48 protein-coding genes and 1 pseudogene (2 of these 49 only partly in view) are annotated in these 51,382 nt (G+C 59.4%); 43 read left to right on the top strand and 6 right to left on the bottom strand.

Features of this window, described 5'->3' with window-relative positions; genetic code table 11:
- The 13 genes from VL197_10610 to purN all read left to right on the top strand — a co-directional run.
- Positions 1-205 (top strand): acyl-CoA dehydrogenase family protein (locus VL197_10610; GenBank protein HUJ18429.1); only part of this gene is annotated, 205 nt, incomplete at its 5' end.
- Between the two features lie 81 nt (positions 206-286).
- Positions 287-1,072 (top strand): electron transfer flavoprotein subunit beta/FixA family protein, encoded by a 786-nt coding sequence (locus tag VL197_10605; GenBank protein ID HUJ18428.1) that lies wholly within the window; start codon positions 287-289, stop codon positions 1,070-1,072.
- A 98-nt stretch (positions 1,073-1,170) separates the two neighbouring features.
- The gene (locus tag VL197_10600) at positions 1,171-2,364 is read left to right on the top strand and encodes an electron transfer flavoprotein subunit alpha (protein ID HUJ18427.1); all 1,194 of its coding nucleotides are present in this window, start codon (positions 1,171-1,173) and stop codon (positions 2,362-2,364) included.
- 70 nt (positions 2,365-2,434) lie between these two features.
- Positions 2,435-3,370, top strand: coding sequence for an ACP S-malonyltransferase (fabD, locus tag VL197_10595; GenBank protein HUJ18426.1), 936 nt, complete (start codon positions 2,435-2,437; stop codon positions 3,368-3,370).
- A 36-nt stretch (positions 3,371-3,406) separates the two neighbouring features.
- Positions 3,407-3,826 carry a hypothetical protein gene (locus VL197_10590; protein ID HUJ18425.1) on the top strand — a complete coding sequence of 140 codons (420 nt, stop codon included), beginning with the start codon at positions 3,407-3,409 and terminating at the stop codon, positions 3,824-3,826.
- Positions 3,827-3,889: 63 nt separating this feature from the next.
- Positions 3,890-4,630 carry a 3-oxoacyl-[acyl-carrier-protein] reductase gene (gene fabG, locus VL197_10585; GenBank protein ID HUJ18424.1) on the top strand — a complete coding sequence of 247 codons (741 nt, stop codon included), beginning with the start codon at positions 3,890-3,892 and terminating at the stop codon, positions 4,628-4,630.
- An 82-nt stretch (positions 4,631-4,712) separates the two neighbouring features.
- The gene (gene acpP / locus VL197_10580) at positions 4,713-4,949 is read left to right on the top strand and encodes an acyl carrier protein (GenBank protein HUJ18423.1); all 237 of its coding nucleotides are present in this window, start codon (positions 4,713-4,715) and stop codon (positions 4,947-4,949) included.
- A gap of 219 nt (positions 4,950-5,168) precedes the next feature.
- Positions 5,169-6,410, top strand: a complete 1,242-nt coding sequence (gene fabF / locus VL197_10575; protein ID HUJ18422.1) for a beta-ketoacyl-ACP synthase II — start codon at positions 5,169-5,171, stop codon at positions 6,408-6,410.
- Position 6,411: 1 nt separating this feature from the next.
- The gene (rnc, locus tag VL197_10570) at positions 6,412-7,101 is read left to right on the top strand and encodes a ribonuclease III (protein ID HUJ18421.1); all 690 of its coding nucleotides are present in this window, start codon (positions 6,412-6,414) and stop codon (positions 7,099-7,101) included.
- Between the two features lie 68 nt (positions 7,102-7,169).
- The gene (locus VL197_10565) at positions 7,170-8,171 is read left to right on the top strand and encodes a radical SAM protein (protein HUJ18420.1); all 1,002 of its coding nucleotides are present in this window, start codon (positions 7,170-7,172) and stop codon (positions 8,169-8,171) included.
- A gap of 128 nt (positions 8,172-8,299) precedes the next feature.
- Positions 8,300-8,776, top strand: coding sequence for a hypothetical protein (locus VL197_10560; protein HUJ18419.1), 477 nt, complete (start codon positions 8,300-8,302; stop codon positions 8,774-8,776).
- A 73-nt stretch (positions 8,777-8,849) separates the two neighbouring features.
- Entirely contained in the window at positions 8,850-9,875 is a 1,026-nt protein-coding gene (gene purM, locus VL197_10555) for a phosphoribosylformylglycinamidine cyclo-ligase (protein ID HUJ18418.1), read from the top strand.
- 146 nt (positions 9,876-10,021) lie between these two features.
- Complete coding sequence (purN, locus tag VL197_10550) at positions 10,022-10,672, top strand: phosphoribosylglycinamide formyltransferase (GenBank protein ID HUJ18417.1); 651 nt, start codon at positions 10,022-10,024, stop codon at positions 10,670-10,672.
- 130 nt (positions 10,673-10,802) lie between these two features.
- On the opposite strand, the gene VL197_10545 is transcribed toward purN, so the two are convergent.
- Positions 10,803-11,831 carry an alcohol dehydrogenase catalytic domain-containing protein gene (locus VL197_10545; GenBank protein HUJ18416.1) on the bottom strand — a complete coding sequence of 343 codons (1,029 nt, stop codon included), beginning with the start codon at positions 11,829-11,831 and terminating at the stop codon, positions 10,803-10,805.
- A 175-nt stretch (positions 11,832-12,006) separates the two neighbouring features.
- The gene (lsrF, locus tag VL197_10540) at positions 12,007-12,879 is read right to left on the bottom strand and encodes a 3-hydroxy-5-phosphonooxypentane-2,4-dione thiolase (protein HUJ18415.1); all 873 of its coding nucleotides are present in this window, start codon (positions 12,877-12,879) and stop codon (positions 12,007-12,009) included.
- Between the two features lie 553 nt (positions 12,880-13,432).
- Between lsrF and VL197_10535 the strand changes: the two genes are divergently transcribed.
- Positions 13,433-14,032, top strand: coding sequence for a hypothetical protein (locus VL197_10535; GenBank protein ID HUJ18414.1), 600 nt, complete (start codon positions 13,433-13,435; stop codon positions 14,030-14,032).
- 18 nt (positions 14,033-14,050) lie between these two features.
- Positions 14,051-14,827, top strand: coding sequence for an IS5 family transposase (locus VL197_10530; GenBank protein HUJ18413.1), 777 nt, complete (start codon positions 14,051-14,053; stop codon positions 14,825-14,827).
- 77 nt (positions 14,828-14,904) lie between these two features.
- On the opposite strand, the gene VL197_10525 is transcribed toward VL197_10530, so the two are convergent.
- Positions 14,905-16,206: a pyridoxal phosphate-dependent aminotransferase gene (locus VL197_10525; protein HUJ18412.1), complete on the bottom strand. Its 1,302-nt coding sequence runs from the start codon at positions 16,204-16,206 to the stop codon at positions 14,905-14,907.
- Positions 16,207-16,522: 316 nt separating this feature from the next.
- On the opposite strand from VL197_10525, the gene VL197_10520 reads away from it, so the two are divergent.
- The 9 genes from VL197_10520 (at position 16,523) to VL197_10480 (ending at position 30,729) form a co-directional block, all read left to right on the top strand.
- Positions 16,523-19,237, top strand: a complete 2,715-nt coding sequence (locus tag VL197_10520) for a cation-translocating P-type ATPase (protein ID HUJ18411.1) — start codon at positions 16,523-16,525, stop codon at positions 19,235-19,237.
- Positions 19,238-19,489: 252 nt separating this feature from the next.
- Entirely contained in the window at positions 19,490-21,190 is a 1,701-nt protein-coding gene (locus VL197_10515; protein ID HUJ18410.1) for a putative sulfate exporter family transporter, read from the top strand.
- Positions 21,191-21,208: 18 nt separating this feature from the next.
- Positions 21,209-21,376, top strand: coding sequence for a hypothetical protein (locus VL197_10510; GenBank protein ID HUJ18409.1), 168 nt, complete (start codon positions 21,209-21,211; stop codon positions 21,374-21,376).
- Positions 21,377-21,556: 180 nt separating this feature from the next.
- Positions 21,557-22,279: a TerC family protein gene (locus VL197_10505; GenBank protein HUJ18408.1), complete on the top strand. Its 723-nt coding sequence runs from the start codon at positions 21,557-21,559 to the stop codon at positions 22,277-22,279.
- A 121-nt stretch (positions 22,280-22,400) separates the two neighbouring features.
- Positions 22,401-25,325 (top strand): BamA/TamA family outer membrane protein, encoded by a 2,925-nt coding sequence (locus VL197_10500; GenBank protein HUJ18407.1) that lies wholly within the window; start codon positions 22,401-22,403, stop codon positions 25,323-25,325.
- Between the two features lie 154 nt (positions 25,326-25,479).
- Entirely contained in the window at positions 25,480-26,379 is a 900-nt protein-coding gene (locus VL197_10495) for a complex I NDUFA9 subunit family protein (protein HUJ18406.1), read from the top strand.
- Positions 26,380-26,437: 58 nt separating this feature from the next.
- On the top strand, positions 26,438-26,878 hold the full coding sequence (locus VL197_10490; protein ID HUJ18405.1) for a DUF2721 domain-containing protein: 441 nt from the start codon (positions 26,438-26,440) through the stop codon (positions 26,876-26,878).
- Positions 26,879-27,073: 195 nt separating this feature from the next.
- Positions 27,074-27,415, top strand: a complete 342-nt coding sequence (locus tag VL197_10485; protein HUJ18404.1) for an SdpI family protein — start codon at positions 27,074-27,076, stop codon at positions 27,413-27,415.
- 335 nt (positions 27,416-27,750) lie between these two features.
- The gene (locus VL197_10480; protein HUJ18403.1) at positions 27,751-30,729 is read left to right on the top strand and encodes a PAS domain S-box protein; all 2,979 of its coding nucleotides are present in this window, start codon (positions 27,751-27,753) and stop codon (positions 30,727-30,729) included.
- A 190-nt stretch (positions 30,730-30,919) separates the two neighbouring features.
- On the opposite strand, the gene VL197_10475 is transcribed toward VL197_10480, so the two are convergent.
- A complete protein-coding gene (locus VL197_10475) occupies positions 30,920-32,794 on the bottom strand; it encodes a M3 family oligoendopeptidase (protein ID HUJ18402.1) in 1,875 nt (624 codons plus the stop codon).
- Positions 32,795-33,030: 236 nt separating this feature from the next.
- On the opposite strand from VL197_10475, the gene VL197_10470 reads away from it, so the two are divergent.
- A complete protein-coding gene (locus VL197_10470; protein ID HUJ18401.1) occupies positions 33,031-33,231 on the top strand; it encodes a cold-shock protein in 201 nt (66 codons plus the stop codon).
- Between the two features lie 147 nt (positions 33,232-33,378).
- On the opposite strand, the gene tpx is transcribed toward VL197_10470, so the two are convergent.
- Entirely contained in the window at positions 33,379-33,912 is a 534-nt protein-coding gene (gene tpx, locus VL197_10465) for a thiol peroxidase (protein HUJ18400.1), read from the bottom strand.
- Between the two features lie 167 nt (positions 33,913-34,079).
- On the opposite strand from tpx, the gene VL197_10460 reads away from it, so the two are divergent.
- From VL197_10460 to VL197_10415, 10 genes are all read left to right on the top strand, one after another.
- Positions 34,080-35,624: a long-chain fatty acid--CoA ligase gene (locus VL197_10460; GenBank protein ID HUJ18399.1), complete on the top strand. Its 1,545-nt coding sequence runs from the start codon at positions 34,080-34,082 to the stop codon at positions 35,622-35,624.
- A 162-nt stretch (positions 35,625-35,786) separates the two neighbouring features.
- Positions 35,787-36,416: a class I SAM-dependent methyltransferase gene (locus VL197_10455; protein HUJ18398.1), complete on the top strand. Its 630-nt coding sequence runs from the start codon at positions 35,787-35,789 to the stop codon at positions 36,414-36,416.
- Positions 36,417-36,670: 254 nt separating this feature from the next.
- Complete coding sequence (locus VL197_10450; GenBank protein HUJ18397.1) at positions 36,671-39,001, top strand: PAS domain S-box protein; 2,331 nt, start codon at positions 36,671-36,673, stop codon at positions 38,999-39,001.
- Positions 39,002-39,302: 301 nt separating this feature from the next.
- Complete coding sequence (locus VL197_10445; GenBank protein HUJ18396.1) at positions 39,303-39,566, top strand: hypothetical protein; 264 nt, start codon at positions 39,303-39,305, stop codon at positions 39,564-39,566.
- Between the two features lie 53 nt (positions 39,567-39,619).
- A complete protein-coding gene (locus VL197_10440) occupies positions 39,620-40,600 on the top strand; it encodes a chromate resistance protein ChrB domain-containing protein (protein HUJ18395.1) in 981 nt (326 codons plus the stop codon).
- Positions 40,601-40,640: 40 nt separating this feature from the next.
- Entirely contained in the window at positions 40,641-40,961 is a 321-nt protein-coding gene (locus tag VL197_10435) for a chromate transporter (protein ID HUJ18394.1), read from the top strand.
- Between the two features lie 75 nt (positions 40,962-41,036).
- Positions 41,037-41,891, top strand: coding sequence for a chromate transporter (locus tag VL197_10430; GenBank protein HUJ18393.1), 855 nt, complete (start codon positions 41,037-41,039; stop codon positions 41,889-41,891).
- 25 nt (positions 41,892-41,916) lie between these two features.
- The gene (locus tag VL197_10425) at positions 41,917-42,756 is read left to right on the top strand and encodes a universal stress protein (protein ID HUJ18392.1); all 840 of its coding nucleotides are present in this window, start codon (positions 41,917-41,919) and stop codon (positions 42,754-42,756) included.
- A 33-nt stretch (positions 42,757-42,789) separates the two neighbouring features.
- Complete coding sequence (locus VL197_10420; protein HUJ18391.1) at positions 42,790-43,254, top strand: chromate resistance protein ChrB domain-containing protein; 465 nt, start codon at positions 42,790-42,792, stop codon at positions 43,252-43,254.
- A complete protein-coding gene (locus VL197_10415; GenBank protein ID HUJ18390.1) occupies positions 43,235-44,452 on the top strand; it encodes an MFS transporter in 1,218 nt (405 codons plus the stop codon). The genes VL197_10420 and VL197_10415 overlap by 20 nt, the downstream gene beginning before the upstream one ends.
- Before the next feature lie 97 nt (positions 44,453-44,549).
- On the opposite strand, the gene VL197_10410 is transcribed toward VL197_10415, so the two are convergent.
- Positions 44,550-45,575 carry a diguanylate cyclase gene (locus tag VL197_10410; protein ID HUJ18389.1) on the bottom strand — a complete coding sequence of 342 codons (1,026 nt, stop codon included), beginning with the start codon at positions 45,573-45,575 and terminating at the stop codon, positions 44,550-44,552.
- A 166-nt stretch (positions 45,576-45,741) separates the two neighbouring features.
- Between VL197_10410 and VL197_10405 the strand changes: the two genes are divergently transcribed.
- Positions 45,742-47,505, top strand: coding sequence for a TIGR03960 family B12-binding radical SAM protein (locus tag VL197_10405; protein HUJ18388.1), 1,764 nt, complete (start codon positions 45,742-45,744; stop codon positions 47,503-47,505).
- Positions 47,502-48,278, top strand: a complete 777-nt coding sequence (gene pgeF, locus VL197_10400) for a peptidoglycan editing factor PgeF (protein HUJ18387.1) — start codon at positions 47,502-47,504, stop codon at positions 48,276-48,278. The genes VL197_10405 and pgeF overlap by 4 nt, the downstream gene beginning before the upstream one ends.
- Before the next feature lie 97 nt (positions 48,279-48,375).
- On the top strand, positions 48,376-49,062 hold the full coding sequence (locus VL197_10395) for a YggS family pyridoxal phosphate-dependent enzyme (GenBank protein ID HUJ18386.1): 687 nt from the start codon (positions 48,376-48,378) through the stop codon (positions 49,060-49,062).
- Between the two features lie 60 nt (positions 49,063-49,122).
- Positions 49,123-49,935, top strand: a complete 813-nt coding sequence (proC, locus tag VL197_10390) for a pyrroline-5-carboxylate reductase (GenBank protein ID HUJ18385.1) — start codon at positions 49,123-49,125, stop codon at positions 49,933-49,935.
- Positions 49,936-50,064: 129 nt separating this feature from the next.
- Positions 50,065-50,448: pseudogene (locus tag VL197_10385) on the top strand (four helix bundle protein).
- Between the two features lie 146 nt (positions 50,449-50,594).
- The gene (locus VL197_10380; GenBank protein ID HUJ18384.1) at positions 50,595-50,894 is read left to right on the top strand and encodes a YggT family protein; all 300 of its coding nucleotides are present in this window, start codon (positions 50,595-50,597) and stop codon (positions 50,892-50,894) included.
- Positions 50,895-50,926: 32 nt separating this feature from the next.
- Positions 50,927-51,382, top strand: partial view of a DivIVA domain-containing protein gene (locus tag VL197_10375; protein HUJ18383.1) — the 5' portion only. Its footprint extends 24 nt past the window's final position; only the first 456 of its 480 coding nucleotides appear in the window; the start codon lies at positions 50,927-50,929; the stop codon falls past the right edge of the window.
- Positions 51,375-51,382, top strand: partial view of a DUF167 domain-containing protein gene (locus VL197_10370; GenBank protein ID HUJ18382.1) — the 5' end (the start) only. It continues 307 nt past the right edge of the window; the window shows 8 of its 315 coding nt (coding positions 1-8); it begins with the start codon at positions 51,375-51,377; the stop codon falls past the right edge of the window. The genes VL197_10375 and VL197_10370 overlap by 32 nt, the downstream gene beginning before the upstream one ends.

Raw genomic sequence — 51,382 nt, 5'->3', positions numbered from 1 at the left:
GGCAAAGCTCTTCGCCACCGATGTCGCGATGAAGGTCACTACCGACGCCGTCCAGGTAATGGGCGGCTCGGGCTACATGAAGGAATATCCCGTCGAGAAGATGATGCGGGACGCCAAGATCCTGCAGATCTATGAAGGCACCAACCAGATCCAGCGCAATGTCATCGCCCTCGATATGATCCGGGAAGCGACAAGAGCAAAGTAAGAAACAACCATGACTGCCCCTTGTGCTTAAATGTTTCCGTGTTCATCAGTAAGGCTGGTCGGTTTTTTTGGAGATAGCGACATGAATATCATCGTTCTGGTCAAACAGGTCCCGGACACGTCGGAAGTGAAGATCAACCGGGAGACGAACACCCTCATCCGCGACGGCGTTCCGAGCATCATCAATCCCTTCGACATGTTCGCCATCGAAGAGGCGCTCAGGCTCCGGGAGAAACACGGCGGGAAGGTGACCGCGGTGACCATGGGACCGCCGCAGGCGGCGGAGTCGCTGAAGGAAGCAGTTGCCATGGGCGTTGACGATGTGGTGCTCATCTCCGACCGCGCCTTTGCCGGCGCGGACACCTGGGCCACGTCCTACACGCTTGCGAAGGGAATCAGGAAGATCGGAAGTTTCGACCTGGTGATCGCAGGCAAGCAGGCCATCGACGGCGACACGGCGCAGGTGGGGCCGGAAACGGCGGAGATGCTCGGCATCCCCTTCGTCGCTTATATAAGGAAGATCGAGAACATTGACAGCGGCAAAATGACCGTGGAGCGCATGATGGACGAGGGTTATGATGTGGTCGAGACCTCCCTGCCCGCGCTCATCACCGTGGTCAAGGAGATCAACCAGCCGCGGCTGCCGTCGCTCAAGGGCAAGATGAAGGCAAAGAGCCTGAAGGTGGCGACCCTGACCGCGAAGGACATTGAGGCTGACGAGAACATGATCGGGCTCAAGGGGTCTCCGACCAAGGTCGTCAGGATATTCCCGCCCGCGCCCCGGGGCCAGCGCGAGATCCTTGCCGGCACCCTGGACCAGCAGGTCGAGCAGGCAGTGAAAAAGCTGAAGGAACAGTCATTAATTTAACAAGATGACAGAAGACCGGACGTACGGAAGTCAGTCTGGATGGCTACCTGCCTTGTCTGTGATCTGACCGCTGTCCTCTGATTTCCAAGGAGTTACCCGTGAGCGTGAAAGTCGATATCAAGAAGTGTACCGGGTGCGAGACCTGCGTCACGAGCTGCCCGTTCGGGGCGATCGAAATGCGCGATGGCAAGGCCTTCATCACCGAAAGCTGCACCATGTGCGGAGCCTGCATCGAGGCCTGCGAATTCAAGGCCATCGAACGGACCGGCGAAGAGGCCGTAGCTGCAGCAAAGGACCTCTCCGCCTTCAAGGGAGTATGGGTCTATGCGGAGCAGAACAAAGGAATCGTCTCGAGCGTCACCTTCGAGCTCCTGGGCGAGGGAAGGAAACTCGCGGACAAGCGCAAAGCCGCGCTTTCGGCGGTCCTGATCGGCCACGGCGTCAAGGACCGGGCACGGGACCTGATCGCCCACGGCGCGGACCTCGTCTATGTCGCCGACGACCCCGTCCTCAAGGACTTCAATGACGACTCCTACAGCGCCGTCCTCACCACGCTTGCGACCCTGCATAAGCCGGAGATCGTACTCGCCGGCGCGACCGCTATCGGCCGTTCCTTTATCCCCAAAGTGGCCGCTAAACTCTACACCGGCCTCACGGCCGATTGCACTTCGCTCGACATCGATCCCGAGACCGGCAACCTCCATCAGACCCGCCCGGCCTTCGGCGGGAACATCATGGCTACCATCGTGACCCCCAACCACCGTCCCCAGATGGCCACGGTACGGCACAAGGTCATGAAGCCTGCACCGCGCGATGATTCCCGGAAGGGCGAGGTCATCGACGTGAAGTTCACCCAGTCGGGGGACCTCCGCACGAGGGTCATCAGGACCATGGAAGCATTGGGCGAAACGGTGAACATCTGCGAGGCGGACATCATCGTGGCCGGTGGGCGTGGCCTGGGCAGCGCGAAGAACTTCGAGATGCTCCAGGAACTGGCCATGACGCTCGGCGGCGCGGTCGCCGCGACCAGGGGGGCTGTTGACGAGGGGTGGATCCCCTATGCCCACCAGGTCGGCCAGACGGGCAAGACCGTCTGCCCCAAGCTCTATATCGCCTGCGGCATCTCCGGCGCTATCCAGCATGTCGCCGGCATGCAGTCATCGGATGTGATCGTGGCCATCAACAAGGATCCCGATGCGCCGATCTTCAGCGTCGCCACCTACGGCATTGTCGGTGACGTGCATGAGGTCGTCCCCATCATGATCAGGAAGATCAGGGAAATGCGCGGGTGAGAACCCGTGAGGAGTCAGGGGAGAACCGTGACCCCTGCTCCCCCCCTTCTGTGCTTTCAGAGGTCATCTAATGAAGATTGCATTCATCTTCCCGGGCCAGGGTTCGCAATATGCGGGCATGGCCAAGGAGTTCGTCGAACAATTCCCGGAGTCGAAGGAAGTGTTCGACGTTGCCGGTTCCGTTCTCGGCTTCGACCTCCTGCAGCTCTGCCTACAGGGCCCCGTCGAGAAGCTGAACCTGACCGAGAACACGCAGCCCGCAATTCTCGCCGCGAGCATTGCCATGCTCCGGCCGCTGGAGCGGCGCGGACTGACGGCCTCGGTCGCCGCTGGCCACAGCCTGGGCGAATATACGGCAATCACGGCCGCCGGCGGCATGGAGGTCGGGGATGCCGTCGCGCTGGTGCAGAAGCGCGGCCGCTTCATGCAGGAGGCCGTCCCGGAAGGGACCGGTCTCATGGCCGCCATCCTCGGCATGGAGCGGCAGGACGTAGAAAAAACTTGCCTTGACGCTTCTAAAAATGGTATAGTTGCCCCTGCAAATTACAACACTCCTGGCCAGATCGTGATCGCCGGAGAGAAAAAGGCCGTGGAACTTGCGATGGAACTCGCCAGGGCGGCAGGCGCGAAGAAGGTGGTCCCCCTCGCCGTGAGCGTCCCGTCCCATTGCCGGATGATGCAGGCGGCCGGCCAGCGGCTTGCGCGGGAGCTCGAAACGGTCACGATCAAAGACCTGCGCATGCCCATCGTGAACAACGCGGATGCGAAGTTCCTGCAAAGCCCGGCAGAGATCAAGGCATCGCTGATCCGGCAGATAAGCTCCCCGCTCTACTGGGAAGATTCGATCAAGAACATGGCTGCTGACGGCTGCGACACCTTCATCGAGATCGGACCGGGCAAGGTGCTCTCCGGGCTGGTGAAGCGCATCGTCAAGGACGCAAAGGTGCTGAACGTCGAAGATCAAAAGAGCATGAACGATACCCTGAACGCCATCGGCGTTTCGTAGCGATCTTGAACACATTTCCGCCCAAGGAGGTTGTGCATGGTTACGAGAATCGTCAGAATCATTGTATTGGTATCGGCGGCAGCAGGCATGTTCATCGTCTCCCCCAGCATGACGAACGCGGGCCAGGCGGTGAATGCGAAAACGGTTGCCGAACACATGGATAAGAGCAAATACTCGTCAGCCGAAATCAAATCGTACCTGAAAGGCCTCAAAGGGAGCGAGATAACTGCCGAGGGAAAGATCGATGAGATCCTGACCGGCAAGACCGGGAACCGGGTCGTCGTCTTCGTCAAGGTCCCCGGACGGGAAAAAGAATTCGTCGTCGATGTATACGTCAATGATTCCGGCAAACTGAATAAAAATGACCAGGTGTCGTGCAAGGGTGAATATGCCAAGTACAATATGTTTACCCTGAACGGCATCGCCCTGAAAGACGGTACGTGCACAAAGAGATGAGCTCTCCGCGTATTCCGGGCTTTTGCGTGAGCGCAGGTCACCTCAATGAAGCAGGAGAATCTCATGAGCATTAGCGGGAAAACGGCGCTCGTAACGGGCGCGGCGCAGGGCATTGGCCGGGAAATCGCCCTTGCGCTTGCGTCGGACGGAGCGGATGTCGCGATCTGCGATGTGAACCTCGAGGCCGCGCAGAAGACCGCTGCCGACATCGGGGCCAAGGGAAGAAAATCGCTGGCCCTCAAGGCCAATGTCGCCGCATCCGCCGATGTCACGGCGATGGTCGACCAGGTCATCGAGAAGTTCGGCAGGATCGACATCCTCGTGAACAACGCGGGCATCACCCGGGACGGGCTCATCCTCCGGATGAAGGATGAGGACTGGGACCTGGTGCTGGACATCAATCTGAAAGGCTCGTTCCTGTGCGCAAAGGCGGCGCTCAAGTACATGTCCAAGCAGCGCGGCGGCACCATCATCAGCATCGCATCGATCGTCGGCGCCATGGGCAATGCGGGCCAGGCGAACTATGTGGCCTCGAAGGCGGGCCTCATCGGCCTGACGAAGACCATCGCGCGGGAATATGCGAACCGGGGCGTCACCGCCAACGCCGTAGCGCCCGGCTTCATCGAGACGGCCATGACCCAGGCCCTGCCCGAGAACGTCAGGCAGGAGCTGGCCAAGCAGATCCCGATGGGCAAGCTTGGCACCCCCGAGGACGTGGCGAACGCGGTCCGGTTCCTTGCATCACCCTGGGCATCGTACATCACGGGCCAGGTGGTCCACGTGAACGGCGGCATGTACATGTAGCAACAGGATCACCCCGTCCGCTCCCAACAGCAGGCGGCAAGCGGACGCATAGAAAGACATTTTCCGACACAGGAGGATACCCATGGCAGATGTGGATGCAAAAGTAAAAAAGATCATTTCTGAGCAGCTCGGCGTACCGGAAACGGACGTCAAACCCGAAGCTTCCTTCGTCAACGACCTGGGGGCCGACTCGCTCGACACGGTTGAGCTCGTCATGGCACTGGAAGAGGAGTTCGGCGTCGAGATCCCCGATGAGGATGCTGAAAAGATCGCGACGGTGCAGAACGCGGTCGACTATATCAAGGCAAAGGCAAAATAAGAGCCGAGACAGCCAGAGCACGGACAGCAGAAATCTGAGTTTCCGAAGGACTTCCAAAAGCCAGAAGACCTCCCCTGCTGCTGCAGGGGCCGGTTTTTTGGCTTTTCGGATTTTTGTCCGTGGGTAAAGGCCGCCTCGGACCGTGATCCCATACAACGCTTCACCATCCGCGGGAGGACGCATCCTCTCACGGTGATTTTCGCAGGAGGTAACCCTCTCTTGAAAAGAAGAGTCGCCGTCACCGGCGTCGGGATGATCACTCCCGTCGGCCTGGACACGGAATCAAGCTGGGAAGGCCTGATCAAGGGCAAATCCGGCATCGGTCCCATCACGCAGTTCGACGACAAGACCATCCCGACGCAGATCGCGGGAGAGATCCACGGCTTTGACCCCGAAAAGTTCATCGAGCCCAAAGAGATCAAGAAGATGGACCGGTTCATTCATCTGGCGATCGCGGCAAGCCAGATGGCCATGGACATGTCGGGTCTCAAGATCACGCCCGAGAACGCCGACCGGGTCGGCGTCATGGTCAGCGCAGGCATGGGCGGCCTCCCGGCGATCGAGAAATACCACAAGATCTATCTCGAGCGGGGCATCCGGAAGGTGACCCCCTTCTTCATCCCCATGCTGATCATCAACGAGGCGGCGGGAATGGTCTCCATCCGCTATGGCGCCAAGGGCCCCAACATCTGCATGGTCACCGCCTGCGCGACCGGGACCCATTCGATCGGCGAGGCCTTCAAGTGGATCCAGCGGGGCGATGCCGACGCGATAATTGCCGGCGGCACGGAGTCCTGCATCTGCCCGACCGGAGTGGGCGGATTCAATGCCATGAAGGCCCTCTCGACACGAAACAGCGAACCGCAGCGGGCAAGCCGTCCCTTCGACGCGGAGCGGGACGGGTTCATCATGGGCGAAGGCTCCGGGGTGGTCATCCTGGAAGAGATGGAATCGGCGCTGAAACGCGGCGCACGCATCTACGCGGAGGTCGTCGGCTACGGCGCAACGGGCGATGCCTACCATATCACCTCCCCGGCTCCGAACGGCGAAGGGGCGGCGCGGTGCATGGCCATGGCGATCAAGGATGCCGGGATCGCGCCGGCGGAGATGGGCTATATCAACGCACACGGAACGTCGACCAAGTACGGCGACGAGCTCGAGAGCATTGCCATCAAGACCGTGTTCGGCGATCGCGCGTACAAGATCCCGGTGAGCTCCACGAAGTCGATGACGGGACACCTGCTCGGCGCCGCCGGAGGCGTGGAGGCCGTGATCTCGATCCTCGCGCTCGACCGCGGGGTCCTGCCGCCCACGATCAACCTGGAAAACCCCGATCCCGAATGCGATCTCGATTACGTCCCGAACACCGCGAGAAAAGCCCGGGTCGACGTTGTCATGTCGAACTCCTTCGGCTTCGGCGGTACGAACGCCTGCCTGGTGTTCCGGCGCTGCAAACCGTAGCATGTCCCGCCTCCCGGAACTCCAGCAGCGCATCGCCTACCGGTTCAGGGACCCGGAGCTCCTCGAGCAGTCCCTGACGCACAAGTCCTACGCGAACGAGAACAGGGTCGCCAGCCACAATGAACGCATGGAGTTCCTCGGCGACTCCGTCCTGAACCTGGTCGTCAGCGAATACCTCATGAAGACCTGCCCCGACTCGAGCGAGGGCGACCTCTCGAAGCTCAGGGCCGCCGTGGTGAGCGAACCGGCCCTGGCCGCGGTCGCCCGCGAGATCGGCCTCGGCTCCCACCTCCTGCTCGGACGGGGTGAGGAGCAGACCGGCGGAAGGGACAAGGACTCGCTCCTCGCCGACTGCCTTGAAGCGCTCATTGCCTCCATCTACCTCGATTCGGGCAAGGACGAAGCCGGGGCCTTCATCCTCCGGTTCTTCGAGGAAGGCATCCGGAAGAACTGCACATCGGGCGGAGCCGTCGAGTACAAGACGAGGCTCCAGGAACTCTGCCAGGAGCGCCTCAAGCAGCTGCCCGAGTACCGCATCGTGTCGGAGACGGGCCCCGACCATCAGAAGCAGTTCGCCGTGGAAGTCTGGATCAACGGCCGGGCGAGCGGACGCGGCGAGGGCCGGAGCAAGAAGGAGGCCGAACAGCACGCGGCGAAGGAAGCACTCCAGCTGCTCGGTGCACTCCGGTAGAGAACTGGGTCTGCAGGTCTTTCATTTTCAATCTTCATTTTGCCTCACTCAATTCGGGCACAGCCCCTATGATCATCCCCTTCTTCATTCCCCATGCCGGATGCCCCCACCAGTGCGTTTTCTGCGATCAGAGGAACATCACCGGCCGGAAAACCGCTGACGAACCATCATCCCTGCATCGAACCGTAAACCGCTATCTCGAGTCCCGCACTTCAGAAGAGCCGTGCCAGATCGCGTTTTATGGAGGCACGTTCACCGCTCTTCCCCCCGCGACGCAGAAAGCGTACCTCGAGGCCGCGCAGCCCTTCATCGCATCCGGCAGGGTCAGGAGCATCAGGCTGTCCACGCGGCCAGACTGCATCTCGCGGGAGGTCCTCGGTCTTCTGAAGGAGCATCGCGTCGAAACCGTCGAGCTCGGTGTCCAGTCCCTCGATGATACGGTCCTGATTCTCTCCGGCCGCGGCCATACGGCCGCTGACACGGTTCATGCCGCGCGCCTCCTGCGGGAGTACGGCTTCCGGGTGGGACTGCAGCTGATGCCCGGCCTGCCCGGCGACTCGGCGGAAACCTTCCGGGAGACCGTCGCGGGAACCATCTCCCTGGCACCCGATTTCGTGCGCCTCTACCCCGCTCTCGTGATCAGGGACACGCCGCTCGAAGAGCTGTACCGAACCAACAGGTATGCACCCCTCGCGCTCGACGAGGCCATTGCGGTCTGTAAGCACGCTCTCCTGCGGTTCGCAGCAAAAGGCATCGACGTCATACGGATCGGGCTTCAGCCGACGGAGGAACTGGAAAAGGCCGGAACGGTCATTGCCGGTCCCTACCACCCGGCCTTCCGTCAGCTCGTGGAGTCCGCGATACTGCTGGACAGTATGAGGACTGCGCTGGAGCACGGGAAGGTCCCGGCAACCGCTGTTTTCCTGGTCCATCCCCTCGACATCTCCAATGCGGCAGGGCAGCATCGTTCGAACATCGCGGCACTGAAGACGCAGTTCGGTCTGAAGGCCGTCAGCCTTCGACCGGAATCAGGCATGCCGCGCAGAACAGTTGTCCTGGCACACGTATGAAGCAGGCATGGCGCCGGCCGTCCGCAGGGCACTCTTCTGTTCTACGCGGGAAAGCGGTGATCTCCTTGACACCGAAAAAGAATGAGCATATCCTTTCCCCAATTCCGCTTGACGTCAAGGAGATGCCGATGAGATGGCTCGTCCTGTATGCCTGTCTGGTTCTGATTCTTGCCGCGGGAAGCGCCGCTGCCGGAGAAGTTCGCGAAATCGAAATGAACGACGGCAGCATCATTTCAGCGGAGGTCCTCTCGCTCGCCGGTGGGGTCTATACGGTCAGATCGGCCAGCCTCGGTACGATCAAGCTGGAGGAATCAAAGGTCCGCGCAATACGGTCACGGCCAGCAGAGGATGGTACGAAAAAAGGCGAACAGCCGCCATCATCGGGAGAACTGCGGTCCATCCAGGATAAAATGTTGAGCGACAAGGAGATCATGGGAATGATCCAGTCGCTCCAGGACGATCCCGGCTTCAAGAAGATCCTGGAGGACCCGGATATGATGAAGGCAGTGACTTCCGGGGACATAACGACGCTCATGGCGAACCCGGAATTCATGAAGCTCCTGAACAACGCTACGGTGCAGGACATCCAGAAGAAGGTCAAGTGACGTCCGCTGAAACCTGTTGACAGAAAATCGCTTTACCGGTAGTATCGACCAAAATTTCAAGCGGGGGCTCCTGATGACCATCACGTACAAAGACGCCGGCGTTGACATCGATGCCGGCGACCTCTTCGTCCAGAAGATCAAACCCTACGTCAAATCCACGTTCCGTCCCGAGGTCATGACCCACATCGGCGGCTTCGGAGGGCTCTTCGCGCTCAAGAAGTACCGGGAGCCCGTGCTGGTCTCCGGCACGGACGGCGTGGGCACCAAGCTCAAGATCGCCTTCCTGACGAACAGGCACGACACCGTCGGCATCGACCTCGTGGCAATGTGCGTGAACGATATCATCGTCCAGGGCGCGGAGCCCCTCTTCTTCCTTGATTACTTTGCAACGGGCAGGCTCAAGCCGCAGGAGCATTCAGAGATCGTGAAAGGCATTGCCGAGGGCTGCAGACGGTCCGGGTGCGCGCTCATCGGAGGCGAGACGGCAGAAATGCCGTCCTTCTACGGCGAGGATGAATACGACCTGGCGGGGTTCGCCGTGGGCGTGGTCGAAAAGAAGAAGATCATCGACGGGAGGAAGATCAGGCCCGGGGACCAGTTGATCGGACTTGCTTCGTCCGGCCTGCACAGCAACGGTTTTTCCCTCGTCCGGAAGGCCCTGCTCGAGAAAGCCGGATACGGCATGGACGATCTCTTGTCCGAGCTCAACGGCAAAACGCTGGGAGAGGTGCTGCTCACGCCCACGAGGATCTATGCAAAGACCATCCTTGCGCTGCTCAAGGAATTCGACATCCGCGGCATGGCGCACATCACCGGCGGCGGCATCACGGAGAACACGCCGAGGATGCTCCCCAAGGGAACGGCCGCCCTGATCAGGAAGGGCACCTGGGACGTGCACCCCGTCTTCAATCTCGTGCGGAAGAAGGCGGGCGTGGATGACGAGGAGATGTTCCGGGACTTCAACATGGGCATCGGCATGGTCCTCGCGGTGCCCGCGAAGCAGGCCGAAGCCGTGATGAAGAAGGCAAAGAAGCTTGGGGAAAAGGCCTCGCACATCGGCGAGATCATAAAAGGAAAGCAGGTTGTAAAGTATTCATAGGCGTTTTTCAAGCCCGTCATTCCGGGCTTGACCCGTAATCCAGCGACACTGGATTCCCGCTTTCGCGGGAATGACGAACGGTGATGCAGTACGATCTTTTCCCGCTGTGCTCTCCGCGTCCTGTGCGGTTAATTTCTGGAGTTTTCATGAAAAAAGTAAAGATCGGCGTGCTCGTCTCCGGCCGGGGCTCGAACCTCCAGGCAATCATCGACAACATCGGGAAGGGATCGCTCTCTGCCGAGCTCGCCGTCGTGATCAGCGACCAGGCCGATGCTTTTGCGCTCGAGCGTGCCCGCACGCACGGCATCCCGGCCGTTCACGTGAGCGCCAAGGGCTTCAAGGGCAGGCGCGAAGAATATGACGCCCTCCTGGCCGGCGAGCTCAAAAAACACGGCGTAGAGCTTGTCTGCCTTGCCGGGTTCATGCGTATCATCACGAAGACCCTTGTGAGCGCCTTCCCCAGCCGCATGATGAACATCCACCCCGCCCTACTGCCGTCATTTCCCGGGCTTCATGTCCAGAAGGCCGCCATCGAGCACGGCGTTAGATTCTCGGGCTGCACCGTTCATTTCGTGGACGAAGGCATGGACACCGGGCCGATCATCATTCAGGCCGTGGTGCCGGTCCTGGACAACGACACCGAGGACACTCTTTCCGCCCGCATTCTGAAACAGGAACACAAGATCTATTCCCGCGCCATACAGCTCTTTGCTGACGGGAGGCTCATGGTCAAGGGCAGGAGGGTATTGGTAGCCGGCCCGGAGGAAAAAAGCGGCGAATTTCTGATCAATCCATAAAAAAAGCCCTTTCTCGTAAAAGGGCTTTCTCTTTACTGCACACCTCAAATTTCAAAATAGCCGGGCCGTTCCGTTCCCCGCTGCCTGGCCTTTTCCCGGGGAAAAATATCCCCTCAAATTGCTCTACCGCCTATTGGTTCGGCTCTACGATGATCTTCAGGCAGCTGTCGGTCATCGCACCGGTCATGAATGCTTCTCCGATCCGGTCGATGCCGAACCGGTGCGTCACCATGTCGGATACATCCACGGTACCCTGTTTGATAAGATCAAGCGCCTGCATATTATCCACCGGCGCAGCGCCGTAGCAGGTCTTGATCGTGATATCGTCCCGCCAGAACGGATTGAAATCCACATTCAGGGTCTCGCCCGGTTTCGGGACCGCAAAGAACAGTATCGTGCCTCCGCGCTCGGCAGACATCAGCGCTGTCCGTGCCGCAGGCAGCGCGCCCGCGCACAGGATGACGGTATCCGCCAGTCGCCCCTCATTGATCCTTTTTATGAACGCCGGCACGTCCTCCCCGGCTGCGATCGTGTGCCGGGCCCCGTATTGACGCGCCTTCTCAAGACGGTAGGGGCTGACATCGGTGGCAATGACGGGACCCGCGCCCATGGCACGGGCCAGCTTGACGATGAGCAGGCCGGCGATGCCGCTTCCGCATACGAGCACGCTCTGGGCCGGTTTCAGCCCCACGGTCCTCAGTGCCCTCACCGCCGTTGCCAGCGGCTCGATAAAGGTTGCCTGCTCGAAGCTCACGGAGTCGGGAAGCACAAATGTTCCCGTATCGACGCTCCTGCCCGTCACACGCAGAAATTGCGAAAAACCGCCGGGCTCGAAGTTATTGACGTTCTGGAAGGTCGTGCAGGCGGTTTCGTGGCCGGTCAGGCAGTGGTAGCAGGCGTTGCAGGGAACATGGTGGGTCACAAAAACGCGGTCCCCCGGTTTAACCGAGCGCACGAGCTTTCCGGTTTCTACAACAATGCCGGCGGGTTCGTGACCGAGCACGAGCGGGGCGCGTTTTATCCGGTACCACTCCAGCAGGTCGCTTCCGCAGAGCCCGCAGGCCATCACCTTGACCAGGATGTCACGGTCGCCGACAGCGGGCTGCGGACGCTCTTCCACACGAACGTCGCTATTCTTGTAGTAGACACCGACTTTCATTTATTTTGAGATGTTACTTTCCTGAGCGTCGTATCAAGATGAGCGAAAGGATCGAAAGGCGATTTTCTCGCGAAGGCGCAAAGACGCTAAGAAAGGATGAACGCCTTCGTTCGGGCGTCGGTTTTACTTTGCGGGCTTTGCGGCTTTGCGCGAGACAGACCCGATGTTGTTGGGTCTATTTCTTTGTGTCCAGATAATATTCGTACGCTTCCTTGACGCCGCAGTTTTCGTGCACAACCTTTCGCACGGCCCCGATCATGGCAACGGGGGAATCGGACTGGAAAATGTTCCTGCCCATGTCCACCCCCGAGGCGCCCTGGTCGATCGCATCCCGCGCCATCTGAAGGGCCTCGCGTTCAGGAAGCTTTTTCCCGCCCGCAATGACGATCGGCACCGGACATGCGGCGGTGACCTGCTCGAAGTCCGGCACAAAATAGGTTTTCACAAAAGAAGCGCCAAGCTCGGCAAGCATGCGGGTTGCAAGGCTGATGTACCGCGCGTCGCGTGTCAGTTCCTTGCCGACCGCCGTCACGCCGAGCACCGGCATGCCGTAGCGCATGCCCATGTCCACGAGCCGGGTCATGTTGTGGACCGTCTGGGTCTCGTTGGCGCCGCCGATAAAGACCTGCACGGCCACGGCGCTCACGTTCATGCGCAGCGCGTCCTCCATGTCGACGGCGATCCGCTCGTCAGACAGCTCTTTCAGGATGCTCGGACCTCCGCTCGCGCGCATGACGATCGGGTTGGCAACCGAGGGATCGATGAGGGAGCGCAGGGTCCCGCGCGTCAGCATCAGGGCGTCTGCGTAAGGCGCGAGCGGCCGGATCGTCACGTCGATGCGCTCGAGCCCGGTCGTGGGACCCTGGAAATACCCGTGGTCGAACGCAAGCATCACGGTCTTCCCGGATCTGGGATTGAAAATGCGGGCCAGGCGGTTTTTCATTCCCCAGTCATACGAGTTCGATCCCTTCAGGAAAAACGCTTCGCACGTCTGCGGGACGTCAAGATGATACTCCTTTTCCTTCTTCGAGAAATCCTGTTCTGCCATGATCGTGTCTCCTTCGCGAAAAGCGTCTGCGGCCGCACCTGCGGGCCAACGAGCAGGTTTTTAATCTAATGCAAGCGCCCGAATAAATCAAGAAAAATGTCACGAAACTGACGGGCACTCGCCTGGTACGGACGTCCCCTGCCACCCAACCGTTCCTTGATAATGGATGTACTTATTGCCTGCCGCAGACGGGGCGCAAAAGAATGGCGGATGCTATGCGCGGTGACATGCCTGGGTAGACTGGCATTTCGGACCATATGGAGGCTCCTGCGCGTACTTGTCGGCCAAATGAGATCGCCGCAGCTCCTTCTTTTCCGGGATAAACGTCAAATTCTTCTATGGGACGACCACTGCATGTGAAATCGACTATTCCGATTTTGCATATTAGTCACGCTAAAATAACTTCACTACAATTTGCATATTGGTCGTTTGAAGCAAATTTAGCGATTTCATGCAGTTATATCGAGTTATTTCCTAAATTCATTGACCGGCCACTCAAGTCTATGCTACTCTATCCCGAAGAACTAATATCTTGTTAGTGTGGGGAAGAATTGTGGAAATAATGATGGTATTGCTAATATTAGTCGTAATTGTGGAGTCGGTACTAAGCGGCCGTTGGGCCAGCTTCTACTTTCTTAATGGGCTCACACTGTTCAAAAAATCATTTACTGTTGCCGATGATCCGCGAGTATCAGTAGATGACTTATCTCAGGATTATAGTCAGGGACTTTCGACGCCAATTGTTTTTCATGAGTTCGGCCAGGATGCAATTGGGTTTCGAGAAAAGATGTTCAGCTTTAGGCTATTTCACTATACACCAGTCATGCATGGGCTGATTCGGATTGATCGTGTACGTCGTGAAATAAGCGTAATGGGTTATGCAAATTGGTCTCCAATTGTTTTCGCAATTGTATTCTTCTCAACATTTCCCCGTGCAACACTGGAAAAGGGAATATATATTTTTATCATCTTGTTCTTCTTTGTCATTATTGGCATCCTATATGCCATTCAATTATCCCGGTTCTCAAAAATATTTGAGCAGGTCAAAGAGAGAGCTTTCCAGCATCGACAAGGCCAGCTGCTGACCAAACCAGTCGCAGGAGAGAAATCTAGAACCTATCTCAAAATTAGATTTTGCTTGTCATCTTCGTAGGACGCGGTATTATCTGTCATGGCCGTGCGTCTGACAGACGAGCAATGGGAACTCATCCGGGAGCATTTCCCGGAAGAGAACATTCCCGATGGTCGCCCTGGACGCAAGCCCGTACCCACCCGCAAAGTCCTCGAAGGTGTGCTCTGGATACTGAACACCGGCGCCCAGTGGCACATGCTGCCGCAGTGCTATCCGAACTACAAGACGGTTCATCGTCGCTTTCAACAGTGGTGCCGTAATGACGTACTGCGCGATGCATTATGCCAGTTGGCGAACACCCTGCGCGAGTCTGGAGCGATAGATGAACGCGAGGCCTTCATCGATGCCACCTTCTCACCTGCCAAGGGCGGAGGAGATGGCATCGGCCCGACAAAACGCGGAAAAGGCGTGAAAATCATGGCTATCGTGGATCGCAATGGCCTGCCGCTGGCCGTCACTACCCACGCCGCTAATCACCATGAGGTCACGCTCGTTCAACTGACCTTCGACTTCTATATGATCGAAGCGAAGCCGGAGAAACTGATCGGCGACAAAGCCTATGACAGTGACCGCCTCGATGATGATTTGAAAAAAGACGGCATTGAGATGATTGCGCCGCATAAGAAGAATCGGGTAATGCAACCAACGCAAGACGGTCGAGTGTTGCGTCGCTATAAGCGTCGTTGGCTTGTTGAAAGATTCTGGTCTTGGCTTCATTGGCAACGTCGTCTCGTCGTTCGCTGGGAATACTACATGACGAACTTTCTCGGCTTCGTGCAGCTAGCATCCATTTGCATCCTGCTCAAGCAATTTTGAGATAGGTTCTAAAAAAGCCGCCGGAATCCGTCCGGCGGCTTTTGCGTTCCCATTCTGAGAATCAGTATCAGCGCTGTCTACGCGCTTTTCAGATACTCGATGATCTTCTCGCGCACAGTCCTGAAGATCTGTTCGAACCTGGCTTCGTCGTTCTCGAGCAGCGTGATCCGGAAGCCCTTCAGGCTGCAGTTGAAGCCCGTGAGCGGCACTACGCAGATGCCCGTGGTCGCGAGCAGGTAGTAAACGAACCGCTTGTCGAGCGCCACGTTGTCCGTGATCTTCTCTACGAGGTCCTTGACCGCTTTGTCCTTCACGGGGAGCGACTGCCTGCCGTTCAGCGCCGATTCCTCGAACATGACCGTCATGTAGAACGCGCCGTTCGTCCGGTTCACGACGATCCCCTTGATGTCCTTCAGGAGGTCGTAGGCGACGTTCGACCTGCGCTCATACCGCTTGTTCCTCTGTTCCACATGGCCCGGGAAGCGCTTGTCGCCGAAGATCGTGGGGATCACCTTCTGGGGCAGCGTCGTGGAGCACACTTCGAGCATCTTGTCGTCCAGGATGCTCTTCACGTACTTGGCGAACACAGGGTCTTCCTTCTGGTTGTACACTTCGATCCAGCCGCAGCGCGAGCCGGGCCAGGGGAGCTCCTTGGAGATGCCCTTCATCGAGATGCCGCACACGTCGCCGATCACCTCCGCAAGCGGGACCGCCCGTTTGCCATTGTAGGCCATGTTGATGTAGATCTCGTCGCAGACGATGAACAGGTCGTACTCGCGGGCGATGGCTACGATCTCTTGGAGCACCTCCTTGGGATAGACGGCGCCTGTGGGGTTGTCGGGATTGATGATCTGGATCCCGGAGATCGCGGGGTTGTATTTCACCTTCATCCTGAGATCGCTCAGGTCCGGGTACCAGAGGTTGCGCGGGTCGAGATTATAGGATATGTACTCCGCGCCGGCGTGGGCCGCCTCTGCGGAGGAGTGGGTGCTGTAGGCAGGGCTCGGGCCGATCACGCGGTACTCCCGCCTGAGCTGGCCGTAGATCTTGCTGATCGCGTCGCCCAGGCCGTTGAAGAAGATGATGTCCTCTTTCGTGATCCTGACCTTGCCGTTCGTGTTCGCCAGCTGGGCCAGGAACTCGCGCGTCGCTTCGAGCCCCTTCGTGGGGGAGTAGGCGTAGGTCATGTCCTCGCGGCTTGCCTCGATGACGATGTCCTTGATCCAGCCGGGGATCTTCTCGCCCTTCTGTACGGGGTCGCCGATGTTCTCCCAGATGACCTCGATGCCCAGCCTGCCGAACTCCTTGGCAACTGCCACGATCTCCCTGATCTCGTATTTCAGCTCGTCCGCGCCCGGCGATACAATATTGTTTCTCATAGTCCGCTGTCATGTCCCAGCCGCTGTTCGCAGGGCTGATGACCTGCCTCCGTGATCATGAATACCCGCAAAAGTTTCATCATATTACTAAAAGTTCCGCGTTGAGTAAAGACATTTATTGACCAGGCGCCGGGCAGTGTTGCAGCCGGTCGGGATTCCCTCGAGGCCGTCTTTTTCGGATGGCCGCGCCGAAAACGCGAGGCCGAGTCAGCAATCGTGCTCTCGAACGGGTTTACAAACGGCGGGGCCCATGCTATTTTTGAACAAGGCGCCGGGCTTCTTCAACACCGGCAATCGGATGGTTTCCGGAGGTAGCGTGCAATTCCATCGGATGAACGGAGACGAAGTCCTGGCCGAACTGGGGAGCCGGCGCGAGGGCCTGTCCCCGGAAGAGGCGCGGGAGCGCCTGGTGCGGCATGGCCGGAACGAGCTTGCCGAGAAGCGCGGCAAGGGCCCCCTCCTGATGCTGCTCGGCCAGTTCACGGACCTCATGATCATCATCCTGATCGCTGCGGCCGTCATTTCGGGCATCATCGGGGAGGCTGCTGATGCCGCCGCCATTATCGTGATCGTGGTGCTGAACGCCCTCCTCGGGTTCATCCAGGAGTACCGGGCCGAGCGGGCAATGGCGGCGCTTAAGAAGATGGCCGCGTCGAACGCGGCGGTCATGCGGTCGGGCGCCATTGAAACCGTGCCGGCTTCCGAGCTCGTTCCCGGCGACGTTGTCCTGCTCGATGCCGGCAGGATCGTGCCCGCCGACATGAGGCTCCTCGAAGCGGTGCGGCTGAGCGTGGAAGAGGCCGTGCTGACGGGCGAATCGCTGGCTGTCGAAAAACAGACGAGTGTCGTCGGCGGGGAGAACGCGCCTCTCGGCGACAGGAAGAACATGCTCTACCGTGGCACGTTCATCACCTATGGCCGGGGCGTCGGCGTCGTTACGGCAACAGCCATGCAGACCGAGCTCGGCAGGATCGCGGCCATGATCCAGGGCGAGGAGGAGGGGAAGACGCCGCTCCAGAAGCGGCTTGCCGCCTTCGGCGTGCGGCTTGCGTACGCGGTGCTCGTGATCTGCGCTGTTATTTTCACGGCAGGGCTGCTCCGGGGAGAAGAGCCGGTCGGGATATTCCTGGTTGCCGTGAGCCTTGCGGTTGCGGCCATCCCCGAGGCGCTGCCCGCGGTGGTCACGATCTCCCTTGCCCTTGGCGCACGGAAGATGGTGCAGCAGAACGCCCTGGTCAGGAAACTCCCCGCCGTCGAGACCCTCGGCTCCGTCACGTACATCTGCACGGACAAGACCGGGACGCTGACACAGAATCGGATGACGGTCGAGGAGATGTGGGTGGACGGGATGAGCGAAGCAAGACACGGGGACACGGGGACACGGAGACTCGGGGAAAATACCCAACACCAAGATGAATCCGCTTTTTTGTCACTGCGTCTCCCCGCCACTGCGTCTCCCCGTCAGATTTTTCTCACCGCTCTCGCCCTCTCGAACGACGCTCAGCGTGACGCTGCCGGAAGGGTGGTCGGCGACCCGACCGAGGCCGCGCTGCTTAGCCTGGCCCATGCGAAGGGATACGACAAAAAAGCGCTCGAGTCGTCGTGGCCCCGCATTGCCGAGCTTCCCTTTGATTCCGATCGAAAGCTCATGACCACGTTTCATCGATTGCCCCCCGCCTCCCGTCCCACGTCCCTCATCCAGGGGACCTCTGTTTCCTTCACCAAGGGAGCCGTGGAGGTCCTTCTCCGAAAATCAACCAAGGTCCTGACCTCGGGGGGGATCGGGGAGATCGCTGTACGGGAGGTCCTCGCCGTGAGCGACCGGATGGCCGGGGACGGGCTCCGGGTCATGGCCGTCGGCATGCGGACCTGGGACGGGGTCCCGGAGGTTCTCTCCCTTGAGGGGGCGGAGCAGGACCTCGTGCTCCTCGGCCTTGTTGGCATGATCGACCCGCCGCGGGAAGAGGCAAGGGATTCCGTGGCGCTCTGCAGGGGCGCGGGCATCACGCCGGTGATGATCACCGGTGACCACCCGCTGACCGCGCGGGCAGTCGCAAGGCGCGTGGGAATCCTGGAGAGCGACGATCCCGCGGCGATCATGACCGGGCCCGAGCTCGCGGCGCTCTCCCTTGACGAGTTCGGGCAGCGCGTCGAGTCCGTCCGCGTGTACGCGCGCGTGGCGCCCGAGCAGAAGCTCACTATCGTCCGTGCCCTCCAGGACAAAGGGCACTTCGTGGCAATGACCGGCGACGGCGTGAACGATGCCCCCGCCCTCAAGCGCGCCGACATAGGAGTGGCAATGGGCGTCACCGGCACCGACGTGGCCAAGGAAGCGTCGTCACTGATCTTGCTCGACGACAACTTCGCGACGATCGTGAAGGCCGTGAAGGAGGGCCGGAGGATCTACGATAACATCCGGAAGTTCGTCAAATACCTCCTGTCGACGAACTCGGGCGAGATCTGGACGCTCTTTCTCGCGCCCTTCCTGGGCCTCCCCATCCCGCTTCAGCCGATCCACATCCTCTGGATCAACCTGCTGACCGACGGCCTGCCGGCGCTTGCCCTCTCCCTGGAGCCGCAAGAGGGCGATGTGATGAAGCGGCCGCCGCGCAGCCCCCGGGAGAGCATCTTTAGCCACGGGCTCGGCGTCCATGCGGTCTGGGTCGGCCTCCTCATGGCGGGGGTCGTACTCTCGGTGCAGCTCGGGGCCATCCGGTTCGGCGACAGCCACTGGCAGACCATGGTCTTTGCCGTGCTCTGCTTCCTGCAGCTGGGGCATGTTATGGCCATCCGCTCCGAGCGGGCGTCCCTGTTCACGCAGGGAGTGTTGAGCAACAAGCCGCTCCTGGCCAGCGTTCTTGCGATGATCGCACTCCAGCTGCTGACGATCTATGTCCCGGCCATGAACGCGGTGTTCAAGACCCAGCCCCTGAGCGCTCTTGAGCTGACGCTCGTCCTTCTCCTGTCCTCCGCGGTGTTCTTTGCCGTGGAGATTGAGAAGGTCTTCAAGCGGCGCCAAAAAACAGCTTGACATATTCATTCCCTGGTATCATAATTTTGTACCATTCGAGACCGCATCGGTTCGAAAAAAGATCTTCGGAACAGCACATTCCAGTCCAAATTTCTTACCTGAAGCGACAGACGTCATTCTCTTGCAAGTTATGGTACCGATTCAGATCACGGGGGAGGTGATGAGGAAAAACGACCCGCAGTCGCCTGAAGCGCAGCATGGAGCTTTATTGCGGTGAAATGCTCAAATTTGGGAAAGGGGGACATCATTTGCATGGAAGAAAAAACAAAAGGCATCAGTGAAGACTGGCTGGCAGTATGGATCGGGTTGTTCATCTTCATCGTATCTCTCGGGGCCTTTGTCGGCACCGACGTCCTGAAGTGGGGCGTGACCACCGGCGTCTGGACCGACATCACGAAGGCGCTTAAACCGATCTCGGCGACCTGGCTGGGAGGGTTCGTGTCGCTCGTTCTCACCTACGTTGTCCTTCTCGTCGTCATGACCCTGGGCGCTGCTGCGCTCAAGGCGGACATCAAGAAGTTCGCCATCGGTTTCACCGTCGTGTTCTGGATAAGCTACTTCTGCTGGATCCTCGGAAGCTGGGCCAATATCGCGGTAACCACGGCGCCGGACATGAAGAAGTTCGGGATCACCTGGTCGCTGAAGCTCACGGCTGAGGCCGGTTTCATCATAGCCCTTCTCGTCGGTCTCTTCTTCGGTAACTTCGTACCGTCCCTGGGGAACTGGATCAAGGAGGCGGTCCGGCCCGAACTGTACATCAAGACGGCCATCGTCATTCTGGGCGGTTCGCTCGGCCTCATGGCAGCAGAGAAGCTGGGGCTCGCCACGGCGGTCATGTTCCGCGGCCTCTGCGCCATCGTCGAAGCCTACCTCATCTACTGGGCTCTCGTCTACTTCATCGCCCGCAAATATTTCAAGTTCAGCAGAGAATGGGCCGCCCCTCTGGCGTCCGGGATCTCGATCTGCGGCGTTTCGGCGGCGATCGCCACGGGCGGCGCGATTAAGGCCCGACCGGTGGTGCCCATTATGGTGTCCTCCCTCGTTGTGATCTTCGCTGTGGTCGAGCTTGTCATCCTGCCTTTTTTTGCCGAAACGTTCCTCTGGAAGGAACCGATGGTGGCCGGCGCCTGGATGGGCCTCGCGGTCAAGACCGACGGAGCAGCCGTTGCTGCCGGCGCGGTGACCGAAGGCCTGATCCTGGGAAAGAACGCAGCGGCAGGCATCATGTACCAGCCTGAATGGATCAAGAACGCCGCTGCGGTCGTGAAGGTTTTCATCGACGTCTTCATCGGCGTGTGGGCCTTCGTGCTTGCGATCATCTGGTGCTCGTTCATCGAGTGCAAGCCCGGCGAACGGGTGCGGCCTGGACAGATCTGGGACCGCTTCCCGAAGTTCGTCATCGGCTATATCGTCACCTTCCTGATCATCCTTCTTGTCTGTATGCCTGCGTCAAAGACAGCGACCGCAATGAGCAAGCAGACGGGCCCGCTTACCAAGCAGATAGCCGCTGAAGAGACCCAGCAGGCCTCTCTGAGCAAGCAGGTCGCCGACGAGGAGGCCAAGCTTGCCGCGACAAAGCCGAAGGACAAGAAGGCCATCGCGGCGCTGAAAAGCCAGATCGGGAACGACAAGGCTGCCGTTGCTTCCCTGACCGATAAGATCGCAAAGGACAAGGCACAGCTGGCACCCCTGAACGACCAGCTCAAGGCGCCGATGGCGACGATGGGCGCCGCGAAAGCCGCGACCGGCGAGGCCAACGTCTTCCGGGGGATCTTCTTCGTCATGACCTTCTTTACGATCGGCCTGGTGTCGAACTTCAAGAAGCTCTGGGAAGAGGGCATCGGCAAGCTCGCCGCGGTCTATGTGATCTCGCTCTTCGGGTTCATTATCTGGATCGGGCTTATTATCTCGTGGATCTTCTTCCACGGCGTCAAACCGCCGCTGGTGGGCTAGAGAGGAAAGGGGACTATCATGGCTGATCAACCGAAACTTTCTGAAGAGTTGAAAAAGATGGAATGGGAGCCGCTTCTCCCCGTGGAGAAGAAGCTCATCGGGTGGAGCATCGGACTGGGCACCGTTCTCCTGGGTATCCTGGTCTGGGTGAGCTACACGTTCTTCCCGACCGGGGCGGGGCATTAGTATCCGGCGTCGGAACGCACGGGCGGCAGGTCAATTTTCCTGCCGCCCTTTTTATTTCACCAGGGCCGTTGTCTCGTTCCGGTCCGTATCGGCCGTAGGAAGCGAGGAATCTTTTTCTTGGCTCCTGCGCGCTTCCTGTGGTACAGTGACCAAGCCTCGTTTCCCGTAAGGAGCATCTCGTTGGACTCGCTCTCGTTCGGCACCATCACTTTTGACTGGACGTTTCTCTCTGCCCTGCTGAGCATTGTCGTCATCGATCTGGTACTTGCCGGCGACAACGCCGTGGTCATCGCCATGGCCGTCCGGTCGCTGCCGAAGGAGCAGCGCAGGAAGGGCATCATCTACGGGTCGGCCGCTGCCGTCCTGCTCAGGATCATCATCACTTTTTTCGTGGCGAAGCTGCTCCTGGTGAACTACGTCAAGCTCGCGGGCGGGGCCGTCATCCTCTGGATCGCCGTGAAGCTCTTCGTCGAGGACGAGGAGGCGGTGGCGACGCACCACGAAGGAATGTCTCTCTGGCACGCGATCAGGCTCATCGTGATCGCCGATATCACGATGGCCCTCGACAACATGCTGGCCGTCGGAGGCGCCTCGCACGGCAATTTTTTCCTGCTCCTCTTCGGGCTCACGCTCAGCATCCCCCTCATCGTCTTCACCAGCAGCCTGCTCTCCCTGCTCATGGACAAATATCCCGTCATCATTTACATCGGAGCGGCCATCCTCGGAAAGGTCGGAGGGGAGATGATCATGACCGATCCTGTCATCGGAAGGCTGTTCGCGCCCGGTCCGGTCCTGCGTTATGCTCTCGAGGGATTATTTGCGGCCGGAGTGATCGCCGCCGGCCTGTTCCTCGTGCGGCGAGACAGGGCTAAACTGGAGAAGGCCGCGCAATCCCGCGAGTGATGCCGCAGGGATCGGAACTGCGGAATGATCCCCGACGAACCCCGCTACTATTCTCTTGACTCCCGATGCGCCTCTGATATTATTTTATCGGGAAACACGCGGAACCCCGGCGGAGGCCTGCTTGAAATCCTTCATCCTCACCTTGTCCCTTTTCCTGCTTATTGCTGCCGCTCCTGCATTTGCAAAGTTCGACCCCTCGTTCACCTGGACAACGCTCGAAACGCCGCATTTCCGCATTCACTACCACCAGGGCGGGGAAGAGATTGCAAAAAGAACCGCTCAGATCGCCGAGGATGTGTACGCGCGGCTCGTGCCCCGGATCAAGTGGGAGCCCCGGCAGAAGACCGAGGTCGTGCTGGTCGACGCCATGGACGAAGCGAACGGGATGACGACCGTGTTGCCATACAACCAGATGGTACTGCTCCTGACCCAGCCGGTGGGCGAGCCGGGCTTCGGCACGACGCCCTACGAGGAGTGGATGCGCCTCCTGATCACCCACGAGTATACCCACGTGCTGCAGCTGGACATGATCAACGGCGGCCTGGGCGGCGTGCTGCAGAGGATCTTCGGCAGACTTTATTTTCCGAACGCGCTCCAGCCTGAGTGGCTGATCGAAGGGCTCGCGGTGTATGAAGAAACTGCGCAGACGTCAGGCGGCCGCGGCCGGTCGGCCGGCGCTGACATGGTCCTGCGCATGGCCACGCTTGAAGGTCCCTTTCCGCACATCAGCCAGATGACCGTCTCGCCGGACACGTGGCCGTCAGGCGACGTGCCCTATCTCTTCGGCGATTCCTTTACCCAGTATATCGCGGACACCTACGGCCGGAAAAAGCTGGCGGACCTGAGCTTGAACTACAGCGGTAGAGGCGCGCCTTTCCTCGTCAATTCCACGGCAAAAGAAACGTTCGGATCGTATTACGGAAAACTGTACCGCGAGTGGAAAGAATCGCTGCAGAAAAAATATGACAAGCAGCGTGCTGACGTCCGTGCACGGGGAGAGACGACATCGACAGCCCTGACCCGGAAGGGGTATGAGACAATCTCACCGGTCTATTCACCCGATGGGAATCGGATCGCCTATTTCGAGTCGAACGGGGACGAATTCCCGGGCATCTATATCATGAACAGCGACGGGACGAAAAGCAGGAAACTGATCGAAAATGTGTTCCCGACGAGCGCCTCGGGCATGTCACCTGCCTGGTCTCCGGACGGCAGCAGGCTTTACTACACCAAGCTCGAGGTCGTGCGGAATACGAACCTGTACGACGACATCTACTTCTACGATCTGAAGAGCGATAGGGAGGTGCGGGTCACGAACGACGTCCGCGGCCGTGATCCCGACCCCTCGGCCGACGGCAATAAACTGCTCTTTGTCACGAACAGGCTGGGCCAGACCAGGCTGGCGCTGCTCGACCTGTCCTCGCACCGGGACCTGCCTGCCGGGCCCAGGGACATCACGTATCTCACTGAAGAGGGCGTCGTTCAGTACGAGACCCCTCGGTGGAGCCCGGACGGCTCCCGCATCGCAGTAAGCGTGTGGCAGCCGGGCGGATACAAGGATGTCTGGATCCTAGACGCCAACGGCAACAAGCTCGAAGAAGCGACGCATGACCGGGCGAACGACGGCGCGCCCGCATGGAGCCCGGACGGCCGGTATCTCTATTTCACGTCGGATAGGACCGGAATCTTCAACATCTTCGCCTACGAGGTCGAGACAAAGAAGCTCTACCAGGTGACGAATGTCTTGGGCGGGGCTTTCTCTCCCCGGCCGTCTCCGGACAACAGGAACCTCGTTTTTACCGGGTACAGTGCCAAAGGCTACGACGTGCACGCTGTTGCCGTGGACCCGGGTTCCTGGAAACTGGCCGCACCGTACCAGGACCCGTACCCGGCCATGCAGTACGAGGAACGCAGGTTCGAGACAGCGGAGCGGCCCTACAATCCGCTGCCCACGCTTGCACCCCGGTTCTGGCTTCCCTGGATCGGCTACAGCCAGCGCTCGGTGCTCGGTGGCTTTTTAACCGAGGGTCAGGACGTGGCCCAGCGGCACGAATATGTTATAACCGGTCTCTACGGCACTAAGACGAACCATTTCTGGTACACGTTCGACTATTTCTACGACGGCCTGTATCCCACGATCCATCTGAGCGCCTCCGACATAGATGCAACGTATACAAACCTGCTCCAGCAGGGCACCGTGGGCGATGATTATGTCGAGCGGCAGCAAACCTACGGACTCGAGGCGATCTTTCCGTTGATCAAGACGCAGACCCAGCACGCGGTCTCGATCGGGTACCAGTGGAAGGAGCTATCGGCGATCACCGACGTCATTCCCGGCGTTTTGCCCTGGCCCGGGTATAACGGACCGGTCCCGTTCCAAGGCGTGCTTGCGTCCGGAAGGGCCAGTTATCTCTTCAACAACTCGCGGCGGTATGATTTTTCGATCAGCCCGGAACAGGGCAGGACCCTTGAACTGGGATATGAACGCTTTGACAAATCCATCGGGAGCGACCTCGAGTTCAATAAATATACCGCCGACTGGCACGAATACATCAGCATGCCCTGGCAGCATCATGTGCTCCAGGTGCGGGCCTTCGCAGGAACGTCGACGGGCGTCAGCATGAACACGTTTCCGCAGGGAGCTTTTCAACTCGGGGGCGACATGCCCGGCGATATCACCCTCTCCATCAACGACCATCAGGTCTATTTGCGGGGATACCCAACTGACGAGTTCCGGGGAAAGAGCGCAGCGCTTCTGAGCCTCGAGTATCGGTTCCCGATCTGGAATATTGAACGCGGTTTCGGCCAGACCCCGTTCTTTTTCCGAAGGCTGCATGGCGCAGTGTTCGCGGAGGCAGGGAACACCTGGGACGATGGCTCGCTCCACGAATCCGATGCGAAGCGTTCGGTCGGCGCCGAGCTCAGAATGGATATGGATCTTGGATACTATCTTCCCATTACCGTGAGGCTGGGTTTCGCGAAGGGGTTGGACCAGGAAGGAGAGAACCAATTGATCCTGAATGCCTGGATGCCGCTTGGGTTCTAGCACAGCGTATTTCATCAATGACGTCATATCGACCGAAAGGGAGAAATCCGGTGTTTCCCCGTGGCCCGGGATTTCTCTCTACGTTCGAAATGACAAATCCTAACGCTTTAGATAAAACGGTCATCATCTTGTGAAGATTGACGGGAGGGGCGGCATGATCCTGGTCACGGGCGGTACGGGCTTTGTGGGAAGCCATCTCATCAGGCAAATGCGCAAGCAGGGCCTCCACGTTCGCGCCCTGGTGCGGAACCCGGAGAAGGCGAAGGAGCTCAAGGACCTTAAGGTCGAGCTGATCCCGGGCGATATTGCGGACAGAGAGGCGCTCGACGACGCTGCGGCAGGCGTGGAGCGGGTGATCCATCTGGTCGGCATCATCCAGGAAGCACACGGAGCCACGTTCCAGGGCGTGCATGTCGAGGGAACGCGCAATCTCCTTGCCGCCGCGAAAAAAGCCGGTGTGCGCCACTTCCTGTACCAGAGCGCCCTCGGGACGAGGCCCGGGGCCAGGAGCGAGTATCACAAGACCAAATGGCAGGCCGAAGAGCTCGTGCGCGCGAGCGGCATTCCCTTCACGATCCTCCGTCCGTCGCTCATTTACGGGTCCGGCGACCAGTTCACGCTCCGGCTCGCCGAGGTCATCAGGCAATCGCCCGTCCTTCCGGTCATCGGTTCCGGCAAGTCGAAAGTACAGCCCATCTATATCGACGACGTGGTCTCCTGCCTCGTGAAAGCCGTGACCAGCGACGCGTCCCTGAACGAGATCTACGAGATCGGCGGGCCCGAACAACTGACCTATGAAGAGGTGACCGTCGCCATAGCAGAAGCCCTGGGGATCAAACGTCCGACGATCCACATGCCCCTTTTCCTCATGCGGCCCATGGCGCGCGTGCTCGAAACCGTGCTCCCGAAGCCGCCGCTCACCACGGAGCAGCTCATCATGCTGCAAGAGGACAACGTGTGCGGCGTACGGGACATTTGTGAAGCCTGCGGCAACGTTCCGGTCCGCTTCCGGGACGGGCTCAAGAGATTTCTCGGGCGGGAATCGGGAGCATAAGCTCGATCGAAGAAGCGGTCAGGAGCACGATCGGCCGTATCCGCTGGGGAGGTTTTTTATGCGTGAAATAAGCGATATCGGATCTGTCTCTCATGTTGTCCAGCTTGCTGTCGCTCCGGTTTTTCTTCTCACCGCGATCGCAGCGATGCTGACGGTGTTGACCAACCGGCTTAGCAGAATTATCGATCGTGCGCGCGTTTTGGAAGTTACGCTGGAGAGCACACCAGCCGAAAAAGCCGCAGACCTTCATGCCGAACTGGTCATATTGTCACGGCGATCGAAGCACATCAGCCTGGCAATCACCCTCTGCACGACAACGGCATTACTGGTGTGCACCGTAATAGCTATCCTCTTTCTCGGGAACTTCTTTCAATTCGACTTTGCGATTACCATAGCGCTGCTCTTTATCACGGCCATGCTGCTCCTGGTCGCGGCATTTCTTGTTTTTCTGCGGGAAATTTTTATTGCTACAGCGAACATTCGTATCGGGCCCCGCTGATCGCCTTTATCCGGCAAACTCGGCACGGTGCTTGCGGGATGCTCCCCGCAGGGATACTGGTTTGGCTGAGGCGGAAAACATCGGTGTCGCTTGTTCCGCCTGTCCTTCCTGTACTAAACGGTAGTTGCGTCCTTTGCCAATTGAAGGTTCATTTTGAATTTGTTTGATACACGGTTGCCGAAAAAAAGGATTCCCATGGACCATGAAAGTTTAATGTTTGGTCTTACCAACGTCTTTGTTGGCATTTTGGTCATCGCCTTATGCTTGCCTTTGCTAAAGAACAAGATAGGGATGAATTATTTCTACGGCGTACGGTTCAGAAAATCGTTTAAGCCGGATGAGAATTGGTACAAGATCAATCGGTTTGGCGCGCGGAGGATGATAATCTGGTCTGTCGTCATCATTATCATTGGCATGCTGTCACTTATTATTCCTGTCGGTGCAAGAAAAAGCCTCCATCCCCTGCTTGCGCGTTCTCCCCTCATATTCATTATTCCCACCATTGAAAGCTGGCTCTTTGCAAAGAGACTTTGGTAAAAAACTGCCCGGGGAGCCCGACAGCGAGGGATCCCTTTACCTTGTCGATGAAGGCGGGGTAATGGCCCCGTTCGGAAGCGACCTTGGATGAGCAGCACCTTCAGCACGGGTTGCCTTCCACTCCGCGATCCGCACGATCCGAAGCATGCTCCGAATTCACTTAAGAAGTTGGCAGGTTATGCCGATAAAACAGGCGTAGCCATGCATTGATGAGGTAGGGACGGTAAATCCGGGAGAAACACCCGCCGGAGAAAAATCCCGTTAAGACCTGCTGGCTCAAGACGACGACATTTTCCTGAACAACAGGGAATGTCAAGACGAGAGCAATTACGTCCATGCAGCACCACCTTCTCGATACTGCGCTCTACCTGCTGAACCCGCTTGCGATCCAGACGCTGTCGATTGCCCTGGGGGTTCTTTGTCTCGGGATCTATGCTCTGGGCCGCGAACGGGATTCCCCGGTGAGCGTGGTATTTTTCCTGCTGACGCTGGCAATCGCGGTCTGGCTCTTTGCCTTCACCTGGATGTACAGCGCGAAGGAAGAAAGCCTCGCGATGTGGTGGGCCAGGGTCGCCTATGTCGGCATCGCCTTTATCCCCGGCGCCTCCTACCACTACAGCGCGATGATGCTCAAGGATAACGAGAAGGTCAGATTGCGCATCCTGTCCTCCTGGATGCTCGGCGCTTTCTTTCTGATACTCATCGTGAGCACCGATCTCCAGTTCGGCGCACTGTACCATTACCCATGGGGATTTTACCCCCGGTACGGATTGACGAGCATACCGTTTCTGCTCTATTTTGCCGGCAGCATGGGTCATGTGCTGCACCGCTACCTGGCGGGATACCACAGGGTTCCTCAAGGCTCTCCCTCGTTGATGCCGGTCAGACTCAGACTGGTTGCGTTTGCCATAGGCTGCCTTGGGGCCGTTGATTTTGCCCCTTCCTTCGGGCTGCAGTTGTACCCCTTTGGCTATGTCCCGATCTTCCTCTCTATCGGCCTCTCCGTCCATGCGATCGTCCGCTACCGGTTCATGCCGATCACACCCGCCTTTGCCGCCCGCCAGATCATCGATACCATGAACGATGCCCTGATCGTGCTCGACCGTACAGGAGTGATCAGACTGGTCAACCGGGCTGCCTGCGCGTTGTTCGGCTGCAGCGAGCAGGATCTTGCGGGAAAGCAGTTCAGCACGGTCGAGAGCATCCCGTTCAGCAGGGAGATCGAATCGGTCATCCAGGGGGCGGAGGTCCGAAGCTCGGAAGCAACCTACCGGCTGCAGAACAGTCCCGACCGCATCCTCAGCCTGTCCGCCTCCGTCATGAGTGACCGCATCGGCGAGCCGCTTGCCATTGTGTGCGTGGTGCGCGATATCACCGAGCTCAAGGGCGCGGAGGAGCGGCTCCGGAATCGCAATGCCTTCATTGAGTCGATCCTGAATAAGCTGCCGATCGGCCTGGCCGTAAATTCGATCAGCGACGGGATGGCGATCTATCTGAACGAAAAATTCACGGAAATATACGGATGGCCGACGGACGTTCTCGGGGACGTGGATGACTTCTTCCGCCACGTGTATCCCGATCCCGTTCAGCGGGAGAAGGTGCGGGAAACGATACTGTCCGATATTGCCAGCGGCGACCCGGCGCGGATGCGGTGGAATGACATCCCGATCATGAGCGGGCGGGGAGAGACGAGATACGTTACCGCCGTCAACATCCCGCTTCCTGCGCAGGACCTGATGATATCGACGGTGCAGGACGTCACCGAGCGCGTGTCCGCCCAGAAGGCGCTCATTGACAGTGAGAAGCGCTACCGGCGGCTCGTCGAGTCGGTTACGGATTATCTGTATGCGGTCAAGATCGACGACGGCCGTCCCTCGAACGTCATGCACGGCCCCGGCTGCCTGGCGGTCACCGGGTACGGACCCGAGGAATACGGCGCCGATCCCGACCTGTGGCATCGTATCGTCCATCCCGGCGACCGGGACCTCGTCGCCGGCTATGAGGCGAAGATGCTGTCGGGCCGTCCGATGAAGCCCGTGGAGCACCGGATCATCCACAAGGACGGGTCGCTCCGATGGGTCAGGAACACGGCGGTGCTGCGTTTTGACAAAAGCGGGCGCCTCGTCGATTATGACGGCCTGATCACCGATATCACGCCGCTCAAGCAGCTCGAAGCCCAGCTTCGCCAGGCGCAGAAAATGGAAGCCGTGGGCCAGCTGGCGGGCGGTGTCGCTCACGACTTCAACAACATTCTTACTGCCATCGTCGGCTACGGCAACCTCCTCGTGATGAAGTTGCCGGAACGCGACGGCCTGAGTGCATACGCCCGGCAGATCCTTGCTTCTGCCGACCGGGCCGCGCACCTCACGCGCAGCCTCCTCGCGTTCAGCAGGAAGCAGGTCATCGAATTAAGGCCCGTTGACCTCAACGCCGTCATAGGCCAGGTGGAAGCGATGCTGGCAAGGATCATCGGAGAAGACATCGAGTTCGAGACGAAGCTCCTCCCGCAGGATCTGCCGGTCCTGGCGGACAGCGTGCAACTGGAACAGGTACTGATGAACCTGGCTGCGAATGCGCGGGATGCCATGTCGGGCGGCGGGCTTTTAACGATCGAAACGGGCGTCTTCGAAATGGGCGAGGATTTTCTGAAAACCCAAGGCTACGGCAGACCCGGAACCTATGCAAGCGTGATTGTCACGGATACCGGCAGCGGCATCGACGAAGAAATACGGGCGAAAATATTTGAGCCCTTCTTCACCACGAAGGAGGTCGGCAAGGGCACGGGGCTGGGGCTTGCGATGGCGTACGGAATCGTCAAACAGCACAACGGGTATATCAAGGTGAGCAGCGTGCCCGCACAGGGCACGACGTTCAAGATATACCTGCCGCTCCTCGCCACTGAGCTTCCGGGCAAGTCCAGGCAGGCCTCGGTCTGCATGCAGAGGGGAACGGAAGCCGTGCTGCTCGCCGAGGATGACGGGGAAGTGCGCAAGCTTATCAGAATGGTGCTCGAGGAAGCTGGCTACACGGTCATCGAGGCCGTCGATGGCGTAGACGCGCTGGAAAAGTTCCGGGGCAGCAGCGGCATCGATCTGGTCGTCAGCGACATCATCATGCCCAAAAAGAACGGCATAGAGATGTACCAGGAGCTGCAGCGGATCCGGCCGGAAATCAAGGCACTGTTCACCAGCGGCTATACGTCGGACAGTATCCGGAAGAAGGGGATCCTCACCCTGGACCTGGATATTGTCCAGAAGCCGATCGCGCCCAAGGAATTCCTCCAGCACGTGCGCCGGGTGCTTGAAAAAACATAGCCTTCCGCGGGGCTCAGGCGTCCGCGAACGAAAGCCGGCCAGATTCCCGGGTATTTGAGGGAGGGCCTGCTCCAGGCCGGGAGCGATGCAGGGTCACTGACCGACCGGTCGGACATGCGGACCGTATTTCGCGTAATGCCTTGGCATGGATCTGGAGGACGACCTTTTACCTGTGCGTTGATGCATCCTGTTAAGGCCGTCCCCTCACCCCTTTTCTCCCCCTGATCTTCCCCAGCCGCTCCGCAAGCTCTGTCGTCTCGTTCAACAGCCGCTCCACTTCGTCCAGACCCCTGTTCCAGAACGTGCGGTCCGAGATGTCGATCCCGAGCCTCGCGAAGATGTTCCTGGGCGAATCGGAGAGCCCGGCGGCGAGGAATTCCTTCACCTTGTTGATGAAGGCCGGGTCCTGTTTCACCCCGCTCTGGAGCGACTTGGAGATGAGCAGGCCGCTGGCGTAGGAATAGACGTAGAAGAAATAGCGGATGTGGCTCCAGTAGACCCACCAGTTCCCGGACCCCTCCGACTGCTCCACGGCACTGCCCATGTAGACCGCCATGTGCTTCGTGAACAGCCCGCCGATCCGCTCCCGGGGAAGATATCCCGTCTTCCTGAATTCCTGGTGCAGCTCCTGCTCGAAGCGGTAGCACGCGACCTGCCGGAAGATCGACGACACGTCGTCGTTCAATTTCTGCATCATGATCGCCAGCCTCTGCTCGTCATCCGCCTTGTGCAGGAGCTCCTCGAGCACGAAGTCCTCCATGAACGTGCTTGCGACCTCGGCGGTCGACGTGGGCGTGCCGAAATCGAGGGCGTGCTGCTTTTCCCGGATCAGCTCATTGTTGATGCCGTGGCCCAGCTCATGGGCGATGGTGAGCACGTCATGCATCTTGCCGGTGTGGTTCAGCAGGATGTACGTCGGCTGGACCATCAGGTGGTGGATGCAGAAGGCGCCGCTGTCCTTTCCTTTCTTCGGGTAGGCATCGATCTGGCCGTTCCTGACGAACCCGGAGAAAATGGCCGCGAACTGCGGATCGAGCTTGCCCATCACCTGGTGCACGAGGTTCACGGATCTCCCGTAGGGGTAGTGCTTCGCGACCGCGCCGAACTCGACGTTCCGCTCGTGGTATCTGAGCTTCTTCACGTTCAGGAGCTGAGCCTTGAGCTCGTAATAGCGGGCGGGGATGGAGAAGCGGCCGGCTACGGAGCCTACCAGCGCGTCCACGACATCGCTTTCGATGTCGTCGGCAAGGTGCCGGAGCGTGTCGGGCCGGGGCGTGCCGCGGAGCTCGTCGTCGATCTTCTTGTTCTGGAGCACTGAGTTGAGCTCCGCCTCGGCCACGTCCGCATGCCTGCTCAAGATGCTGTTGAACGCCGCGGCCGCCGTGTCCCGCACCTTCCGGTTCCCGCTGTTCATCAGCCCGACGATCTCGGAGAACGGCCTTGACGCCCGGCTGCCGTCGTCCAGCGCGACGACGCGCTCTTCCTTTGCAAGGAAGCCCGCGGTCATCTTCGTCCAGTTCGCGTAGGAGGTGGCGGACTTGAGGTTCAGGATCTTCTCTTCGGGCTCGCTCAGATGATAGCGGGCCTCGGCGAAGACGCGCTCCAGGAAGTGACGGTACTTCTTGAGTGGTCCATATTCGAGGAAGCGCTGCTGGTCCTCCGGCCTGATCCGCGCGACCCTCAGGTGGAAGAACTGGCTGTCGTTCTCGATCTTCTTGCTGAATTCCTCGATCTTGTTGAATGCCGCCTTGAGCTTCGGGTCGTTCTGGTCCTGCTGCGTCCTGAGCCAGAAATAGTAGCCCTCGTTGCCGTCGGTGCCCCAGCTCCGTTTCCACACCTCGTACTCGTCCAGCGCCTGCCGAAGCACATCGGGGGCCGTCAGGTAATCGTCGCGGTCCTTCCAGGCGTTGATGAACGCGTACGCCTTCTGTTCCAGGACCTTACGCTGCTCATCCCTGCGCGGATCGTTGTCGCCCCTGAAGAGCGTCTTCAGGTTCCACGAGGTCTGTCCGACCTTGAGAGGGCTTCGTGAGGTCCCGGCTTTGACCATTGCGGTTCGCGGCATGCCTGCTCCTTGGTACGGGCGTCGTTTCCTTCTTCTCATTCCAGTATACAAAAAAGAACGGGCGGAAGTAAATCCAAAATCTCAGAAAAGCGCTTGACAAGTCGCGATTGGTATGAGATTATTCTTTCGAAGTTCGGAAGTCTTTGTTCCAAAGCGGCCGCAAAGACCCACGTCTTGCGGCTTTTTTTGCGACATTTCCGTTATCTTCAATTTCCACAAGAAGGAGGTTCAGCCGAATGGCAAATGGGATCGTGAAATGGTTCAATGACTCCAAGGGTTTTGGATTCATTACCAAAGAAGAAGGCGGAGATGTTTTCGTCCACTTCTCGGACATTCAGGACAGCGGCTTCAAGACGCTGGCTGAAGGTCAGAACGTGACATTTGACGTTGTCGACAGCCCGAAGGGCCCGAAGGCAGCGAATGTCGTAAAGCTTTAATAGCCCCAGCCAATCAGAATAGGCAGGTCCGAAAGGGACCTGCCTATTTGTTTTTTACCGGCATACCAACAGCCGCCTCAACGCGGAGAGCCTCCCCCCTTACATACTACTCCCCGAACCCCGTTTGCCGACCCCCTCCTGTCCCTGCTAAGCAGCCTTTGACGCTCCCACAATGCTCCCGAGCGCCTGAAGCGCCCTGTCGTAATCAGGATGATTCGACTGCTCCGGGACGATCTCCCGGTAGCGCAGCACGTTGTTCCTGTCCAGGATGAAGACTGACCGCGCGAGCAGCCGGAGCTCCTTGATCAGGACGCCGTATGCCTCGCCGAACGATGCATCGAGGTGGTCCGAGAGCGCCCTGGCAGCTTCTATCGAGGCAGCGGCACAGAACCGGGATATGGCGAAGGGCAGGTCCATGCTGATGTTCAGCACGACCACGTCGTCCGGGAGCGATCCGGCCTCGCGATTGAACCTCCGGAGCTGCAGATCGCAGACAGGCGTGTCGAGCGACGGCGTTACGCTGATGACCTTCACCTTGCCCTCAAAATCGCCAAGCCGAACCTCCTTTAGCTCCCCGTCGAGAACGGTGAAAGCCGGCGCCTTTTCCCCCACCACGAGATCCGGACCGACCAGGGTGACCGGCCTCCCTTTCATCGTGATTATGTTCGTTCTTTCTGTCATGACTTACCTCCTTCCAGCCTGGAACGGCACTGATATTTAATAAATAGATCACCACGCGCTCCTTGTCAAGGAAGGGACCGTGCACGATCCCTCGCTTTTCGCTGACCGGTTGATAAGATGGCAATTTTTACTTTTTCCGTCCCGCCGAGTATGTTATACTGCACCGCATGATTAAGGAAATGCTGCCCCTCGATCAGCTGCTTCGGAAGCGCGCCTCGCTCACTCCCCGGACAACCTTTGTAAAATTCAGCGGAAAGAAGTTCTCCTACCGGGCGATGGACCGGCTTGCCGACTCCTTTGCTTCGTTCATGCACGAGAAAGGGATCAAACCCGGCGACCGGGTGGCCATTCTCTGCCACAACTGCGCCTTCTATATTGCCGCGTACTTTGGAATTATTCGTTCCGGCGCCGTCGTCCTGCCGCTGAACAACCTGCTGACCCATGAAGAGCTCGACTATATCCTGCAGGACGCCGGAGCGGTTCTTTGCCTCTACGACCTGGACTGCCGCGGGACCGTGGAGAAGCTGAGCCGGAATGGCGGGCGCTCCTTTGTCATGCTGAGCGACATCGCGGCATCGCCTGCGGCTGTCGCCGGGGATCTCCCGGACCCGGCCCACACCGTCGACGATATTTCCACGATCCTCTACACCTCGGGAACGACCGGCAGGCCCAAGGGCGCGCTCCTGACGCACAGGAACATCATCACGAACGCGAGCGCGGCTACCGAGGTCATTCATGTGACGCACCAGGACCGGTTCATAGTGTTCCTGCCGCTGTTCCATTCCTTCACGTACACGGTCTGCGTGATCCTGCCGCTCCTTGCGGGCGCCATGATCTCGGTCCTGCCGGGGGTGCGGCCGTTCTCGCGCGTCGTGAAGAGCCTGATCCTCGACCGGATCACCCTCTTTGTTGCCATCCCCACGGTCTACAAGATCCTTGCGGAGAAGGACATGCCCTGGTTCGTCAAGGTCCTGCTGAACCTCAGGCTTTGCGTGTCCGGCGCCGCGCCGCTCCCGGTCCGGGTCATCCGGGAATTCGAGGCCGCTTTCAAGGTGCCGCTTTTGGAAGGTTACGGCCTGACCGAAGCATCTCCGGTCGTCTCGATCAACCCGCCAGAACGGGGCAGGAACAAGCCCGGCACGGTGGGGCTTCCCTTGCCGGGCATCGCGGTGAAGGTCGTGGATGACGCGGGAAAAGAGCTGCCCCTCCATACGCCGGGTGAGCTTGCAGTTAAAGGGCCGAACGTGATGCGGGGTTATCTGAACCGTCCCGGGGACACGGTCCAGACGATCAAGGACGGCTGGCTCTACACCGGAGACATCGCGTCGCTCGATGAGGACGGCTACATCAGGATCATCGACCGGAAAAAGGACATGATCATCGTCGACGGCCTGAACGTCTACCCCTACGAGGTGGAAGAGGTGATGTACCGAAACCCGGCGGTCCGGGACTGCGCCATGATCGGCGTGCCCCACGAGCATGAGGAGGGCAAGGAACTGCCGATCATGTATGTCGTGCAGAAGGACGGGCAGGCGACGACCCCAAAGGCGTTCCGGGAATATCTCTCCCATCATGTGGCCCACTACAAGATCCCGCGGAGGTTCATCATGGTCCAGGAGCTCCCGCGGACCGCCACCGGCAAGATCCTGAAGCGGGACATTCGCAAGCTGTACCTCGAGACCGAAACACAGGCCAAACGCAGCGGGACGTAAGAGGTGCACCGAGCATGCTGTTAACCGTCGTTCCCGGCGACAGTCCGTTCAGACGCGTGGCCTGCCGGCGCATTGCGGGGCATTTCCCCTTCGTGCATCACCTCATGCTTCCTCATCGGCTCTCGTGCCGCGCAAGCCCCTATCAGACCCGGGAGAGGACCTATGGCGGGCGTCGATGCTTTTGACAGGAATGTTGACCGGTACGAGCAGTGGTTCCTGGACCATCCGCTCGCGTACGTGTCGGAGCTGCACGCTGTTCGGGAACTGCTGCCCGGCGGCACCGGGGTGGAGATCGGCGTCGGTACCGGCAGGTTCGCCGCGCCCCTCGGCATCACGAGGGGCATCGAACCGTCGGCTGCCATGGCATCGCTCGCGCGGGAGAAGAGGATCGACGTTGTCCCCGGCGTGGCCGAGAAGCTGCCCTATCAGGACCGGGAATTCGATTTTGCGCTTATGGTCACCACCGTCTGCTTTCTCGATGATCCGGACCTTGCGTTCCAGGAGGTGCATCGCGTGCTCAAACCCGGAGGTTCGTTCGTCGTCGGGTTCGTGGATAGCGCGAGCCAGCTCGGCAGGGAATACGCGAAGCACAAGGAGCAGAGCGCGTTTTACAAGGACGCGACGTTCTATTCCGCCGAGGAGATCGAGGGCCATTTGACGCAGGCCGGTTTCGGCCCGTTTGAGTTTCGCCAGACACTCTTCAAGGCCCTTGATCAGATGGAGTCCGTAGACCCGGTGAAGAGGGGACAGGGAGAGGGATCTTTCGTGGTGGTGAGAGGCGTCAGGAAGTAAGTGCGGGGGGATGGCCACCCTTGCCGTTTTCAGCGGGATTCTTCTTGTCCTGATCATGCTTTGGGAAGCGTTCGACATTAATGAACGCCGGCGAAGAGGCCCTATAAGGAATAACGTATGCCTTGTCTTTACGGCGAAATGGCGCGTCCTGGAAAATACCCAAACAACTGTTCGCTTTTCATCCCGAAATTCTGTAAAATTCATACTATCTTGAAATTTGTACCAAACTATACACCCGATAAGGCCTTTCTATCGTGAACAGCCACTCACATCAAGGATCGGAAGCCGACGAGCTGCATGCTAGCCAGGTCCAGCAGCTCTTTGACAGCGCGCCGATCGGCATGGTCGGGACGCTCCTCAACGCCGCCGTCCTGTCTTATATAGAATGGAACGTCGTTGAGCGCCGGGTGATCGTACTCTGGTTCGCCTTCCTGTTTTTGGTAACGTTGATTCGCGGACTTCACGTTTACGAATACCGGCATCGTACCCTTTCCCGGGAAGAACTCTCGGACTGGGGGGTATGGTTCACGTTCGGGCTGGCCATGTCCGGGATCGCCTGGGGATCGGCCGCTATTTTCCTGTTCCCCGCGGCATCGACCACCCACCAGGTCTTCCTTGCATTCGTCCTCGGCGGCATGGTCGCCGGAGCTGCAGGGACATTTTCGGTCCGCATGAGCTGTTTTTTGGCTTACAGCGTGCCCGCCCTTCTTCCGCTGATCATCCGCTTCTTTCTGCTGGGGGACGAGATCCACCTTGCCATGGGAGGCTTGACCGTCCTCTATGTCCTTCTTATCATGAGTGTTGCCCTGCGCGTCCACTCCATGTCGACCACGACGCTGAAGCTCCGTTTTGACAACGGGAACCTGGTGACCCACCTGGCCTCTGAAAAGGAGGAGGCCGAGCGGCTGAACGAGGAGCTGGTGTTCGAGATCGCCGAGCGAAAGAATGCCGAGCAGGAACTCAACAATCACCGAAAGCATCTTGAGGAACGGGTGCTCATGCGCACGGCCGAGCTGTCGGACGCGAACGTACGCCTGGAGACGGAGGTCGCGGCGAGAACGCATGCCGAGGAATCGCTCCGGCGGAGCGAAGAACATTTCCGGTCCCTCATCGAGAACGCTCTCGATCTCATCACCGTCCTTGATGCCGCCGGGAAGATCCTCTTTGAGAGCCCTTCCCTGGAGCTGCTGCTGGGCTATCGGCCGGCCGACCTGGTCGGCCGTGATGTTTTCGGTTTTATTCATCCCGAGGACAGGACGGCGGCCCGGGAGGCCCTGACGAGGATCATGCGCGAGCCGGAAGCCACGGATTCGATCGAGCTCCGCGTACTGCACGAGAACGGCTCGTGGCGCAAGTTCCAGGTGAACGCCAGGAGCATGGCCGATGCTTCCGGAGCGATGCGGGTCATCATCAATTCCCGGGATATCACGGAACGCAAGAAACTGGAGGAGGACATCCAGCGGGTGCAGAAGCTCGACTCCATCGGAGTGCTTGCCGGCGGCCTTGCCCATGATTTCAACAACCTGATCACCGGAATCGCGGTCAACATCGATCTGGCCAAGATGAAGACGGCGCCCGGTGACGAACGGCTCGCTTTCCTGGAAAAGGCCGAACAGGCCTCTGCCAGGGCGCACGAACTGACCCAGCAGCTTCTCACCTTCTCCCGCGGGGGGGATCCGGTCAGGAAAATCGTACCGGTCAAGGACATGGTGCGGGAGTCCGCCGCTTTTGCCCTGACAGGATCCCCGGCGGCCTGTTCGTTCTCGATACCCGACGATATCCGCCCGGTCGAGGTCGATCCCGGGCAGGTCCGCCAGGCGATCCACAACCTCGTCGTAAATGCGGAGCAGGCCATGCCGCAGGGCGGCACGGTCAGGATCAGCTGTGAAAATATTAAGCTCCCGCAGGAGATCATGCCGCTGAAGGCCGGGGACTATGTAAAAATTTCCATTGCAGATGACGGCGTGGGTATCCCGAAGGAGAACTTTTCAAGGATCTTCGACCCCTATTTCACGACGAAACGGACAGGGAGCGGCCTGGGGCTTGCCACAGCTTATTCCATTATCAGAAAGCACGGCGGAAACATCACGGTCGAGTCCGAGCCGGGGGCAGGATCGACGTTCACGCTCTTTCTCCCTGCTTCGGCAAAAGAAGCAACAGGGGGCGACATCGGCCTGAAGTTGATCCGCGGGACGGGAAGGGTCCTGATCATGGACGACGAAGAGATCGTACGGGATGCTGCCGGCAAGATCCTTCAGGCCTCGGGGTACGAGACCGAATTCGCCACGGAAGGGAACGACGCGGTCGAGCTCTACAGGAAAGCGATCGACAGGGGACAGCGCTTTGACGTGGTTATCCTTGACCTGACCGTGCCCGGCGGGACCGGAGGCAGGGAAACCATGAAGAGGCTGCTTGAATTAGATCCCGCGGTCAGGGCGATCGTATCGAGCGGATATTCTCATGATCCCATCATGGCAAACTTCCGGGACTACGGGTTCCTGGGGGTCATCGTGAAACCCTACACAGTGCGGGAGATGAGCGAGGCCGTACACAACGTGATGGCAACGAGCGCCGAACGCATCTGAACCCCCTCCTGGATACGCCGGCACTTTCTCCTGCCGGTCAGCGGTCGTGTTGACGCGGGCCTGTGAAAACGGTTCCCGTGAGATGCCCCTTCCCCTTGAGGGTTCGTCACTCCACTCCTTTCTTGTAAGATCCCGGGTCCTTCCCTCTCAAAAAGAGCCCTATCCTGCCAGCTCATAATAATTGAAAAATAACTATCTCCCCGTGAGAGAAGTGACGTCCCGCCGAAGGGACCTTTTTCCTTGACAATGAATGTAACATGTGTTACTCTATGTTCAAGAGTTACATAAGGGGAGGTGCACGATGAAAAAGCTCTTCAAAGAACTGGAAGAAACACTTGCGGACGCCGCGCTGTTCGAGATGGGAGTTGGAATACCCGTGACAGGAGGACATCGTTCGATCATTGGGCGGGAGACGCTGGAGGAAAATCTGATCGAGGTGGCGTTTGCAGAGGCCGCGGACTTTGAGGACATCCATCGCGCCATTATCCGGGAGCATCAAGAGGCCTGGAACCTGGCCCATCCTGACGACTGCGCGCAGGGCGGCGATGACCTGTGCTTCGTCTAGTCAAAGGCACCGCGCATCAAATCACTTGAAGGCAGCAGGGGGAATCCATAATCATGCCGAAAACAAGGGTCCAGGAATGGCTGCTCATCTTTTACAGCGTGCCGTCCCATCCTGTGAGCAACCGGATGAAGATCTGGCGGAAGCTCGCGAAAACAGGGGCCGTGCAGCTCAAAGGCGCCGTCTACATCCTTCCCGCCACGGAAGAGCATGAAGAGTTCCTGCAATGGCTCATCGGCGAGGTGAAGACCATGGGCGGAGACGGCGCGTTCGTCAGAACCGCCGAGATCGGGACCATGACCGATGTCGATATTCGGCGGCTCTTCACCATGCAAGCGGACCAGGAGTACAACCGGCTTGAAAAGAATCTCGATGTTCTCGAACGGAAGATCCAGGGCGTTCGGAAGGGCACGAAAAGCGAGGAAGGCAAGCGTCTCGCTGCTGAGGCCGCGAAGTTCAGCAAGGAATTCGAAGAAGCAGGCAAGCGCGACTATTTCTCTTCCCCAACGGGTCAGACAATGAGAAAGCGCATCCAGGCGCTGGACGCAGCGTTGCGGGAAACTGGAAAAAGGGCTTCGGCAGAAGCGGCTACGGTCACGGCACGGCGGCTGCAGGACTATCAAGGGAAAAACTGGGCTACCCGTAAGAACCCCTTTGTGGATCGTATGGCGTCGGCGTGGCTCATCAAACGATTTATTGATCCGAAAGCCTCTTTCGTGTTCATTGACGAGCGGAACGTTGCTTCGCTCGACAATACTACTTTGGCTTTCGATATGCGCGGCGCAGCTTTTACCCATGTCGGCGATTTCTGCACTTTTGAGGTGCTGGTGAAATCCTTCGGGATCAAAGACAAGGCGGTCAAAAAGATAGCCGAGATCGTACATGACCTCGACGTAAAAGACGATAAGTACGGTAAGCCTGAGGCGCCAGGTGTTGAGGAAATACTCGCTGGCATCCGCAAGACGGCAAAGAACGACACCGACGGACTTGAGCGCGGTATGGCAGCGTTCGAGATGCTGTATCAATCGAAATCCTGATTATCTGTAAAAAAGGAAGACATCTAGGCAGGGTGAAAAGATCACATTCCGCGAGGCGCTCCCTTACTGGCTCAAGCTCGGGTTGATCAGCTTCGGCGGTCCCACGGGACAGATCCCGATCATGCACAAGGAAGTGGTGGAGAACAAGAAGTGGATGCCCGAAAGCCACTTTTTGCACGCCCTGAACTTTTGCATGCTCCTGCCCGGGCCGGAGGCACAGCAGCTCGCGACGTACGTCGGGTGGCTCCTGCACGGGACCCGGGGAGCGCTCGCGGCCGGCATTCTCTTCGTCCTTCGTCGATATTCATCCTCTGGTGGCTCAGCTGGGTCTACGTGGCGCTCGGTACCGTTCCGGCAATAGCTGCGCTCTTCTACGGCCTGAAGCCGGCAGTTGCCGCGATCGTCGCGGAGGCGGTCATTCGCATGAGAAAAATCTTTGAAGAACCCGAGTCTCGTCGGACCTGCCGCATCGTCGTTCATTGCAATATATTTTCTGAACGTGCCGTTTCCGGTGATCGTTCTTTCCGCCGGCCTGATCGGCTATCTGCTGAATTCGCGTCAGACCAGCGCCGGAACTGGCGCGCAATCCGCTCCGGACCTGAAGCCGCAGATCATTGCAAACGGCTGGACCCGGGCACTGAAGATCGCCGCTATCGGTCTGGCTCTCTGGTTCCTGCCGCTGATCGCGCTCGGTCTCCGGCGCGGATGGGATGACATCCTGGTTGATATCGGCGTCCTGTTCAGCAAGGCCGCGGTCGTGACCCTCGGCGGGGCCTATGCCGTGCTCGGTTATATCGGTCAGCAGGCGGTGGGCTATTACGGATGGCTTCTCCCCGAGCAGATGATGGACGGCCTCGGCCCCGCCGAGACAACGCCCGGTCCACTCATCATGGTGAATCAGTTTGTGGCCTATGTAGCCGCCTATGCCCACACGCCTGGTCTCGCTCCCGCTCTTGCAGGCGCGGTCGGAGGGCTGCTCGCGACCTGGGTCACCTTCACGCCGTCCATGCTCTGGATCTTCATCGGCGCGCCGTACATCGAATCTCTGCGGAGGAATGTCAAGCTCGCTTCGGCATTGTCAGCGATCACGGCAGCGGTCGTCGGAGTCGTGCTGAGCCTCGGCGTCAACTTCACCCGGCATGCCCTGCTTCCGGACACAGGCGGCTTCGACCGGTTCGCGCTTGCGGCATCGGTGATAGCCTTTATCGGCATGCAATACCGGAAATGGCCCATGATCCCGGTCATCATCGGCTCTGCAACGGCCGGGCTCGTCTGGAAAACGGCTTTGTAAAAAGCGCAAACAAGGAGGAATCGATATGACGACAGCACCTGCATGCCCCATCGGAAAACTGGAAAAACTGCTCCTGGCAACAGACATGTCGGACTACAGCGAGGGAGCCATCCGGGAGGCGATCACGTTTGCCGCCAAATGCTCGAGTCGATTAGTTGCCTGCATGACGCTTGAAACGAACCCCGAATTCGAGACCATCGGCTCGAATGTCTTCGAGAAAGAAGAAGCCGAGGCGACGGCCCACCTCGAAGCGATCAAGGCGCGGGCGGCAAAGCAGAATGTCCTGTGCGAAACCGTTCTGCGCGAATCGACCGACGCCGCGGAGGCCTTCGTTGGCGAGGCAGTTGAAAAGAAGGTCGACATGATCGTTATCGGCAGGCGGGGACGCAAAGGAGTGGCCAAGGCCCTGATGGGAGAAACCGCGGCAAAAGTCATCGCCCACGCGCCCTGCAAGGTCCTCATCGTTCCCCGGGCGGCCCAGATCGAATACAGAAACATTCTGGTCGCCACTGACGCATCGGCTCACGCCACGGCGGCAGTCACTGAAGCGATTGCCATTGCAAAGCGCTGCGGAAGCCATCTTATCGCGCTCTCGGCCATGCGGGATGAGGGCGAGCGCGCAGACGCGGGGAAGCACGCAAGCGCCGCCGCCGAAGCAGCGCGCAGGGAGGGCGTATCCGCGGAGGCGGTCACCCCGACAGGAAGATCCTTCACTGCCATCGTGGAAACGGCAAGCGGCAGAGGAGTTGATCTTATCGTCATGGGGACCTACGGGAAAACCGGCATAAAGAAGCTTCTCATGGGAAGCTCGACTGAGAAAGTCATCGGGAGCGCCGGCTGCGCCGTGCTTGTCGTCAAAGCGTGAGAAGCTGAAGAAAGCGCGGGGGAGAACAGGGCCATGAAATGGATTACGAGAGAGAAGGTCAAGGTCGACCGCGTCGCCTGTCCCTGGCTGATCAGAAAGTTCGTGGACAAGGACGCTGAATTCATATTTGCACCAGCCGAGAAAGTTCAGGCCGAGGCCGCGTGTCTGGGAGCGATCCCCTTTGACGTGCCGAACGTTGAACTCGGCCACCACGGCAAAGAGTGCTCGTTCGATGCGATCGTAAGGAAATACGGTTTGACAACGGACCCGGCCCTCGTGCTGCTCGCCAGGATCGTGAACGGCGCGGATACTGACAACAGCCTGTATTGCCAGCCCGAGGGCCCGGGGTTGAACGCGGTCGCCGAAGGTTTCCGTCACCTGGGGCTCAAGGATGACCACGCGATCAATGCCGCGGAATGGATCGTGTACGATGCGCTGTACGCCTACTGTCGGGAGATGGTCAAGCAGGGAAAGTCCCATGGCATATACACGGTCTGACGTCGCGCTTCTCTTCGTTGCCCGGAGCGTCCGGCTCTTCGCCTATGGCGCGCTCTCCGTGGTCCTTGCCCTGTACCTCCACGAGATCGGCCTGTCCGGCGTTTTGATCGGGCTACTCTTCACGCTCACGCTTGCAGGCGATGCGGTGATAACGCTCTGGATCACGACGACCGCAGACCACGCATACGTGCGCGGCAGAAAAAAAATGCTTCTCCTGGGCGCGGGGCTCATGGTCTTAGCCGGCGTCGTCTTCAGTCTGACCGGGAACCCGCCCGTCCTCATCATCGCGGGAATCATCGGTGTGATCAGTCCGAGCGGCAACGAGATCGGGCCCTTCCTCTCCCTCGAACATGCGGCGCTCTCCCAGCTTCTCCCTGCCGAGCAGCGCACCAGGGCGTTCGCCTGGTACAACGTGGCCGGTTCGCTTGCCGCAGCCTCGGGCGCGCTTGCCGGCGGGCTCCTCTCGAAACTTATCGTGAGCGCCGGATATACGGAGCTCCTATCCTACCGCGCGGTGATTGTTCAATACGCCGCATGCGGCATCATCCTGGCCGCGCTCTTCCTGTTCCTCTCTCCGGGAGTGGAGGCGAAGCCCGCCTCCCGCGCAGTGGCGCGTGTGTTCGGCCTGCATCAGTCCCGGGGCGTGGTCCTGAAGCTTTCCGCATTGTTCGCGCTCGACGCCTTTGCCGGCGGGTTCGTGATCCAGAGCATGGTCGCCTACTGGTTCCACATCCGGTTTGGCGTGGACGCTGCGCTTCTGGGCAGCATCTTCTTCGGGGCCAATATCCTGGCCGGCCTCTCGGCGCTTTTCGCAATCCGGCTTGCCAACCGCTTCGGCCTGATCAATACCATGGTGTTTTCCCACATCCCGTCGAACGTGCTGCTCTGTCTGGTGCCGCTCATGCCGAACCTGGCGCTCGCGGTCACCGTGCTGCTGCTCCGCTTCAGCATTTCCCAGATGGACGTGCCTACGCGCCAATCCTACACCATGGCCGTCGTAGCGCCGGACGAACGGTCGGCCGCCTCGGGCGTCACGACCATCGCCCGCTCGATCGGCGCGGCCTTCTCGCCGGCCCTGACCGGCGTCTTCCTTGCGACGCCGGCGCTCCTGGCCGCACCGTTCCTCGTTTCCGGGGGGCTGAAGATCGTGTATGACCTGCTGCTCTACCGAAGCTTCAGGAAGGCCGATGTGAAATGAGATGACTTGGGGACGGAAGGCGGGGCGCCGCGCGGCGATATTGTCAGCGCCCGGCCGAAGTGAAGGGCCGGCCGGCGCAGGCCCGGTGCAGTGTGGATCACGGTTTGGTCATGTCGCGGTAGAGCAGGAACCCGCCCCGCCCGCTATCCTTGACGCGGTACATGGCGGCGTCAGCCCTGTTCAGGAGTGTCTCCACATCATCGCCGTCCCCGGGGTAGATGCTGATGCCGATGCTGGCGCCGATGCTGCACTCATGCTCCCTGAGCACGAACGGATCGGACAGCACCTCGATGATCTTCCGGGCGACGACCGCGGCGTCCTCGGGCGCCTCGATCTTACCACAGAGCCCGACGAACTCGTCTCCTCCCATACGGGCCACCGTGTCCGCCTTCCGGGTGCAGGCAACCAGCCTCCTGGACACTTCCTTAAGCAGCAGATCGCCCATCTCATGCCCGAGCGCATCGTTGACCGCCTTGAAACGGTCCAGGTCGATATAGAGGACCGCGAGCACGAATCTGTTTCGCTTCGCCAGCTCCAGAAGCTGGCGCGTGCGGTCGAAGAAGAGCGCCCGGTTCGGCAGACCCGTGAGATCATCATACAGCGCGATCCGCCTGAGCCCCTCCTCGATCTGTTTCCGTTCGCTGATGTCCCGGAATATGATCTGGACCGCTGGTTTTCCGCCTGAGGAAAAGAAATTCCCCGCAACCTCCACATCGATCTCCGTTCCGTCGCACCGGATATATTTTTGTTCAAGCCAGGGAGCGGTCTGGGCCCCGGCCCGGGACAGTCCCTGAATGCGCTGCGTCACGATCTCGTGGTAATCGGGATGGATGAATTCGAATACGGATTTTCCGATGACCTTGGCGGGATCTGCCGCACCGAGGAGCCGCATTCCCGACGGGTTCATGAAAACAAACCTGCCCTCGATGTGGATGGCGATCCCATCGGGTGACAGCTCGATGAGCTGCCGGTACCGCTCCTCGCTTTCTTTCATCGCGGCGATTGCCTGCTGCAGCTCCTGCGGGGCATGGCCGGTCTTCGTGCGCGCACGAAGACCGGCAAAGAACAGGAGAGCCGCGCCGGCCAGAATAAGAAACACAGCTACGAGAGAGAGTGTCGACATATCGTCTTAAGCCTCTTCAGGGTGCGGTTCCGGCCAGGGATGCGGCCGGGGAAGCTGGTTGATACGAATCTTGTCGGATGATCGTGTCCCGTTCTTTAATAATCACGGGGTTATGAAAGGGGCGATTTCTTTTGCGCAAACAGGGGGGGCATAGTATAATCCGCGCATGTCCCGGAAACTTGACGAAAAAATCGATTCCCTCCTTGCCGCTGAGCGGGGAGCGGTTGTTAAGGCCCGCGGCGCCGGCATCGAGGTCGCGCTCGCCTACCCGAACACCTACCATATCGGCATGTCGAACCTCGGCATTCACCAGATCTACCGCATCCTGAACGGCCGTCCTGACACGGCATGCGAGCGGGTCTTCCTTCCCGATGAGGAGGACATCGAGGAGTACGAAAAGACCAACAGGAAGCTCTTTACCTTCGAAAACCGGCGGCCTGTCAGGGAGTTCGACATCCTGGCCTTCTCGGTCTCCTTCGAACAGGACTACCTGAACATCCTGGAGATGCTGCGGCTCGCCGGCATCCCGGCTTCCCGGGAGGAGCGGAATGGCGAGGGACCGCTCGTGGTGCTCGGCGGCATCTGCTCGTTCTTCAACCCCGAACCCCTGGCGGACTTCTTCGATCTCGTGATCGCGGGGGAGGGCGAGGACGTTGTAAATGAGTTCGTCGATGTCTATCGAAAGCACCGAGACGATAGCCGCGGGGAATTGCTCAGGGCATTGAGCGCCATCGCCGGCGTGTACGTGCCGGAGTTCTATGAGGTCCTGTATCATGAGGACGGAACGATCAGGGAGCGCAGAAAACACGAGCCCTCCGCGCCGGAAATGATCGCCAAGCGAACTGCCGGGGACTTCGACCGTTTCCCCGCCGCCACCGCGATCCTGACGCCGAACACCGAGTTCAGCGACCGGTACCTGTCCGAGATCACCCGGGGCTGCGGCAGGCACTGCAGATTCTGCATGGCCGGGTACCTTTATCTCCCGCCGCGGAACCTCGGCATCGAAGCGGCAAAGCGGCAGGCTGCGCAAGCCGATGCGCAGTGCGGCAGGATCGGCCTCGTGGGCGCGGCGCTTTCGGATTATCCCCACATCAACGAGCTCTGCATGGCGATCGAAGGCGGCGTCTCGGTCTCGTCCCTGCGCGCGGACTCGGTGAGCGAAGCGCTCATCGAACGGCTCGCGAAGAGCGGGCACAAGACCATCTCGATTGCGCCCGAAGCGGGGTCCGAACGGCTCCGCAGGGTCATCAACAAGGGCGTGAGCGAAGAGGATATCCTGAGGGCCGCCGACATGGTCTTCGGCCGCGGCATTCCGAACCTGAAGCTCTACTTCATCCTGGGCCTGCCCACGGAGACGCAGGAGGACGTTGAGGCGATCATTGCGCTCAGCATGCAGGTGCGCGAGGTTCAACTCAGGCACGCGCGGCCTGCGGGCAGGATCGGCAGGATCACCCTCTCGGTAAACTCCTTCGTACCGAAGCCGTTCACGCCGTTCCAGTGGGAGCCCATGGAGGCGGTGGAGGTGCTGAACAGGAAGCAGCGTTTTCTCGAAAAGGCAGTCCGGAGGACCGGGAACATGAACATGATCCACGACCTTCCGAAGTGGGAGTATATCCAGGCGCTCCTGTCCCGCGGGGACCGGAGGGTCGGCGCGCTGATCAGGAGCGCCCATGAAAAAAGTGGGGACTGGAAGGCCGCCGCAAGGGAGCTGAACGTGGATATGGACTTCTACGCAAGGCGCAGACGCTCGTTCGACGAGGTCCTTCCCTGGGATTTCATTGACATCGGTGTGAGGAAAGATTATCTTAGGAACGAATACAACCGGGCCCTCGACGGAAAGTTCACGCCAGTGTGCAGCGTGGGCTCCTGCAAGGCCTGCGGAGTGTGCACGCCGGAAGAGAAATCTGCGGCCGCGGATGAACAGGGATGAACAGGGACGGAAAACAGAAACAATTCACGTCTGAGAAAAATGTTCAACTGCTCACAATTCCCGGGCTTGAACAGATCCCGCGTGTCAGGCATGCGTTCACCACGAGAAGGAACGGCCTCGGTGCCCGCACGAACGGGTTCAAGCTGTCAGGGGACTGGAACGTCGTGGCAGAAGCATTCGGAGTGGCTCCTGACCGCGTCGTGACCGTGAACCAGGTTCACGGCGATACGATCGTGCGTGTCGATGATCAGAACTACACGAGCCTGCTGCCGGTCGAGGCCGATGCCATGGTCACGAACCAGGCCGGCATCGCCATCGGCGTCGAGACCGCAGACTGCGTACCCGTGCTGCTGGTCGACCCCGTCATACCCGCGATCGGCGCGGTCCATGCCGGCTGGCGGAGCACGGTCAAGAAGATCGTGCGGAAGGCCGTGCAGACGATGCAGGACGAATTCGGCTCCGATCCTTCGCGGATGATCGCGGCCATCGGCCCGGCGATCGGGCCAGAGTGCTACGAAGTGGACGAACCGGTCATGGGCCCGGTGAAAGAGAGCTTCTCCCTCTGGCAGAAGGCCGCCTCTCCGCTCGGCAACGACAAGTGGAGCCTGGACCTCGTAAAGCTGAACAGGATCGGCATCGTGCAGGCGGGACTTCCGCCGGGGAACGTCCACTCCCTCGGCCTCTGCACCTGCTGCAGAAGGGACCTGTTCTATTCCTTCCGCGCCGAAGGCAGGACCGGCAGGATGCTGTCGGTTATCATGATAAGACCTTGAATTAGGGACACAGACGGACACTGAATGAATCTATGAAAATCATGGTCTAATCATAGGCTGATCTGTGATAATCAGTGTCAAAGACCTTTAACTTTCAATGTCAATTGAGGACAACGTCAAGACGGTCCTGGACAGGATCGCCGCCGCGGCCCAGCGGGCCGGCCGCGAGCCCTCCGCCATCAAGCTCGTTGTCGTTACCAAGACCGTCGATGTCGCCCGCATCCGCGAGGCCGTTGAGGCCGGGGCATTGATCCTCGGCGAGAACCGGGTGCAGGAGGCGAAGGAAAAGATCGAGATGCTCGGACCGGTCGCCAGCTGGCACCTGATCGGCCATCTCCAGACGAACAAGGCAAAGTATGCGGTCAGGCTGTTCTATCTGATCCATTCCGTGGACAGCATCGAGCTTGCCCGGGAGATCGACCGGCAGGCCGCGAAGATCGGGAAGGTACAGGACATACTGATCGAGGTGAGCATCGCCGGGGAGGAGAGCAAGGCTGGCGCGGCGATCGAGCAGACTGCCGGCCTGGTGAGAGAAGCGGCAAAATTGGGCCACCTCTCGCTCAAGGGGCTGATGACCATCCCGCCGTTCCTTGACGATCCCGAGCGGGTGCGGCCCTATTTCAGGAAGCTGCGCGAACTGTCGGAGGCCATCGCGCGGGAGCGGATCCCCGGCGTATCCCTGAAAGAGCTTTCCATGGGCATGAGCAACGATTTCGAGGTCGCCATCGAAGAAGGCGCAACCATGGTGCGGGTGGGCACGGCGATATTCGGGGAAAGAAGATAGGATCGTACGCGGGAGCTCGGAGCAACAGGCAGGACCATCGAAGGAAACAGAGGGGGCGGCATGACGATAAAGGGCAAAATCGCATTCCTGGGCGGCGGGAACATGGCCGAGGCGCTGATCAGGGGGCTGCTTGCAGCCGGTGTCGTGAAGGCGGACCAGTTGGTCGTCAATGATGTCTCCGCCGACCGGCTCGAGCATCTCAGGACGACCTATGGTATCATAGTCCAGAAGAGCACCCGGGACGCCGCGTCCGGCGCCGACGTCGTGCTGCTCTGCGTAAAGCCCCAGGTCATCGACGTGGTCCTGGCCAAGATCGCCCCCGTCGCGGATAAGACAAAGCTGGTCATCTCCATCGCCGCAGGCGTGACGATCGACAGGATCCAGAAGATGCTTGCGGCAGAGCCCCGGGTGATCAGGGTGATGCCGAACACGCCCGCGCTCGTGCTCGCCGGTGCGGCTGGCATCGCTGCCGGGTCAAAGGCAACGCAGGATGATATGGGGCTGGCGCAGCAGATCTTCGGCGCCGTGGGCAGGTCCGTGGTCGTGGACGAGAAGCTGATGGACGCCGTGACCGGGCTGTCGGGCAGCGGCCCTGCCTACGTGTTCATGATCATTGATGCCCTGTCCGACGCGGGTGTGAAGGCAGGGCTGCCCCGGCCCCTTGCGCTGGAACTCGCGGCCCAGACCGTGTTCGGATCGGCGAAGATGGTGCTCGAGACCGGTGAGCATCCGGGCAAACTGCGCGACATGGTGACCTCGCCCGGGGGGACGACCATCGAAGGGCTGCACGCGCTCGAGAAGGGTAAGCTCCGGGCCACGCTCATGAACGCCGTGGAAGCGGCAGCTGCCAGGAGCAGGGAACTGGGGAAGTAAAACCTGACAGAATCGACAGACAAGCGATGATAGGCGACGAAAACCGAATGAGCGACGACAGAAACCAGCAGGCTAACAGTGAGACGACGTGAGGCAATTGGATAGACCGAAAGGCGAGCATGGGGGAACATTCAGAGCCATACAGAATTACATGTATGGCAGGTCGCAATGGATGCAGCCATGGAGATTTATGAAATTACCAAAGTCTTTCCAACCGAGGAAAAGTATTCTCTCGTGGACCAGATCCGTAGATCCTCCCGCGCTGTAGCCGCCAATCTTGCCGAAGCGTGGCGGAAGCGATGATATGAAGCAGCATTTAAGAGTGAATTGAACGACGCAGAAGCTGAGGGATCCGAAACGCAAACGTGGATAGAAGTGTCGCTCCGGTGCTCTTCTATAAACAAGCAAACAGCAGGTACGCTTGATCAGAAATACGAGCGTATACTCGCACTGCTGGCGGCCATGATTCGTGACGCCGGAAACTGGACGCTGTCGTATAAAAACGACAAGTAGAGAATCTGTCGAAGATTCGGTGCAAAGGCGGGAAACAATATCCCGCTTCTTAGAAGTTATTTTGTTTCTTGGACGGGATTTGTCGCCACTGGTCGGTGCAGGTCGACGCTAGTCGATTGCAGGTCGGCATTACAACGGGAGGGACAATGTTCGTATTCGGCAATATCATTCTGGGAATCGCCAAGGTGCTCGACGTCGTGCTGAACATCTACATGTGGGTCATCATCATCCGCGCGCTCATCTCCTGGGTGAACCCGGACCCCTACAACCCGATCGTGCAGATCCTCGCGAGGATGACCGAGCCGGCGCTCAGGCCCATCAGGAAGCTGGTGCCGCCGTATAAGGTCGGCATCGATTTTTCACCGCTCATTGCGATCCTCATCATCATCTTTCTGCAGTACGCGTTGATCAACACGCTCTTTCGTATCGGCCATTCGATGGGCTAACGCACGGGACCCATCGGCCGGGAGGCGATCCTATGAACATTACACCGCTCGACATCCAGCAGAAACGGTTCCACGTGGGCTTCCGGGGGTATGAACGCGTCGAGGTCGACAACTTTCTCGACCTGGTGCGGGAAGAGATGGAGGCGCTCCTGCGCGAGGTGACGGAGCTGCGCGAGTTCCGGCAGTCCTATGACCAGCGGATGGCCGAGCTCGTCTCCCGGGAGGAGACGGTCAAGAACACGCTTATCATGACCCAGAAGGTGTCGGACGACACGAAGGAGAACGCGCGCAAGGAGGCGGACCTGATCATCAGGGACGCCGAGGTGCGCAGCCAGCAGATCATCGGCAATACCCAGCAGGAGAAGGTCAGGCTCGAAACGGACATCCAGGAGCTGAAGCGGCGGAAGCACCACTTCCTGCAGGACATCAAGAAGGTGATCCAGATGCATCTCGAAATGGTGACCTTCGAGGAAAGCGGCAATGAAAGC

The sequence above is a fragment of the Nitrospirota bacterium genome (genome assembly GCA_035516965.1).
In the GTDB taxonomy this organism is placed as follows: Bacteria; Nitrospirota; UBA9217; order UBA9217; family UBA9217; genus MHEA01.
This window is presented reverse-complemented; position numbering and strand designations above follow the sequence as displayed.

Bases quoted from the DNA above. Each gene is read 5' to 3' on its own strand.
- VL197_10605 (HUJ18428.1), top strand. From the start codon at position 287: ATGAATATCATCGTTCTGGTCAAACAGGTCCCGGACACGTCGGAAGTG.
- fabD (HUJ18426.1), top strand. From the start codon at position 2,435: ATGAAGATTGCATTCATCTTCCCGGGCCAGGGTTCGCAATATGCGGGC.
- VL197_10590 (HUJ18425.1), top strand. From the start codon at position 3,407: ATGGTTACGAGAATCGTCAGAATCATTGTATTGGTATCGGCGGCAGCA.
- fabG (HUJ18424.1), top strand. From the start codon at position 3,890: ATGAGCATTAGCGGGAAAACGGCGCTCGTAACGGGCGCGGCGCAGGGC.
- acpP (HUJ18423.1), top strand. From the start codon at position 4,713: ATGGCAGATGTGGATGCAAAAGTAAAAAAGATCATTTCTGAGCAGCTC.
- rnc (HUJ18421.1), top strand. From the start codon at position 6,412: ATGTCCCGCCTCCCGGAACTCCAGCAGCGCATCGCCTACCGGTTCAGG.
- VL197_10565 (HUJ18420.1), top strand. From the start codon at position 7,170: ATGATCATCCCCTTCTTCATTCCCCATGCCGGATGCCCCCACCAGTGC.
- VL197_10560 (HUJ18419.1), top strand. From the start codon at position 8,300: ATGAGATGGCTCGTCCTGTATGCCTGTCTGGTTCTGATTCTTGCCGCG.
- purM (HUJ18418.1), top strand. From the start codon at position 8,850: ATGACCATCACGTACAAAGACGCCGGCGTTGACATCGATGCCGGCGAC.
- purN (HUJ18417.1), top strand. From the start codon at position 10,022: ATGAAAAAAGTAAAGATCGGCGTGCTCGTCTCCGGCCGGGGCTCGAAC.
- VL197_10545 (HUJ18416.1), bottom strand. From the start codon at position 11,831: ATGAAAGTCGGTGTCTACTACAAGAATAGCGACGTTCGTGTGGAAGAG.
- lsrF (HUJ18415.1), bottom strand. From the start codon at position 12,879: ATGGCAGAACAGGATTTCTCGAAGAAGGAAAAGGAGTATCATCTTGAC.
- VL197_10530 (HUJ18413.1), top strand. From the start codon at position 14,051: ATGGCCGTGCGTCTGACAGACGAGCAATGGGAACTCATCCGGGAGCAT.
- VL197_10525 (HUJ18412.1), bottom strand. From the start codon at position 16,206: ATGAGAAACAATATTGTATCGCCGGGCGCGGACGAGCTGAAATACGAG.
- VL197_10515 (HUJ18410.1), top strand. From the start codon at position 19,490: ATGGAAGAAAAAACAAAAGGCATCAGTGAAGACTGGCTGGCAGTATGG.
- VL197_10510 (HUJ18409.1), top strand. From the start codon at position 21,209: ATGGCTGATCAACCGAAACTTTCTGAAGAGTTGAAAAAGATGGAATGG.
- VL197_10495 (HUJ18406.1), top strand. From the start codon at position 25,480: ATGATCCTGGTCACGGGCGGTACGGGCTTTGTGGGAAGCCATCTCATC.
- VL197_10490 (HUJ18405.1), top strand. From the start codon at position 26,438: ATGCGTGAAATAAGCGATATCGGATCTGTCTCTCATGTTGTCCAGCTT.
- VL197_10485 (HUJ18404.1), top strand. From the start codon at position 27,074: ATGGACCATGAAAGTTTAATGTTTGGTCTTACCAACGTCTTTGTTGGC.
- VL197_10480 (HUJ18403.1), top strand. From the start codon at position 27,751: ATGCAGCACCACCTTCTCGATACTGCGCTCTACCTGCTGAACCCGCTT.
- VL197_10475 (HUJ18402.1), bottom strand. From the start codon at position 32,794: ATGCCGCGAACCGCAATGGTCAAAGCCGGGACCTCACGAAGCCCTCTC.
- VL197_10470 (HUJ18401.1), top strand. From the start codon at position 33,031: ATGGCAAATGGGATCGTGAAATGGTTCAATGACTCCAAGGGTTTTGGA.
- tpx (HUJ18400.1), bottom strand. From the start codon at position 33,912: ATGACAGAAAGAACGAACATAATCACGATGAAAGGGAGGCCGGTCACC.
- VL197_10460 (HUJ18399.1), top strand. From the start codon at position 34,080: ATGATTAAGGAAATGCTGCCCCTCGATCAGCTGCTTCGGAAGCGCGCC.
- VL197_10455 (HUJ18398.1), top strand. From the start codon at position 35,787: ATGGCGGGCGTCGATGCTTTTGACAGGAATGTTGACCGGTACGAGCAG.
- VL197_10445 (HUJ18396.1), top strand. From the start codon at position 39,303: ATGAAAAAGCTCTTCAAAGAACTGGAAGAAACACTTGCGGACGCCGCG.
- VL197_10440 (HUJ18395.1), top strand. From the start codon at position 39,620: ATGCCGAAAACAAGGGTCCAGGAATGGCTGCTCATCTTTTACAGCGTG.
- VL197_10425 (HUJ18392.1), top strand. From the start codon at position 41,917: ATGACGACAGCACCTGCATGCCCCATCGGAAAACTGGAAAAACTGCTC.
- VL197_10420 (HUJ18391.1), top strand. From the start codon at position 42,790: ATGAAATGGATTACGAGAGAGAAGGTCAAGGTCGACCGCGTCGCCTGT.
- VL197_10415 (HUJ18390.1), top strand. From the start codon at position 43,235: ATGGCATATACACGGTCTGACGTCGCGCTTCTCTTCGTTGCCCGGAGC.
- VL197_10410 (HUJ18389.1), bottom strand. From the start codon at position 45,575: ATGTCGACACTCTCTCTCGTAGCTGTGTTTCTTATTCTGGCCGGCGCG.
- VL197_10405 (HUJ18388.1), top strand. From the start codon at position 45,742: ATGTCCCGGAAACTTGACGAAAAAATCGATTCCCTCCTTGCCGCTGAG.
- pgeF (HUJ18387.1), top strand. From the start codon at position 47,502: ATGAACAGGGACGGAAAACAGAAACAATTCACGTCTGAGAAAAATGTT.
- VL197_10395 (HUJ18386.1), top strand. From the start codon at position 48,376: ATGTCAATTGAGGACAACGTCAAGACGGTCCTGGACAGGATCGCCGCC.
- proC (HUJ18385.1), top strand. From the start codon at position 49,123: ATGACGATAAAGGGCAAAATCGCATTCCTGGGCGGCGGGAACATGGCC.
- VL197_10380 (HUJ18384.1), top strand. From the start codon at position 50,595: ATGTTCGTATTCGGCAATATCATTCTGGGAATCGCCAAGGTGCTCGAC.